We start from the raw sequence: 55,766 nt of genomic DNA on the forward strand, positions 1-55,766 counted from the left end.
CCCGGGCGGATCTGCGGGAGGCGGGGCGGCGGGCGACGGCCGCGGTGGAGTTCGCCGACGAGGGCCAGTTGCAGCCGCTACTGGATATGGTCAGCTGTTTCGCCGGGACCATGGAACTGCTGCGCGGGAACATCGACGCGGCCGATGAGCTGTACCAGCGGTTCACCACCCGTACCCGGCTTTCCGGCGTCGCCAATCACGCCGAGGCGGAGTTGTTCTGCGCGCTCTCGACCGGATGGGCGCGGGGTGAACTGGGGACCCTGACGGATCGGCTCGCGAACGCCTATGCGGCCCTGCCCGCGGCCGCCGCCCCGGCCTACACGCTCGCGCTGCTGCAGAGCGGACAGCGCGAGCGCGCACGCGGCGTGTACGAGGACTCGGATCCGATTGCGGCGGGCTTCTATCCGGTCCTCATGTCGGCATTGCGGGCGGTCGCCGCCATCGAGCTCGGCGACACTCCAGCAATTCAGCGGCTCTACGAATACCTGGCGCCGCACAGCGGCACCCTGATCGGCCTCGAAACCGGGATGACCGAGTTCGGCCCGATGGACTCGATCCTGGCGGCGCTGGCCGCCGCCCAGGGCGACGCCGAGGCGGCCGCCGCGCATCGCGACCGCGCCGAACGCCTACTGGAAAGGATTCGAGCCGAACTTCCCGAGTGCGGCGCCGCACTACTGCGCGCGGCCTGACGCACGAGAAATCCGGATCGAGCCATTGGCCTGAAATGTCCTCCCCGCGCTTAGAGCCGATGCCCACAGGCTTCGGCTCCCAGCGAATTCCCAGCGCCTTGATTTGCGCTGGTTAATTCTTGGCGCGCTGGTAAGCGTCGACGATCTCGGCCGGGATACGGCCGCGCGAGGAAACCTGGTGCCCCTGAGCGCGCGCCCATTCGCGGATCGCGGTGCTCTCCTCGCGGTCCACCGCCGGACGGGTGCGGCCGCCCGCGGCCACCTTGCCGGTCCGCTTGGAACGACCGACCTTGCGGGCCTTATCGGTCCACGGTTCCAGGGCCTCCCGCAGCTTGCCGGCGTTCTTGTTCGACAGGTCGATCTCGAAGTCGTTGCCGTCGATCGAGAAAAAGACGGTCTCGTCGGCCTTCGATTCGCCGTCGTAGTCGTCAACCAGAGTTACGGTGACTTTCTTCGCCATGGACTGCCCTTCCACGTGTGAGGTGCCGCTATTCGCCGAAATGTTAATGCCGCGCGATGCAGGATTCAAACCAGGCGCGAATCGAATTAGAGGCGACCAGACTATTCTGCTATTACCGCAGAGACCGTCCGGTCTTCAGCACACCCGGAATGCGGCCAACCGCCACCCGGAACGACCGTGGACAATGCGGGCGGCGAGCGCGAAACGCCGCCCGCCGCGGTCGTAACCCGCGCAAACTTCCGCCTGCCCCGGCCCGGCCATGATCACATCCACCCTGGTGAGGGTGGCGGTGCCGAGCTCCCGCCCGGGTAGCCGTCCGGCCCCCGCCAGGGTGCGCACCGCGGCCACCACCGCGGGCTCGGCCAGCGGGTCCAGCTGCCTCGCCGGACGGCGGCCGTCCAGCACCTCGAGCGCCAGCCGCAGCGCCGCACCGGCGAATTGCCTTGCCGCAGTGTTGCATTCATCACCACCCCGGGCTTTCACAGCATGCGAAGAACGCAGAAGCCGTTGCAGGCCGACCGATCCGGGCGCAGCAGACATCGATCGGCGATCCACTCGATTCCGGCATCCGGGCGATCTGCCCGCGGCGGCGGCCGGCCACTGATCGGGCTGCGGCACCCGGCGGCCCACCTCCGGTACGTGGCGGCCTGCCCTTGGAACCTGGCGGACCGGCGCCGGATTGCCACGACACTGTTCCAGCGGCGGCTCGAATCGTGGTGCGGGCAGCAGGAATCCGCCCGGCGCTGTCCTCGAGTCCACCGCTGCCCTCGAGTCCGCCGCTGCCCGCGACTCGACCACCGCTCTCGTCTCCACTCCTCCCACGGCGCGAAAGCATGGCAGCCCAGCCGAACGCAGACGGCCGAAATCAGAGTTCGCACCCTCGGGCTACTTCAGCAGCGCGAGCCGCCCCAGCAGGTCGGTGGGCAGGTAGAGCAACCGGCTGGTGGTCCACAGCTGCCCGGACTGCGGGTCGTACTGATCGGGCATGGCGACACCGGAAGGGGCGAAGGCCCGGAAACCGTGCGCGGCGGTTGTCCTGGTGGCCCGCCACTGATGGTCCGCGAAGGCCACCACCGCGGCCGCGTCGCCCGCGACCGCTGCGCCCCGGAGTGCGGCGACCTGCGCGGCCACCCCGTCGGTGGACAGATAGACCAGGGTCCCGTCGGCATTGCGCATCGGATCGATGGACACCACATCGGTCATTCCGTACCGCGAGGAGAGCACCTGGGCGATTTCGGTCTGCGCGTACACCGGGATGTCCCGATCGCCGCGCGCGGCCACCACGGCCGCGGCCAGGGCCTCGTTGACCGGTCCGGGATCGCCGACGGTGCGCGCCGGATCCGCGCCCGCCGGAATGCGATTGCCGAAGCTGTAGGCCACGATCAGCGTGGCCGAGTCGGCGGGCGCGGCAGGGATCGTCCAGAGGTCCTGCGGCGCTTGCTCGCTCGCCGGCCCGGCCGGGGACAGCGCGGCGGCCGCCTGGGCGCCGAGGCCGCCGGCCGCCGCGAGCAGCGCCGCGGAGACCGCCGCGACCGCCACCCGCACCGACCGCAACGGACCGCCGAACCGCGTGGATGTCATGGCGGCCATGCTAGCCAGCAGGCCCGAGAGCGAGCCGCAAGCACTGCACGAGAGCGAACCGCGGGCCCTGCGGCGAGAGCGAACCGGAGGCACTGCGGCGAGAGCGAACCGCAGGCACTGTGGCGGAAGCGAATTCAGTGGACCGGTTCGAGCACCTCGGCCGCCGCGACCGGCCGCAGCGTCTTGCCGAGGTCGGTGCGCAGGACCATGGCGGTGTCCAGCAGGTAGTTCTGCCGCACCTGCCACGGATGCCGATCGCCCTGGCGCGGGAAATCGCCGATCGAGCGCTGGACGTACCCGGAGGCCAGATCCAGCAGTGGCCGCTCCTGCAGGGTGCGCTGCGGCTGCGGGACCACCGCGCGGTAGCCGTTGCGGTCCATGTACCCCAGCACCTTGCAGACCAGTCGCGAGGTGAGGTCGGCGCGCAGCGTCCAGGAGGCGTTGGTGTAGCCGATGCACACCGCGAAGTTGGGCACGCCGGTCAGCATGGTGCCCTGCCAGACGAACTGCTCGGACAGCTCCACCGGTGCGCCGTCGACCACCAGGTCGACGCCGCCGAAAGCGAGCAGCTGCAGGCCGGTGGCGGTGACCACCACATCGGCCTCGAGCACCTTGCCCGACTTCAGCCGGATGCCCTCGGGCACAAAGGTTTCGATCTGATCGGTGACCACCTCGGCCTTGCCCTTGCGCATGGCCTTGAAGAAGTCGGCGTTGGGCACCGCGCACAGGCGCTGATCCCACGGGTTGTATTCGGGCGTGAAATGCTCGGCGACGAGCTTCTCGTCCTTCAGGATTCGGGTGGTGAGCCCGGTGAGCAGCTTGCGGGCGGCTGCGGGCCGACGCCGGCAGTACTGGTAGAAGCCGATGTTGAACAGGATGTTCTTGGTGCGGATGAGCCGGTGCGCCAGGTTCGGCGGCAGCAGTTCGCGCATCCGGTCGGCCACCTTGTCGTGGCCGGGGACGGCGGAGATCCAGGTGGGGCTGCGCTGCAGCATGGTCACCAGTTCGGCCTGCTCGGCCATGGCCGGGACCAGGGTGACCGCGGTCGCGCCGCTGCCGATGACCACCACGCGCTTGCCGGTGTAGTCGAAGTCCTCGGGCCAGAACTGGGGGTGCACCACGGTGCCGGCGAAGTCGGCGATGCCGGGGAACTCGGGCTGGTGGCCGTGGTCGTAGTTGTAGTAGCCGGCGCAGGAGTAGAGGAAGTTGCAGGTGAGCGTGCCGCGCTCGACGCCCTCGGAGATACGCCGCTCGAGCGTGAGGGTCCACCGCGACTCGCCGCTGTTCCATTCGGCGCCAACGACTTTGGTGCCGTACCGGATGTGCTTGTCGATGCCGTTCTCGGTGGCCGTGTCGGTGATGTAGCGCAGGATGGCCGGCCCGTCGGCGATCGACTTGGCGTCACGCCAGGGCTTGAACGGGTAGCCGAGGGTGAACATGTCGCTGTCGGAGCGGATGCCCGGGTAGCGGAACAGGTCCCAGGTGCCGCCGAGCGCATCGCGCGCCTCGAGGATGGCGTAGCTGCGGCCGGGCTGCTCGGCCTGCAGGCGATACGCCGCGCCGATGCCGGAGAGCCCGGCTCCGACGATGACGACGTCGAGGTGTTCGGCGAGAGGTTGCGCGGCGTTCATGACTTCCAGTCTGTTGCGCCCGCCATCCGGTTTCTTGACTCTGCACGACAAGTATTTGATCCTTGACGACATGTCGGTGATCAGATCCGCCGGACTGCGGGGTTTCCGCGCGACCGTGGCCGAGCTCGGCGGGGACGCCGAGGAGCTGGCCGCCGCCTGCGGACTGCCCCTCGCCGCCCTGGACACCGACGATCTACTGGTCCCCGACCATGCGGTCGGGGCGGTGCTGGAGCTGGCGGCCCATCGGCTCGACTGCCCGGATCTGGGGCTCCGGATGGCGTCGCGGCAGGACCTGGACATGCTCGGCCCGCTGGCGCTGGCCATCCGGAATGCCACCACCCTGGCCGCGGTACTCGACTGCACCTCGCGGTACCTGTTCGTGCACGCCCGCTCGCTCAGTCTGACCATGGCACCCGACCCGTACGGCGATCGCGGCGTCATCGCCCTGCGCTACGGCGCCACCGCACCCGGCCTGCCCACCCCCGTCCAGGGCACCGATCTCGGATTGGCCTTCGTACACAGGACGATTCAGCGCCTGGCCGAGGACCGCTACGGGCTGCGCTCGGTGGAGGTCCCCTACCGGCCCGCCGCCCCGATCCAGGCGTACGAGGAATTCTTCGGTGCGCCAGTGCGAATCGAGCGTCCGGCCGCACTGCTGCGGATACCGGCCGCGCTCGGCAATCGGCAACTCTCCGGCGGCGACGAGAACCTGCACCGGATGGCGATGGCCTTCCTGGCCCAGCAGGCCGGCGGCGCGGCCACGGCGATCGCGCCGCGCGTGCGGACCACCCTGCAGAAGCTGCTGGGCACCACCGCCCCTGAAATCGATGCCGTGGCACGGCTGCTCACCATCCATCCGCGCACCCTGCAGCGACGGCTGGCCGCCGAGGACACCAGCTTCGCGGCGATTCTCGACGGGGTCCGGCGCACCGAGGCGCGACGCTACCTGACCACGACGGATATGCCGATGAGCCAGGTGGCCTCGCTCATCGGTTTGTCCGAACAGTCGGTATTCACACGTTGCTGCCAGCGCTGGTGGGGTGCAACGCCGACCGCGGTGCGCAAGGGCAAAGCGGGCTGACCACACCGGATGTCAACCGGACGCCACCGAGTTTCGATGGGCCCATTGGCAAATCACGCACGGCGAGTCGCTCACGACACGCACTCGATTTGCGAGTCGCCGCGTGTCGATCATGGTCAATCGGCGCTCCCGCCCCCAGGATGTCCTGATGATCGCCGAATGCCCTTCCTGCGCATGGCCCTCTCCCACGGCCGTCTCCTCCCACCGCGGGGTGCAGTACCTGCGCTGCGTGTGCGGCCAGTGGCTGATCAGCATGCACGGGAAGGTGGTCGGCGCGGCCGGGGGCACCACGTTCAGCGGGAACAATCCCCTGGCGGAGATCGCCGGGATCCGGGATTAGCTCGCCGGCACGAAGATTCGCGCCGACTCGATGCGCAGCCCGCGGTCGGCGAAGTCCAGTTCGGCGATACCGCGGCCCTCATGGGTCTCCACCGACACCGTCACCGAGTGCCCGGCGGCAATGGCCTTGCTCCAGCGCAGGCCCTTCACCCGGGTGGTGAAGTCCTCCAGCGACATCGCGCCGTCCACACCCCACTCCAGGCGCGGGACCGGAGCCAGAACCGCACGGGCACTGGACGAGTCACCGGCGGCCACGGCATCCAGCAGCTGCCCGGCGGCCCGCTTGCCCGCCGCGCCGACACCGCGCAGGCCGGACATGAAGCCCATCGCCCCGCCGATGCCCTGGTTGCCGAGCAGCTGCGGGCCCAGCTTGGCCCCCGCCAGCAGGCCCTGCGTGCCCGATCCCAGCAGCTGGCCGATCATGCCCGCCAGCTCCCAATGTGCGCGCAGGGCAGCGATTTTCAGCGCGCCGTCCTCCTCGGCCAGGTCGTAGCGGAGATGCATGGGCACGTGCAGGGTGACCCCGGTGGACATGGTGGTGGCGATGGTGAGATCTCGGAAGACCGTCATGCCACACACCACGTCACCGGTCACGTCGAAGACGATGCCGTTGGGCGCGATGAAGGTGTCGTAGAAGCGTTCGATGGCCGCGCGCCCGATGTGCGGGCGCGAGCCGACCGGGTCCTCGACGCTGCCGTTGTCGGCGAAAAGGCCCACCCAGGCGGCCTTGTCGTGCGCGCCGACCGCCCGCGGTGACGCTTCGACGGTCGCCAATAGTTCGGCGGCGGTGGGATTCGCGGGCACAGTGTCCTCCAGATCTCGGCAAGCGCGCGCGATGATACCGAACGCCCCGGCCCCGGACTAGATGGTCGCCAGGCGCGGGAGCAGGCGTTCGGCGAATTCGGTCGCGAAGGCGATGGGATCGCCATCGGGCATGAAGTCCAGCTCGGTGATGCCCAGGGCGGCGAGCTGCTCGACCTCCCGCAGCACCTGGTCCGGATTGCCGAGGGCATCGGACACATAGACCGCGGTCTTGCGGATGGCGTCGTAGTCGCGGCCCTCGGCCTCGCAGTGCGCGCGCAGCACGGCCAGCTTGGCGGCGACCTCCTCGGGGCTGCTTGCGAAGAGATTGCAGGCGTCCGCGTAGCGGGCCACCAGCAGCAGCGTCTTGCGCTCACCGCCGCCACCGATCCGGATGGGCGGGCGCGGCCGGCTCAAAGGCGCTGGCACGCACAGCGTCTCGGCCAGCTGGTAGTGCTCGCCCTTGTACGGCCCATTGTCGGGGCCCCACATCTGCAGGCAGATCTGCAGTGTCTCCTCGAGCCGTTCGAACCGCTCGGCCATCGGGACGACCGGTACGCCGAGCCCGCGCTGTTCCCGCTCGTACCAGGACGCGCCGATGCCCAGTTCGGCCCGGCCGCCCGAGAGCACGTCGAGGGTGGTGACGATCTTGGCGAGCAGGCCGGGATACCGGTACATCACCCCGGTCACCAGCAGTCCCAGCCGCATGCGCTCGGTCAGCGCCGCCAGGTAGCCGAGGGTGGTGTAGCCCTCCAGCATGGGTTCCTCGGCGGTGCCGCGAAGCTCCATCTGGAAGTAGTGGTCCATGACCGTGAACTGCGCGAATCCGGCCTGTTCGGCAATGCGCGCGGTATGCGCCAGCGTCGACGCGATCCGGTCGGTCGCGGCGGGGTGCGAGTAGTTCCAGTAGTGCAGGCCCAGCTCCATGGCGAACTCCTCCGTTGGGGACGACATGCCTTGTTTCGTGCGTGATGCCATGCGTTCGTGCGCAATACAGTCTGCCCCACGATCACGCCGGGAAGGTCGGCGGCGGGATCGGTACCGTCGGAGGCGTGCCTGCTCTCCGGAGGGTCGTCGCAGGGATCGTCGCCGTGACGGCGCTGATCGTCGCTCTCGCGTTCGCGGGGCTGCCGGTGTTCGTGCACCCGCAGGTGGATCCGCTGCGCCGGGCCGACGCCATCGTGGTGCTCGGCGGGACGGCCTACGCGCGTTACGACGTCGGATTGCGGCTCGCCGAGGAGGGCTATGCACCCGAGCTGCTGATCTCACGATCCACCGGCCAGAACGACCCGGTGATGGACCGCTACTGCGACGGCGGGTTCGACTTCACGGTCTCCTGCTTCGTGCCGAATCCGTGGACCACCCAGGGCGAGGCCGAGGAAATCCGCCGGCGGGCCCAGGCCGGGCACTGGCAGCACATCATCGTGGTGACCTATACACCGCACGTCTCGCGCGCGCGGTACATCGTGGGGAAGTGTTTTTCCGGCCAGATCACCATGGTCGCCAGCCCCAGCGATTCGGGGCTGTTGTTCTGGTCGTGGATGTATGTGCGGCAGTCGGCGGGTTATGTGCGCGCGTTTCTGCAGCGCGGATGCTGAGCCGAAAGATGCACCACGGCCGCGCAATTGAACGGTTACGATGAGGTCCGGGCAAAGGGAAGCGCGTCCGTCGCGGGGGTGGATGCGGGTGCGGGAGGATTTCCGGTGCGTATCGACGACCTTCGTGCCGTGCGGGACAGCGAGCTGACGGCCGACCTGTGCATTATCGGGTCCGGACCGGCGGGTCTGACCCTGGCTGCCGAACTCGCGGGAAGTTCGCTACGGGTGCTGGTGCTGGAGAGCGGCGGGCGCGAACTCGCCCCCGGCACAGATGCGCTCAATGACATCGAGAATATCGGCGCGGCGCGGGCCCAGCCGTATCGCAATGCCCGCAATCGCATTCTGGGCGGCAGTTCGCACACCTGGAGCGGACGCTGCGCACCGCTGGACGAACTGGATTTCGCGGCCCGCGCCTGGGTCCCGTTCTCCGGCTGGCCGATCGGATTCGCCGAGGTCCAACCATATCTGGATCGGGCGGCGGGACATCTGGGACTGGGGTACGGGGCCGGGTTCACCGGCGACCGGTTCTGGGAGCTGGCCGACCGGACACCGGCCCATCCGGAGGTGGACCGGCGCTGGCTGCGGCCCTACTTCTGGCAGATCAGCAAGGACCCGGCGGATCCGTTCGACTCCAAGCGATTCGGCGTCCACGCCGGGGAAATCTCTGCGGCCAATGTTCGAATTCTGCTGAATGCCACTGTTTCCCATATCGATACCGATCCGGACGGCACCCGGGCCGAGGCATTACGGGTGGTGGATTCCGACGGAAATGCCCGTATTGTGCGTGCGACGCGAATTGTGCTGGCCGCCGGAGGAATCGAAAACGCGCGCCTGCTGCTCGCGTCGAATCGCATTGTGCCGGAAGGTATCGGTAATCGTCACGACGTGGTGGGCCGGTATCTGCTGGATCATCGTTGCGGTGTGGTGGGCGCGCTGGACCCGCACACCTCGGCCGCCGCGCGTGACCGGTTCGGCAAATACGTGGTGAAAACCCGCGGCGGTAAGCACACCTTTCTGCACGGGCTGGCGCTGTCGCCGGAAATCCAGGCCGGCGAGGGACTCCTCAACTGCGCCCTGTGGATTCAGGAGGTACCCGCCGAGGACGACCCCTGGGAGTCGGTGAAGAACCTGTTGCGCGGGCATATGAACCTGCACGACGCCCGCACCGTCGCCAGCCATCCCGGCCTGCTGCTCTCCGGGGCCAAACGCCGGCTCATCGACCACACCGGCCTGCCGCGCAAGCTCGAACATGTGGAACTGCGCTGCATGGTGGAGCAGACCCCGGATCCGCGCAGCCGGATCACGTTGAGCGACACCGTGGATCGCCTCGGCATGCCGCATCCGCGCATCGACTGGCAGGTCAGCGTCCAGGAGGACGCCACCGTCCGCCGCGCCGCCGCCCTGGTCGCCGGCGAGTTCGCCCGCCTCGGCTATCGCCCGCCCGCCCTGGACGAATGGGTCCGCGAGGCCAGTGATCTCCCGGTCCGGCTGACCGACTGGGCGCACCCCACCGGCGCGACCCGCATGTCGGCGGACCCGCGCACCGGCGTCGTGGACGGCGACTGTCGCGTGCACGGCATGAGCAACCTCTATATCGCCGGCAGCTCGGTCTTCCCCACCAACGGCCACGCCAACCCCACCCTGACCATCGTCGCGCTGGCCGTGCGGCTGGCCGACAAGCTGCGCGGCGCCGCCTGACGGGTGCACCGAAAGACCCGCCGAGCTCGAAAGCTGCGGCGGGCCAGGGTTTTCGGCGCGCGATTACTGCTTGGGCAGCGGGAGGTCGATGCCGCCGACGTCGGTGACCTTCCAGTCGCTCCTGGGGTCGACACTCACCGTGTAGTAGATGGTGGTGAGGACACCGTCCGGGTTCTGCGCATTGGTGGAGTTGACGTTCAGATAGACGTTCACCTTGTAGGCGCCGTTGTCGCGATTGGTGACCTGCGAGCTGAGCAGGGTCGGGCTCGAGGTCCACTTCAGCGGAACCAGGATCTCCTGCAGCTTCGAGGAGGTGGCATCGAACTTGCTCGCCAGCGCCGGGGTGGTGTTGGACTTGAGGCGAGCGGTCCAGGCATTGAAGTCGGAGAAGTTGAGGTTGGCCGCGCCCATGGCGTAGTCGGAGGCCACCTGCTCGGCGTGCTTGTCGTTCGCGGCCTGGGCGTCGCGGTCCTTCAGGTCGCCGCGCGCGGACTGCCACAGCACGGTGACCGTCACCAGCGCGCCGACGAGCAGCACCGCGGCGACCGCGGTCACCAGGGTCGAGACCTTCAGCTGCACCGTCTTGCCCGGGGCGGGCGCGGGATCCGGGTCGACCGGCTGCTTCGATTCGGTGTCCTGAGACATGGTCTCCTCCTTGCTGGTACTGCTATTTCACGCCGACCTGCACGCGCACGGCACCGTCACCGGTGGACGCGAGCGCCTGCGAGATCAAGCTGCTGATATTGAGCTGAGGCCCGGCGGTGCGCGCCGCGTCGGCGAGCGGCTGCAATTGGGGCGCGAGGGTCTTCAATTCGGGTCCGGCCTGCTGCAGCCACTCGGTCAGCTTGGCGAGGAAGGGCGCCAATCCGTTGCCGGAGACATATGCCTGCGGCCCGGGGGCACGGTCGACCAGTCTACCGACGGCATTGATGAGCTCCTCGAGCGACTGCTCGAACTGCACGAACGCCGGTGCCGCGGCCGCCGTGGCCTCGCCCATGCCATCGATATTCGAGGCCGCCGCCTGGAAGCTGTTGAGTAGCTGAGCAATCTTGGGTTCGCGGCTCATAATCGCGGCGGCCAGTAGATCACCGGCGCGGGCCAGGTTCGGCATGGCCGAATCCGTGTCGTGGAAGGCCGCTCCCAGCGTGCTCGCCAGCGAGGCCGCGACCTTCGGGTCGAGCTGGTTCATGACCTTGTTGACCAGTCGCGACACCTCGGGAATGGACAGCGGCGACTTCACCGCGGCGGCATCCAGGCGCTGGCCGTCCCTCAGGTACGGCCCGCCCGCGGTACGGGGCCGGAATTCCACGAACGGCTCGCCCAGCGCGGACAGCTGCTCGATGGTGACGTCACTGTCGGTGGGCAGCCTGCGGTCCCCGTCGATGCGGAAGCCCACCTCGATGCCGCGCGCGGTGGAGTCCACCGACGTGATCCTGCCGACCCGCATGCCGGTGAGCAGGATGGGCGACCCCACGCTCAGCCCACCGGAATTCGCCATCACCATGGACCCGTCGGTGTGGTGCGCGAACGGATCCGCCCGCACCACGCCGAAGGTCAGATAGCTCGCGCCCACCACGGTGACGGCCGCGATGCCGCCCAGCGACGCCAGCGAACCCCACTTCATCGCACCGCTCCGATCATGCGCAGCCCGGCCAGAATGTTGGTGACCTGATCGTCTCGGGAGACCGAATCCGCCTGGATGCCGGTGATGTTCACTTTGGGCCCGTTCTCGACGAACGGAATCAGCTTGTCCCGCAGCAGCGAGGTCAGCAGCGACAGGTTCGAGGGCACCGACAGGTCCAGCGGCCGTCCCGAAAGCACCAGCGGTGCAAAGGATTGCGTCACCGGATCCAGCGCGGTGGCCAGCGGGGCCAGCCACACCAGCGACTGCCCGAGCTGGCCGAGCACGGCGAAGATCTGCGTGACGCCCTTGATCGAGCCGGTGATCCCGGTCATGGCGTCCACCGACTCCTGGCTGAGCTCGTGGTCCAGGAAGTCCGCGCGATCGTGCAGCACCTGGGCGTTCACACCCAGACCGTCGAGCAGCTTGTCGACCTGGTCCAGATTGGCCGCCAGATCCACCGCGTTCCCGGCCGCGTTCTGCGCGATCCGCTTGGTCTCCTCGGGATCGCGGGGCAGCACCGCATTGAAGTGGTTGATGATGTCCTGCAACTGATTCACGGCCCCACCCTGGGTGAAGGCGGCCAGCGCGGCCATGGTGTCCTCGAGCTGCACCGGCGGGCGAGTGTGGTCCTGGGTGATGGTGCCGCCGTCCTTCAGCAGCGACCCGAACCCGTCCGGCGGCGTGGTCAGCGCCAGATGGATGTCACCCAGCACCGTGTTCTGCCGCAGCTCGGCCACCGTCGTGACCGGCAGCTGCACCTTGGACGAGATGTCCGCGTCCACCACGACATAGCCGCCGCGCCCGCCCGCGTGCGCCGAATCCACCACGCGCACACCGCCGACCGAACCGACCTGCGCGCCATTCGCGATGACCTTGGCCTTCGCGGGCAGATTCAGCACATTGCCGAACTCGATGTGAATCCGGTAGGTGGGCCCCGAAATCGTGGTGCCCGGCACCGGCACCGAGGACGGGTCGAAGGCACAGCCCCCCGCCCCGGCGAACAACCCGGCAGCCAGCACAGCGGCTCCGGCACGCCTGGCCGCACGTCCCCGCGGACGCATGTCGGAGCCTGCCCCCTGCGCAGGCTTCGACCACGCCGAGCCGCCCTCTCCCGCACCGGAACCAGGCCGGGTGGCGACGACGATCTCCCAGCGTCCGAACCTCATCGCACACCTGCCATTCCGAGCACCAACGGGACCAGCGGGACGTTCACCATGCCGTTGGCGGCGTCGGTGCAGCTGCCCGGGGTGACGGCATTGACGGCGGCGCAGACCTGTTCGGCCTGCGGGGCCGGCAGGGCCGCGCGCGGAGAGCCGTAGGTGATGCCGTTGCCCATGATGTTCTGGGCCGCAGTGGTCAGCACCGGGAGTTTCAGCATGACCTCGGAGAGCGAGCCGACATTGGCGCGCAGCAGCCGGACCAGCGGCAGGGTGTCGTCGAGACCGCGCATGATCGGGTCGCCCGCGATGGTGACCAGATCATTGAGCATGGGCAGCACCTCACCGAGCCGGTCGATGAGTTGCGCACCGGGACCGAGCAATTCGGTGCTGGCATTGTTCAGGGCGGGGGCCAGCCGCAGCAGCATGGAGCGCAGGTCGCCCCAGTGCTGCTCGACCTTCGCACCGACCGCGGCGAAGGCGTCGAAGATGCCCGCCAGGTGCCCGATGTCGGCATCCGGCTGGGCCAGCGCCGAACCCAGCTTCTCGACGATCTCATTGATCTGCGGGCCCGCGCCCTGGGTGGCCGAGTCCAGCGCGGACAGGCCGTGCGCCAGCGCATCCGGGGCCTGCGCCTGCTGCAGCTGCGCGGACAAGTCGGCCAGCGCCGTCAGGGTCTCGGTAATGCTCTTGGGCGTCAAAGTTTTGGTGATGCACTGCGACGAATCCCAGTGCGCCAGATCCTTGCCACTGTTGAGCACCGCGAGATTGCGATCGGCCACAATGGAATCAGAGACCGTGGTGGCGGCGGCGTCCGCGTACACGGGGTACTTCGCGTCGACGGAGAACTTCACCTTGACCTTGGTGCCGTCCGAATCGATGGAATCGACGGTGCCGACCGGGATTCCGCGCATGGTCACCTTGTTGCCCGCGTACAGACCGACCGCGTCGGGCATGACAGCGCAGTAGGAGACTGTCTTCTTCATCGGGTCGAACCACAGGAGGTACCCGACCACCGCCAGCAGTACCACCAGCACCGCACCGGCGACCGACATGAACGCCTGCGATCCGAGCATCCGCTTGAACATCAGCAGTCCTTCCCCGGCACCGGAATGCACACCTGCGGCTGTGCCGCGGGCTGCTGCGGCTGCGCCACCGGCTGCTCCGACAGCGCGACGGTCTGCTGCGACTGGTCGATCTGCACGCCGCCGTCCGGAATCGCCAGGTCCGACAGCTTCTTCTGCAGGTCCTGCGCGGCGGTCAGGGTCGGGGTGAACTTCTGGCCGAGCTGTTCGAGCTGGGTGATGGCGTCGGTCAGCTTGGGCTTCAGATCCGACCAGGTGGGTTCCGCGCCGCCGAGCCGGCCGAGCACATCGCTGAGCAGCCGGATGGCCTCGGCCATCTCGGCATGCTTGTCGTCGAGCACGGTGACCAGCAGGTTGGCATTGTCCATGAGCCGGCCCAGATCGGATTTCGCGCCGTCGTACATGCGCACGTACTCGTCGGCCACGGCCACGGCATTGGACACCTGGCTGCGCTGTTTGTCCAGCGCGTCCACATAGGTGTCGACCGTGGCCAGCGTGGTGCGCAGGGTGTCGGGCGAGCCGTCGATCGAATTGCCCAGTGCCGCAAGGTTCTTGTTCAGCGTCGAGCCGTCGATCTTGGAGAGCGGGGCGGCCGCGTCCTGGAAGGTCTCGATCAGGCTGTAGGGCAGGCGCACCCGGTCCGCCGGAATGGCCGCCGACCCCAGCGGCTTGCTCCCGGCCGGGAACACCGCCACATAGTGGCCGCCGACAATGGTCAGCATGCGAATGTCGAGGGAGGTCTGATCGCCCAAGAACACATCGGATTTCACCGTGAAGCGCATGACGACCTTGTCCGGCTTCAATTCCAGCGACTTCACCTCGCCGACCGAGATGCCGGCGATGCGCACATCGTCGCCCGCCTTCACCGACTGCGCCTCGGACAGTTCCGCGGTGTAGGTGTGCTTGCCGAACGGGATCACGTACAGCGCACCGGCCGCGGTCAGGCCCAGCACCACCAGCACCGCGCCGATGATGCCCTTGCGCAGGTGCCGCTTCTGCTTGGTGGCGTCGTCGACCACCCGATCGTCACGTTTCAAACCGAGCCCGCTCGAGAAGCGGGGCAATGTCATCCGTTGCATATCGCCACCTGCTGTCCCGACACGAGCACCCTGACCACCGCCGGCACATCGGCGGTTCCCTTGCTGCACACCGGCTTCCAGCCGCTGGGGCTGGTCGGCAGGGCCGCGTCGGCCGCGCCGAGCACCGCGGGCAGGCGGCCGAAGGCGTCCACCGCCTCCTTGGCGTCGGGGAAGATCTTGCGGATCAGCGCGTCCACATCGGACCCGCTGTCGATCCCCAGCGAGCGCAGCAGATTGTCGATGGGCCGCAGCACCGAGGGCGCGGTGACCGCGAATTGCGCCAGGCCGCCGATGTTCTGCTGCAAAGCCTCGAAGATGTCGGAGAGCTGCTTCAGCAGCGGCACCAGGTAGTGCACGCGCCCGCCCAGCCGGTCCGACAGATCCGACATGTTGTGGATCAGCGTCGAGATCACCTGCTGCCGGTTGTCCACGTACGACGCCAGTTTCCCGATCGCGTCCATGGCCGGGCCGATCCCGCTGCCGTCACCCTCGATCAGGGCCACCATGCTGGCGCTGAACTGGTTGATGGCCTCCGGGGAAATGGTCTGCAGCACCGGCTTCAGGCCGTTGAACAGCTGCGTCACATCGAATGACGGGACGGTGTGGTCCTCGCCGATGCGCGCGCCCGCCGGAATCCGGTTGCCCGGCTGCGGCTGCTGCTGCAGATCGATGTACCGCTGCCCGGTCAGATTCTGGTAGCGGATGGCCAGCTTGGAGTTGTCGTAGACGGGCGCATCGGTCTTGACCGACAACTGCACCCGCGCCTTCGCACCCTCGAGACCGATCTGCTTCACCTTGCCGACCTGCACGCCGAACATGCGCACGTCGTCGCCGACCTTCAAACCGTTGGCGTCGGTGAAGATGGCATCGTGGGTCTCGGTCTTCCCCGACACCGGGCGCTGAATCGCGGTGAGCACCAACATGAGCACCGCCACGATGACGCCCGCGAACAAGGCCAGCCGCCAGGCTGCGGCTTTCACATGCCCACCCGTCGCCCCACCGCCACCCCTGATGGAATCGCTGCGCGATGCACGCCTCATTTGGCCCCTCCCAGCAGCGGCACCGCGATGGCAGGCACACCCTTCAGGTCGATCTCCACATTCAGCACCGTCCCCTGCCCGGTGTCCGGCATGGCCGCGCGCAAACGCTCCAGCAGCAGGCGCAATTCGGCCGCGGACTGCTGCGGCTGCGGCACCATCTGCGCCAGCGCGGTCAGCACCGGCACCAGCATGTCGGTGGTGCCGGAAAGCTGATTCCCGGCCTGGGTGAAGGTGGTCGCCAGCGCCGGCAGCAGCTGACCGGTGACCGTCGCGACGCCCTTGTCGTAGGCGGCGCGGCCGGTCTGCAGCCGCTGCATGCTGCGGATCAGATCCACCACCTGCACGGTCGCGCCCGCGAACCGGCCGCCGCCGTCGAAGGCCGGGCCGAGGTTGCCGAACAGCTCCGACATCGGCATCTTCTGGTTGTCGGTAATGGTGCGCTGCGCGGTGATGAGCGCCTGCGCCAGCGGCATGAGCGCCTGGGTATCGGCCGCGGCCTGTGCGATCACCGACGCCATCTGCGGGGTCAGCACCGAACCGCCCACCTGCGAGGCGCTGCGCAGCAGCGAGCCCATGGTGGCGTCGTAGACCGCGGCGGCGTGGCTGCCGGTGAAGTCCAGCACCGTGCCCGAGCGCAGCGGGGAACCGCCCGCGCCCCTGCGCAATTCGATCTCGCTGATGCCGAAGAGGTTGGCCGGCGCGTAGTCCACCTGCAGGCTGTCGTCCAGCCCGAACAGCTCGGCATCATCGAGCCGCAGCGAAATCTGCTGTGTCCCGTGCCGATCCGGCGCGATCTCGGTGACCTTGCCGATCACCACGCCATTGGCCCGCACGTCGGTGCCGACCAGCACGCCGTCACCGATCTGCTCGGTGTGCAGTGAAATCGGCAGTCCGGTCTCGGTTTTCTGTGACCGGTACAGCGCCCAGCCCGCCACCACGGCCACCACCAGCGCCAGCGCGACGGTGCCGACCGTCATCGCCCGCTTGCGATCGACGGCCACACCCGGCATTCCGTAATTCGGCATCCCCTACCCCGTGAACGTAATGGCCGAGTTGAAGCCCCACAGGGACAGCGACAGCACCATGTCCATGGCCACGATGGCCACCGAACTCGCGCGCACCGCCTTACCCGAGGCGATACCCACACCCTCCGGCCCGCCGGTCGCGAAAAAGCCGAAGTAGCAGTGGATCAGGATGACCACCACCGCGAACACGGCCACCTTGACCACCGCGGCGATCACGTCGAACCCGGACACGAACTGGAAGAAGTAATGGTCGTACACACCGGCAGACGCCCCGTGCACCAGCGTGATCAGCCCGCGGCAGGCCGCGTAGGACAGGATCAGCGCGATCAGGAAGGTCGGCACGATGGCGACCGCGCCCGCGAGCACGCGGGTGGTCACCACGAAGGGAACCGAACGCAGACCGAGGGATTCGATGGCGTCGATCTCCTCGGAGATGCGCATCGACCCGATCTCGGCGGTCATGCGGCAGCCCGCCTGCGCGGCGAACCCGATGGCGGCCACGATCGGCGCCAGCTCACGGGTGGTGGCGTAGGCCGACACCAGGCCGGACACCGGGCCCATGCCCAGCATGTCCAGCGTGGTGAACGACTCCACCGCCACCGACGCGCCCATGACCAGGCCGAGCACGATCATCATCGGCACGGTCCCGCCGCCCACGATGACCGAGCCACGGCCCCAGGTCATATCCGAGATGGCCCGCATGGTCTCGCTGCGATAGCGCTTCAGCGTCAACGGTATCGACGACAGCACCTGCCAGACGAAGGCCAGCGTGAAGCCCAGGTTCTCCACCCGGCGCAGGATCAGGCCACGGCGGCGATAGGCGCGCGCGGCCCAGCCCAGCCCCTTGGGCACATAGGTTGCCGACATCAGGCCAGCCTCGTGGGCAGGAAGAGATCGGTGATCTGGGTGGCGACCAGATTGACGGTCACGATCGACACCACCGACAGCACCACCGCGGCATTCACGGCGTCGGCGACACCCCGCGGGCCGCCCTTCGCCTCGAGCCCGCGCTGGCAGGCGATGATCACCACGAGGAAGCCGAAGATCACAGCCTTCAACAGCGACACCCACACATCGGCGGTGGTGGTGAAGGATCCGAAGGTGGACCAGTACGAGCCCGGCGTCACGCCCTGCCCGCCGATGGCGACGCCGTAGCCGGCGAGCACGCCCACGAAGATGATGAGCACGTTCAGCAGCGGCGCGACGAAGACCATGGCCACCAGGCGCGGGATCACCAGCCGGTGAATCGGGCTGATGCCCATGGTGTTCAGCGCGTCGATCTCCTCGCGAATGGTGCGCGCGCCCAGATCCGCCGCCAGTGCCGCGGCGCCCGCGCCGCCCAGCAGGAAACCGGTGGCCAGCGGCGCGCCCTGTTTGATGACGCCCAGGCCGCCGGTCGCGCCCAGCAGTGAATCCGCGCCCAGGGTGTGAATCAGATTGCCCACCTGGACCGAAACGATGACGCCGAACGGAATCGCGATGAGCACGGCCGGAATCGCCGTCACGGTAATGAGCCGCCAAGCCTGGAGAATGGCTTCTTTCCATTGGAATTGGCGGCGCGCGATATCGGTGACGGTGCCGACCACCGCTTCCTCGGCAATTCCGACCGCGCGACCGAAGGTGCGCAGCGACGCCACCGAGGTGCTGGAGAAGTTGTCACGCACGATGCGCACGGCGGACCGACTAGGGACGGCCCGGGTCATCGCAGGACTGCTTCTTCGAGACGCCGGAACCGACGTGTGGTGGCGAGCTTCAAATTTCTTCTCCGTGATCGGCAACACTGCCTGCCATCAAAGCTAATGGTTACGCGGAGTTACATCAAATCGGTTCGAGGTGTGATCGGAACCTCCAAGTTACCTACCGGTACATCCGGAGTCAGTCCCGGTCAGCGGGACGAATAGCCATGTGACCTGCAGTTCTAGAACGTGTTATCAGAGCAGATCGGCTATAACTATGACGCTGAGCACGCCCCGGGCGAACCCCCGGCGAGGCGGTTTCGGGGCCCTCAGCCATACCTGAAGCCGAATAGAGTGATCTCGCAGCAACCCCAATTTCCCATCGAACCCACGCGAAACGCGGACAGTGCGTGTTCACTGTCGCTGTGGACAACACGGTGTCGGCGGTCCTGCACACGATCGAAGCCGGCGACTGGGCGGAATTCGCGAAACTGGTGCATCCCTATGTGCATTGGACCGAGGACGGCGTCACCACCCGCGGACGAACCCGCGTCATGGCGCTGCTGTCCCGGCACGATGCCACCAATCCCGCGACGTCCTACGAACTGCGCGACGGCCAGATCTATCGCTGGAACTCCTGATTACGGACTGACCGCCAGAAAAACGAAGGCCGAGAACAACACCAGGTGCACACAGCCCTGGAGCAGGGTCGCGCGTCCGGGCACCACGGTGAGCGCGCCGACCACCACGGTCAATGCCAGTAGCACCATCTGGGTCGCGCCCAGGCCGAGCATGAGCGGACCCTCGATCCAGACCGAGGCGAGCGCGATGGCAGGAATGGTCAGTCCGATACTGGCCATGGCCGAACCCAGCGCCAGATTCAGCGAGATCTGCACCCGATCGCGGCGCGCAGTACGCACGGCCGCAATGGTTTCGGGCAACAGCACCAGCATCGCGATCACCACACCGACCGCGGACTGTGGCAGCCCGGCCGCGGCGATACCGGATTCGATATTCGGTGTGTCCACCTTCGCCAGCCCGACCACGCCGATCAGGGCAACCAGCAGCAAACCCAGACTCAGCAACGCCTGCCCACGGGTGGGCGGCTCCGCGTGCTCATCGTCGACGGCCGCGATCCCCTCGACGGGCAGGAAGTCGTCCGGATGCCGGACCGTCTGCACCATGACGAAGACGCCGTAGAGAACCAGCGACGCCACGGCGGCGAAGGCCAGCTGCGAGGTCGAGAACACCGGGCCGGGTTCGCTGGTGGTGAAGGTGGGCAGCACCAGGCTCAGCGTCGCGAGTGTCGTGACCGTGGCCAACGCTGCGCCGGTGCCCTCGGCATTGAAGACCGCCACCCGCCGCCGCAGCGCGCCCACCAGCAGCGAGAGTCCGAAAATGCCGTTGCACGTGATCATTACAGCGGCGAAGACGGTGTCGCGGGCCAGCGCGGCGGACTTCTCCGGACTGGACACCATGAGCGTGACGATCAGCCCGACCTCGATAATGGTCACCGCCACCGCCAGGATCAGTGATCCGAACGGCTCGCCCACCCGGTGCGCGACCGTCTCCGCGTGGCGCACCGCGGCCAGCACCGCGCCGATCAGCACGGCTCCCACCAGTACCGCCGGGACCGGGCTCAGCTGCCGGCCCCAGGCCACCACCAGCACCGCGGCGCCCAGCACCGGGAGGATGGCCGGCCAGTACCGCCTGCAGAAACCCACCATGACCCCATCGTTGCAGCAAACCGTCCGCACACCCCGTAAATGGGAGCCATGCCTCCCCCGAACGCATTACCGCATGAGTGCGTCCCGGTGAATTAGGCTGCCCACGTGGACGACACCGGAGCCGCCGACGCAGCGCTACCGCACCCGCACGAGCCGCACGACGAGGGCCTCGCCGCCCGCCTCAACTGGTTGCGGGCCGGCGTGCTGGGCGCCAATGACGGCATCGTCTCCACCGCCGGCCTGGTGGTCGGTGTCGCCGCCGCGTCCACCGACTCCAGTGCCATCCTCACCGCCGGCGTCGCGGGTCTGGCGGCCGGCGCCATCTCCATGGCGGTCGGCGAATACGTCTCGGTCAGCACCCAGCGCGACTCCGAGCGCGCCCTGCTGTCGAAGGAGAAGCGGGAGCTGGCCGAGGAGCCGGAATACGAACTGGCCGAGCTGACCCAGATCTACCGGGCCAAGGGCCTGTCCGCCGCGACCGCCCGCCAAGTGGCCCAGGAACTCACCGCACACGACGCCTTCGCCGCCCACGCCGAGGCCGAATTGGGTTTGGACCCACACGAACTCACCAATCCGTGGCAGGCCGCGCTGTCGTCGGCCGTCTCCTTCACCATCGGCGCCATCCTGCCGATCCTGGCCATCCTGCTGCCCCCGACCCAGTGGCGCATCCCCGTCTGTTTCGCCGCCGTGCTGGTGGCGCTGGCCCTGACCGGGTCGGTGAGCGCCCGGCTCGGTGGCAGCAATCCACGCCGCGCCGTGCTCCGGGTGGTCATCGGCGGTGCGCTGGCCATGGCCGTCACCTACGGAATCGGCCAGCTGGCAGGGATTTCCGGACTCTAGCCGGAGGGCCGGCCCGAATCCACCAGCGGCGCGAGCGGATTCGCCGGCCCGCCGTCCGGGCCCACCGGCGCCGGGATATTCACCGGATGCGGTGCGACGGGCGCCGGAATCACCACTGGCGGAGCCGGATCCGAGGCCGGTCCCGGAACGGACGGAACCTGTTCGGCGGGAGCGACATTGGGCGGGCGCGGAGCGGGCGCGACATTGGGCGGATGCGGAGCGGGGGCGACATGGTCGTGACGCGGCCGGGGGACATTCACGATCGAGGTGTCGGCAATCGGGCGATCACCGGACGAGGTGAGCCAGATGCCCGCCCCGACAGCCATCGCCATGAGGACGGCGGCCAGGATCACGCGGCCCAGCCGCCGGGGGTCGATATCGCCGTGGTCGCGCCCGATCTCGTCTGCCGTGCCGAGCATGGCTGTCCTCCTTCGGATTCCGGGCGGCGACAACTAGGGAGCGGGCGGGGGCGGGGGCGGGGGCGGCACCAGGAACGGGAGGATCGGGGCCAGAATGTCCGGCAGTGCGGGGGCCGGTGGTGGAGGCGGCGCCACCGGGGCGGGTGCGGGCGGCTCGGGAGCCACCTGGACCGGCGCGGGCGGAGGGACGTATTGCTCGGTGTGCGGGGCGGGGGCAGGGGCAGGTGCGGGCGCCGGGGCGGGCGTGGGATTCTGCGCTGCGGCCGGGGCGGGCGGTGGCGGTGGTGGTGACGGAGCGGCGGAGGTGGCGGGCGGGGGCGCCTGGGGCTGTGCCTTGACGGACACCGGGGCGGTGGACGTGGAAGCCGGTGGGGTGTCCGGTGTTTCGGCGCCACCGGGTCTCTCGAGCGCGGCCCACATGGTGCCGCCGATGAGGGCGACGATCACGCTGAACGAGAGGACCAGGAGGCCGCCGAGCACGTTGGCGGGCATCGTCCCCACCGCGGTCAGACCGGGGGTCCCGTCATTCGCTGCGACGGCGGGCTCCTCCCCCGCCGCACCGGGTCTCTCGCGTACCGCGCCCACCGCCATCGGGGAACTCCTTCGGCTCGAAGCACACGCTCGTAGATCCGAAATGCTTCTCCTTCAAGGCACGGTACACAGATTTGCTGATTATCTGAACCGGCTACAAGGTAAGGAAATAGTTCCAGGTAGATATCTATCCAAACCGATTGCCAGTAAGTTGCGCTCAATCCAGGGTGAGCACCACCTTGCCGAACGGGTCACCGGTCTCGAAGTATTCGAACGCCTCGACCGCCCGCTCGAACGGATACACCCGATCGATCACCGGCCGCATGCCGTGCTCGGCCATGGTGCGGTTCATGAACTCCAGATCCGCCCGGCTGCCCACCGCGATGCGGCGCAGGCCGGCATACTTGCCGCCCAGCGGATCGGCGGGTTGCTGCCCCGGCTCGGCCGGGAAGGCTCCGATCAGCACGACCTCGCCGTTGTAGGCCGTGGCCGCAAGGGATTTCGCCAGCGTCCGCTTGCCCACCGCCTCCACCACGCGCTCTACGCCCAGGCCGTCGGTGAGCTCCAGCACCACCCGCTCCCAGTCCGGGGTCACGGTTCGGTCCACCACCTCGTCCGCGCCCAGCTTGCGCAGGCGCTCGCCCTTCTCCGGCGACGAGGTGAGGGAGATGACCTGCGCGCCCAGCATTTTCGCGTGCTGCACCGCGAAGAGGCCGACCGGACCCGAGCCCACAGTGAGCACGGTGTCGCCCGGGCCGACCGGCACCGGCTTGGTCACCGCGGCCCAGGCCACCAGACCCGCGCAGGTGAGGGCGGCGGCTTCCGCGTCGGTGAGATACGGCGGCACCTGCACCACCGAATCCTCTTCCAGCAGCACGTAGGTCGCGAGCCAGCCGTCGTGGGTCGCGCCGTACTGCTCACCGCTCAGCGCCCGGGTCTGCGGGCCGTCGTTCCAGCCGACGAAGTAGGTGCCCATCACCCGGTCGCCCAGCGCCGCGCGGGTCACGCCCGCACCCAGGCCGATCACCTCACCGACGCCGTCCACCAGCGGCACCACGCCCGGCCGGGCCGGCACCGGGTAGGTGCCCTCCATCAGCATGATGTCGCGCCGGTTCAGGGAGGCGGCGCGCACCCGCACCAGCACCTGGTGCGGTCCGGGGATCGGCGGCGCCTGCACCGCCGTGCTCAATCCGGCCATGCCGCGCAGCGGATCCAGGTGGTAGGCAACACCATTCGGGTTCTGATCATGTCCATCGCTCATGGCTCCGAGTCTGTGCCGCGCCGGCCGCCACCGCGATTCCCTGCAGGGAATGATCACGGCGCGGCTCCCCGTCCGTGTGACGATTCCCTGGAGGGAATCGCGACGCGACACCGCCTCGAACACAGTGGAGGTATGACGACCATGGCCCCGGCCACGACCACACCGTTCGCACAGCAGCTCCGCGGCTGGCGGACACGGCGGCGGTTGAGTCAGCTCGATCTGGCCATCGCCGCCGAGACCAGCCAGCGGTATCTGAGCTTCCTGGAGCAGGGGCGCTCACAGCCGGGACGGATCATGGTGGTCCGCCTGGCCGAGGTGCTGGGACTGTCCCTGCGGGAGCGCAACGCAATGCTGCTGGCGGCGGGCTATGCGCCGATCTTTCCCGAATCCTCGCTGGACGCACCGGAACTCGACGCGGTCCGGCATGCGCTCGACACCATCCTGCAGGGGCATCTGCCGTATCCGGCCGTGGTGACCCGGCCGTTCGGCGTGCTGGTGGCGGCCAATCCCGGATTCGAGCTGCTGACCGAGGGCTGTGCGCCGGAGCTGCTGGAGCCCCCGATCAATGTGCTGCGACTGGCCCTGCATCCGGACGGGCTGGGCCGGCGGGTGGAGAACCTGCCGGAGTGGGGGCGGCACGTCACCGACAGCCTCCGCAATCGCGCGGGCCGCAGCCCCGATCCCGCGCTGGACGCGCTCATCGCCGAACTCGACGGCTATCTGCCGCCGGTGGAGCCGGGCCCGGGACATCTGGGTTTCGCGGTGCCGCTGCGGCTGCGGTCCGAGGCGGGCGAGCTGCGGCTGATCACCACTGTCACCTCGTTCGCGACGGCCACCGACATCACCCTGTCCGAGCTGCACCTCGAGGCGTTCCTGCCCGCCGACCAGGCCACCTCCGACCACCTGCGCGCCCGCTTCGCCCACGCGTAGACGCCGATCGGAGCTCGATTCCGGCCGAATGCTTGTCGCCGAATACTCGTAGACGTATATTCGTAGACGAGTAAGGGGGTGCCGGATGGCCCGCAGGCGCAAGGTCGCCAATCTGATGGGGCTGGCGGTGCTGTCCGCCGTCGTCGTCAAACCCATGCATCGATACGAGATCGCCGCGCAGTTGCGGGCATGGGGCAAGGACAACGACATGAGCGTCAAGTGGGGCTCGCTCTACACGGTCGTGGACAACCTCGCCAAGCACGGCTTCCTCGAGATCGCGGGCAGCGAACGCGACGGCGCCCGGCCGGAACGGACCATCTACCGGATCACCGACGCCGGGCGCGCCGAACTCACCGACTGGACCAGGGAACTCATCGCCGACCCCGAGCCGGAGAAGCGCCGCTTCGTGGCCGGGCTGTCCGTCGCCTCGGTGCTGCCGCCCGACGAGGTCGTCGACCTGCTCACCCAGCGAATCACCAAGCTGGACCGGACCATTGCCGAAAGCCGCACCCAACTGGCCGCCCTGGACGGCACAGTGCCGCGGCTGTTCCTGATCGAAGAGGACTACGAGCTGGCCATGCTGGCAGCGGAGTCCGAATGGGCACGCGCACTGCGCGATTCGCTCGCCGACGGCAGCTTCCCGGACGTGGAGGGCTGGCGGGCCTGGCATCGCGACGGCGTCATGCCCGCCGACATCGCAGAGCCGGCGGAAGGGGGAGCCGACACACCGCAGTCCCAGCACGACTGATCCACATGGACCGGGCCCCGGCGAGGGTGCTGCAACACCACCGCCGAAGCCCGGGAACACACCGTCTCGAACCGCGTCCGTGCAGGCGAACCCGGCACCGAGTTTGGCAACTACAGGATAACTGGGTTCTCCACGCGCGGGACGGTTCGGGGTTTTCGACACCCTGCGAACACTTCTCGGGAGAGAAACATGTCCATTCGTTCCGCACTCGTCATCGGTGGCGGCATCTCCGGCCCCGTCACCGCCACCGCGCTCCACAGGTCCGGTATCGACGTCACCGTCTTCGAGGCCTATCCGGGTCCCGCCTACGGCATCGGCTCCAACCTGGCGCTCGCGCCCAACGGCGTGGCCGCGCTCGACATCGTCGGGGCCGGCGACGCGGTGCGCGCCCACGCGGTGCCCATCAGCCGATCCTCGATGTCGGTCAACGGCAAGCGATTCGAGCTGCCCGGCATGACCGATATCGAGCCGCTGCGGGTGATCGACCGCGCCGACCTGCACCAGGTACTGCACGACAGTGCCGTCGCCGCCGGGGTGCGCTTCGAGTACGACAAGCGGCTCATCGAGGTGGAGGAGCACGCGGGCGGGGTGACCGCCATCTTCGCCGACGGCAGCAGCGCGACCGCGGATGTCCTCATCGGCGCGGACGGAATCCGCTCCACCGTGCGCACCCTGGTCGATCCGAAGGCCCCCGGGCCGACGTACCTGCGCATGCTCAGCTTCGGCGCGTACACCGACTGCCCGATCGACCTGGAGCCGGGCATGATGACCTTCGCCTTCGGCCGGCGCGCCTACTACCTGTACTGGGCCATGCCCGACGGGCGGGTCTCGTGGGGCGCGAATCTGCCCAGCGAGCAGTACTACTCGCTGACCGAGGCCCGGGCCGTCCCCGCCGAGCAGTGGCTGCGCACGCTGCGCGAAACCTACGCCGGGGAGGATCCGGGCGAGCAGCTGGCCCGCAGCACCACCCCGGCACAGCTGGCCGTGATCGGCGCGCTGCACATCATGCCGCCGGTGCCGCACTGGTACCGGGGCCGGCTGGTACTCACCGGCGACGCCATCCACGCGCCCAGCAACACGTCCGGGCAGGGGGCCTCGCTGGCCATCGAGAGCGGGATCGAGCTGGCCCGGTGCCTGCGCGATATCGACGATCCGGCACGGGCTTTCGCCACCTACGAGGCGCTGCGACGGCCGCGGGTGGAGGGGGTCGCGGCCCGCGTCGCCCGGATGAACCAGACCAAGGCCGCCGGGCCCGTCGCCCGCAAGGCCATGCAGCTGATGATGCCGCTGCTGTTCAAGCGGATGGATCCGGAGAAGATGCTGGGCGGTGAGCAGCGCTTCCGGATCGACTGGGACGCCACTGTGCGGCCCGCCACCGTGTCCGCCTGACCGTCGAGCGGCCCGACCGTCGCAAGCCGATGCCCCGCTGCGGATTCCGCGGCGGGGCATCGGACGCCACGGTCAGCGCACCGGCAGGACGTCCGGGCGGTCGGCCTCGTCGAGCAGCTTGGTGGCGATATTGTCGATGGCCTGATCCAGCAGGACCCGATCGGCGGCATCGGTGGAATCCCAATCGGTGAGCTCGGTTTCGAGCCAGCGCTTCCACGCGCCGCGCACCCGATCCACCTCCTGCACGCCCTTGTCGGTGAGTGCGAGCTGGTCGCCGTCACGGCGCAGTAGACCCTCGCGTTCGGCCTTGTCGTATACCGGGCCGATCAATTCCACCGGGATCCAATGAGTTCGGGCGATGTCGTCGATGGTCGCCGTCCCGCGCAAGCGGTTGTACATGCGCACCTGGCCCAGCGCCCACGCCTCGTCGCGGCCCAGCGAACTGCCCGCCGCCGCCAGGATTCCCGGGTCCGGCACGCCATTGTCGCGCTGCTTGCTCAGCACCCGCGCGACGCAACGCTCGAGCTGCACCAACCGGTCGGCGGAGTCCGGCACGGAGAACTGCTCCCCCACATCGGTGGCCTCGGCCCGCGCGCTGTCGCGGAGTATCACCTGCTTCAGGAAGAACGCCACCACGAATCCGAGCAGCGCCACGGGCACCACCCAGCGGAAGACGAAGTCGATGGAGTCCGCGTAGGCGTGAATGATGGGTGCGGACTGCTGTTTCGGCAGATCCCGCAGCGCCGCCGGATTCTGCGCCGCCTGCGGCGGGACCCGCGCCTCGATCAGCGCCGCCTCCAGATTCGGGCGCAGCTTGTTCGTGTACAGGGTGCCGAACACGGTGGTGCCGAACGCGCTGCCGATGGTGCGGAAGAAGGTGACGCCGGAGGTGGCGGTCCCCAGATCCGAATACGAGACGCTGTTCTGCACGGCGATGGTCAGCACCTGCATGGCCAGACCGACGCCCAGCCCCAGGATCAGCATGTACAGCGACATGACCCAGAAGCTGGTGTTCGCGCCCATCGTCGACATCAGGTACAGCCCCAGCGCCATCACCGCGCAGCCGATGATCGGGAAAGCCTTGTAGTGCCCCGTCTTTCCAACGATATTGCCGGACAGGATCGACGTGAAGAACAACCCGACCACCAGCGGCAGCGTGCGCACTCCGGATGCGGTCGCCGAAACACCCTGCACGTATTGCAGATACGCGGGCAGGTAGGTCATGGCGCCCAGCAGCGCGAATCCGACGATGAAGCTCAGGATCGAGCACACCGTGAACACATTGCTGCGGAACAGGTGCATGGGCAGCATGGGTTCGGGGGCCCGGAACTCCGCGGCCACGAAGGTCGCCATGAGCACCACCGCGGCCGCGAACAGGCCGATGATGGTGGGCGAGCCCCACGCGTATTCCTGCCCGCCCCACTCCAATCCGAGGATCAGGCAGGCGACGCCGACCGCGATCAGCGCGATGCCGAGGTAGTCCACGATCGGTTTGACGACCGCCCTGGTCATCGGGATGGTGCGGGCCGCCAGCGCGATCATGACGATGGCCAGGGGGACATTCACGTAGAAGCACCAGCGCCAGCTCAGGTGGTCGGTGAACAGCCCGCCCGCCGTCGGCCCGATGACGGTGGTGATGCCGAAGACCGCGCCCAGCGCGCCCTGGTACTTGCCGCGTTCGCGCAGCGGGATGACATCGGCGATGAGGGCCATCGAAGTGACCATGAGCCCGCCCGCGCCCAGCCCCTGCACCGCGCGCGCCACGATGAGCAGCGTCATGCCGTTCGCGAGCCCGGCCACCATCGAGCCGATGATGAAGACGGCGCCGCTGATCTGGAACACCAGCTTGCGGCCGAACAGGTCGCCGAACTTGCCGGACAGGGCGGTCGCGATGGCCTCGGCCACAAGGTAGGCGGTGACCACCCAGGCCATGTGCCCGGCCCCGCCCAGATCCGCCACGATGGTCGGCAGGGCGGTGGAGACGATGGTGGAATCCAGCGCGGCCATGAGCATGCCGAGCGCGACGGTTCCGAAGATGACGTTTCTGCGGGCCCGGCTCAGCGGACGAGGCGGGGCAGGCTTCTCGGCGGTGGCGCTGGCACCGGTCATCGGCCCAGTATGTGGCGCTCACCAGCCACTCTGCGGCAACGACACGGCACCTCGGCCATTCCAGCAGAGTGACCGATCAGTTCGTGTGCGGCACCGGTCAGTTCGCGCGCACCGCGTACCCGCCGAGCGCGGGTTCGAGGGTGTCGAAGGCCGCGGCCACCTGCTCGCCCAGCACCGCGGCGATGGCGTCGTTCGACTCCCCCGCGACCGTCCGCCGCAGCACCTCCTCGAACAGGGTGCGATGCACGCCGCCCAGCAGCGCGGCCGCGAGCCGGGCAGTGAAATCATCTGCGGCGCAACCAGTTTCCCGCGCCAGCACCTCGGCCAGCCGCCGCTCCCGGTCCTCGTGGAACTCCCGCAGCCGCGCCACCAGTGCGGGGCTGCCGGTGATCAGGGCGGCGAAGTCCGGCCCGGAGAATCCGGCGAGCACGGCATCCTTGTCCGCGACCGCGGCCAGATACACCCGCCGCAGCGCGGCCAGCGCCGACTCACCGGCCCGCCGCTCGCGCACCGTGACCGCCGGACCCGCGACGAAGGCGTCGTGAATATCCAGCACCAGGTCTTCCTTGCGCGGGAAGTAGTTGGTCACGGTCATCTTGGCCACCTCGGCCGCCTCGGCGATCTCGGCGATGGTGACATTGCCGTAGCCGCGGTCCAGGAACAGCCGGGTGGCTGTGTTCGAGATGTTCTGTCTGGTCTGCAGCTTCTTGCGTTCGCGCAGGCCCAGCGGCGCGGCGGTGGGCGTGGATGCCATGAAACCATTATCATCACCATTTTATGACTGTCACAAGTTTGCCCCGGCCCGCGAGGGCTACCGCCGGAACTTACTCTGAAGTAAGGTCGAACAAACGACTCGAATTGTGAGGTCAGCAGCCATGGCATGGAAGCCCAGCGAAATCCCGGACCAGACCGGACGCACCTTCGTGATCACCGGCGCCAACGGCGGGCTCGGCGAGCAGACCACCAAGGTGCTCGCGGGCAAGGGCGCCACCGTCATCATGGCCTGCCGCAATGCCGCCAAGGCCCAGGAGGTGGCCGACCGCATCGAGGGCGATGTCCGGGTGGCGAGCCTGGACCTGGCCAGCCTCGACTCGGTGCGGCAGTTCGCCGACGGCACAGGCGAATTCGACGTGCTCATCAATAACGCGGGCCTGATGAACATCCCGTTCTCCCGCACCAAGGACGGCTTCGAAACCCAGTGGGGCGTCAACCATCTCGGCCACTTCGCCCTGACCGGGCTGCTGCTGGACCGGATCCGCGACCGGGTGGTCACCCTGGCCTCCATCGCCCACAAGCAGACGCCCAAGCTGTGGATCGACGACCTCAACTACGAGCACCGCCGCTACCAGCGCAATCTCGCCTACGCGCAGGCCAAGCTGTCGAACCTGATGTTCGCCCGCGAACTGCAGCGGCGGCTGACCGAGGCCGGCTCGGCCAAGCGCTCCTACGCGGTGCACCCGGGCGTCTCGGCGACCGACCTGTTCGCCCACACCGAAACCGTCCTCGACAAGATCTCGAAGCCGTTCATCCGGATCGTGGGCCAGTCCCCGTACCACGCGGCCTACTCCTCGCTGTTCGCCGCGACCGAGACCGACGCCGACCCGACCGTGTACTGGGGTCCCACCCGCTTGTTCGGCAGCCAGGGCCCGGTCGAGCCCTCGCCGTCCAGCAAGATCTCGCAGGATCCGGAACTGCTGCGCCGGCTCTGGACCGAGTCCGAGCGTCTGACCGGGGTCACCTACAAGTTCTGAGCCTCGTGCCCGTGGCCCGTCGCATCATCCAATGCGGCGGGCCCTGCTGTTACCCACCTCCTACTACGCAGTGCGTAGTCCCCAGGTACCGTGGAGTGCGTGTCCGCTCCCCATCGCCGCCCGGCCCTGATCGTGTTCGTGGTTGTGGCGTTCGCGGCATGCCTGGGGCTGGGCTACTGGCAGTGGACCCGTTTCGAGTCCGGCGGCGGCACCTATCAGAATCTCGGCTACGCGCTGCAATGGCCGTTGTTCGCCGGGTTCGTGGTGTGGGCCTACGTTCGATTCGTGCGCCTGGAGCAGGAAGCCGAGCAGGACGACGCTCCGGTGCCGGAACCGGCCGCCACGTCCATGCCGACCGGCGCCCCCGCCGACCGGCCGCGTCGGCCGAAACCCACGGCGCCGCGCGAAATCCCGGCGGGCCTGCTGCCGGAGCGCCCGAAAGCCGCCCGGGACGAGGATCCCGAGCTCGCCGAATACAACAGGTACCTGGCCGATCTGCACGCCCGCGACATGGACGACAAGGTCCGTGACGCCGGTCTGCACCACACCGAGAGGAGCGCCGGTTGAGCACCCGCGACAACTCCGCACCATCCCCCGTCGCCGGTGACACCACGCTGGCACCCCGCCCACTCGGCGCCGCCGCGCCGGCGAAGATCCGCGGCGCGCTGACCCGCTACCGCGCCCTGGCCTACATCACCGGTGTCTGGCTGCTGGTGCTGTGCGGTGAGATGGTCTACAAGTACCTCATCCTCGACGACAGCAGCACCGCCCCGCACTGGCTGTTCTACATCGGCCAGGTGCACGGCATCTTCTATATGATCTACCTGGTCTTCACCATCGACCTCGGCATCAAGGCCCGCTGGAAGCCCGCCACCACGGCCCTGACCTGCATCGCGGGCACGATTCCGTTCCTGTCCTTCGTCTTCGAGCACTACCGCACCCGCGAGGTCAAGGCTCTCACCGCCTCTCCGGGACTCTAGCGGGAGGCTCGGGAGCCGTTGACTGTCGCGCACCCGTGCCGGCGGTCGGGTGCCGAAACTATCTTGGGCGTACCCGGGGAGTTCCCCCGAACGGCACGAGATCACTTGCCGCCCTCTCGATCGAACTACACGCGAACGGCCGAAAGGGGTTCGGGGACCAGGTCCCCGAACCCTTTTCGCGTCTACGGGAATTCAGTTGCCGGCGAGTGCCGCCAGTGCCGGGAGGAGCTGACGCAGGGCGCGGCCGCGGTGCGAGGCAGCATCCTTCTCGGCCGGGGTGAGCTGGGCGGAGGAGACGTCGCCGCCGTCCGGGAAGAACAGCGGGTCGTAGCCGAAACCGCCGTCGCCCACCGGCTTCCGGCCGATCACACCCGGCCATTCGCCGCGCACGACCTCCTCGACGCCGTCGGCGACCAGGGCGCAGGCGGAGACGAAGTGGGCGCCGCGGCGCTCGTCGGGGACGTCGCCGAGCTGGGCCAGCAGCAGGGTGTTGTTGGCCCCGTCATTGCCGTGGGTACCGGACCAGCGCGCCGACAGCACGCCGGGCATGCCGTTGAGCGCATCCACCTCGAGACCGGAATCGTCTGCGACGCAAGGCAATCCGGTGGCGGCGAAACCGTCACGGGCCTTGGCGACAGCATTGCCCTCGAAGGTGGCGGCGGTCTCGGGAGCCTCGTCGTAGGGCGGCACGTCGTTCAGCCCGACGATCTCGATGCCCGCGATACCGGCCTCATCCAGGATGCGGCGCAGCTCGTTCAGCTTCTTGGCATTGCGGCTGGCGACCAGGACGCGGCGGGTCATCGCTTCTTGGACTCCCCGGGCTCCGGCAACACGCCGGGGTACGGCAGCGCGAGGGCGGCCTTCTGCACCACGAACAGCTGCTCACAGCCCGCCAGCGCGGAGTCGAGCAGCTTGTCGAGGGTGGAGCGCGGGAAGGTGGCGCCCTCGCCGGTGCCCTGGATCTCCACCAGGGTGCCGGTGTCGGTGGCGACCACGTTCATGTCGACCTCGGCGCGCGAATCCTCCTCGTACGGCAGGTCGAGGCGCACCCGGCCGTCGACCACGCCGACGCTCACCGCGGCGATGGCGCAGGAGATCGGTTGCGGGTCGGTCAGTTTCCCGGCCGCGCCCAGGTAGGTGATGGCGTCCGAGAGCGCGACATACGCGCCGGTGATGGCGGCGGTGCGGGTGCCGCCGTCGGCCTGCAGCACATCACAGTCCACCGCGATGGTGTTCTCGCCGATGGTCGACAGGTCGATGCAGGCGCGCAGCGAACGGCCGATCAGCCGCGAGATCTCCTGGGTGCGGCCACCGACCTTGCCCTTCACCGACTCTCGTCCCGAGCGGGTGTGCGTCGCGGCGGGCAGCATGGCGTATTCGGCCGTCAGCCAGCCCAATCCGGACTCGCGCCGCCACGGCGGCACCCCGTCGGTGACGCTCGCGGTGCACATCACCCGCGTCTGCCCGAACTCCACCAGCACGGACCCCGCCGGGTGCGTGGTGAAACCGCGGGTGATCCGTACGTCGCGGAGTTCGTCATCCGCCCTGCCATCGGCTCGTTTCGACACGGCCCTCAGCGTAGTGGCCCACGATCCGCTGTCGCCCGCGCCCCGCTGAATAGCGTCGGCGCGTGCCGAAGATCAGATGTCGAAGACCTCGCCCGGGGAGACCGCGTGCACGGGACCGCTGAAAACCGCCTTGGCTTCGGCGATGACGTCCTCGCGGGAGGTCCACGGGGGAATGTGGGTGAGGAGAAGTTCGCCGACACCGGCCTGGGCGGCGATCAGGCCCGCCTCGTGGCCGGAGAGATGGATGCCCGGCGGGCGGTTGGCCGGGTCGTGGGTCCAGGAGGCCTCGGAGAGCAGAACGTCTGCGCCGCTGGCCAACTCGAAGACCTCGTCACACAGGGCGGTGTCGCCGGTGTAGACGAAGGTACGGCCGGCGGCGGTGGAGATGCGCAGGCCGTAGGACTCCGGCGGGTGGTACATGCGGCGGGCCTCGACGGTGTGGCCGTGGCCGAAGGGCGCCGGAACATCCGCCTGCCAGACCCGCATGTCGATCACGTCGGACCAGTCGTCGGTCTCGCCGCCGATCTCCGCCGAGGCGTTGCCGATTCGCAGCGCGGTGTCCGTGGGGCCGTAGACGACGGCCTTGCCCGTGGGCGGATTGGGGTGGTAGCGGCGCCACACCAGCAGGCCCGGCAAATCCAGGCAGTGGTCGGCGTGCAGGTGGGTCAGGAAGATGTCGACCTCACCCGGATCCAGGTGGCGCTGCAGCGCGCCGAGTACCCCGGGACCGAAATCGATGACGGTCGGTGTCATATCCGGGCCGGTCAGCAGGTAACCCGACGCCGGGGAATCCGGGCCGGACACGCTGCCCGAGCACCCGAGGACGGTGAGGCGCATTCCCCCATGCTGCCACGCTGCATTCTCACTCAAGGAGGGATCCCCCAAATCGCCGACCGCGTCCAGCGTCACCCCCGCGACGCGAGACGGCCGGCGTCAGCCCCACGACGATGACGACGTTCATTCCCAGAGAGTACCCATCCGGCAACCACTCCACCTATCGCCCCGAAAAGATGTCCTTGCCAAGAGATTTCCGGGTTGCCGGGCAGAACGCCCCACAGGATCGAACCGTAGAGCACCGCCACCGCCACTCCGACCGCGATCTGCAACACATTTCGCGAGAACCAGCCCCAGCAGATCAGATATGTGAGCCAGCCGAACACCAGCACCGAGGCGCCGACCGACACACTGTGCGGCGGCGCCGTGAACCACTGGCCCACCCCGGCGATCACCCAGATGATGGCCGTCGCCGTCAGCCCCCGCCCGATCCCGGTCAGCAGGGTGAGCAGCCCGAGCACGATCACCGGCAGCGTGTTCCCGAACAGATGCCCCCAATTGGCATGCAGCACAGGCGCGAACAGAATGCCGGCCAGCCCGTCCTCGCTGCGCGGCTTCACCCCCGCCTGATCCAGCTCGTTGTCCGTGAGGCTGTTGACCCCCTCCACGAGATACAGCAATGCCGTGAATCCCAGGGTCAGCGCAATGGCGCGCTGCCACAGCAACTTCAGAGCACCATTCCCGCCCGACCCAACCGCCGGCTTCGCCAGCTGCCCCCGCAACCGCGCGATCCGATCCGGATCGAACGACGCGCCCATCCCGCTCCCGCCGCTCATAGCAAGACCTCCTAGCCGCCCTGCCCCGAGCCTACCGCCGCACCGAGTCGGACCGCCTCGGGGAAATCCCCGAGGCGCCGCGGCCGAGTCAGGCCCAGAGCTGGCCGTCGAGCTTCTCCTCGGCCTCTTCGAGGGTGCCGTCGTAGGCGCCGGTGGAGAGGTATTTCCAGCCGCCGTCGGCGACGATGAAGGCGATGTCGGCGCGCTTGCCCGCCTGCTGTGCCTTCTTGGCGACGCCGAGGGCGGCGTGCAGGATGGCGCCGGTGGAGATGCCCGCGAAAATGCCCTCTTCGAGGATCAATTCGCGGGTGCGGCGGACGGCGTCGTAGGGGCCGACCGAGAAGCGGGAGGTCAGGACGGACTCGTCGTAGAGCTCGGGGACGAAGCCCTCGTCGAGATTGCGCAGGCCGTAGACCAGTTCGCCGTAGCGCGGCTCGGCGGCGACGATGTCGATGCCGGGGACCTTTTCACGCAGGAAGCGGCCGGTGCCCATGAGCGTGCCGGTGGTGCCCAGACCCGCCACGAAGTGTGTGATCTCGGGCAGGTCGGCGAGGATCTCGGGGCCGGTGGTCTCGTAGTGCGCCAGCGAGTTGGCCGGATTGCCGTACTGGTAGAGCATCACCCAGTCCGGATTCTCCGCGGCGATCTGCTTGGCCAGCGCCACAGCCTGATTGGAGCCGCCCTCGGCCGGGGAGTCGATGATCTCGGCGCCGAACATGGTGAGCAGCTGCCGCCGCTCCACCGAGGTGTTCTCCGGCATCACGCACACCAGGCGATAGCCCTTGAGCTTGGCCGCCATCGCCAGCGAGATACCGGTATTGCCGCTGGTGGGTTCGAGAATCGTGCAGCCGGGCGTGAGCCGCCCGTCGGCCTCGGCCTGCTCGATCATGCGCAGCGCCGGGCGGTCCTTGATGGATCCGGTCGGATTGCGGTCCTCGAGCTTGGCCCACAACCGCACGTGCTCGTCACCGTCCCACTGCGGGGACAGGTTCTTCAAACCCACCAGCGGGGTGTTGCCCAGTGTCGCGATCAGCGACTCGTAGCGCGCCACGATTAGCGCGCGCCGCCGGCGACCGCCGGGAGGATGGTGACGGTGCCGTTCTCGGGCACCTCGGCCTCGAGCCCGCCGCTGAAGCGCACATCCTCGTCGTCGACGTAGATGTTGACGTAGCGGTTGAGCTTGCCGTCCTTGAGCAGCTTCGCCTCCAGGCCCGGGTAGTTGGCCTCCAGGTCGGCGATGAGGGCGGCCAGGGTCGCGCCCTGGGCCTGAACCCGCTTCTCGCCCTTGGTGATCGGGCGCATGATGGTCGGGATGGACACGGTGACCGGCATGAGGGGGACTCCTTGTGTTGTTCCGGCGGGCGGGGTGCGGTGAAAGTCGTTCAGGCGTCGGCGGATTCAGTGCTCGACGCGGCGCTGTCGGGTCGCTCCGTGGTTACGCGAGCTGCCTCCTCCGCGCCCGTCGACAGCGCCGGGTAAGCGGCGACGATCTCGACGGGCTCCTCGGTGACCTCGCCCTCGAGGATCCGATAGCTGCGCAGGTCGTGCCGCTCCGGATCGCGGGTGGAGATCAGCACGTAGTAGGCATTGGGCTCGGACGCGAAGGCGATGTCGGTGCGGCTCGGGTACGCCTCGGTGGCAGTGTGCGAGTGGTAGATGACCACCGGCTCCTCGTCGGCGGCATCCATCTCCCGCCACAGCCGCAGCTGCTCACCCGAGTCGAACTCGTAGAAGGTGGGCGAGCGCGCGGCATTGATCATGGGGATGAACCGCTCGGGCCGATCGGAGCCCTCGGGACCGGCGATGACACCGCACGCCTCGTCGGGGTGGTCGGCGCGCGCGTGCGCGACCATCGCCTCCACGAGGTCGGCCCTGATCACCAGCACAGTCGCATCCTTCCGCTCGACGCCCCCGGCCGAACGGCCGAAACGCTGTCGTCAACAGGTGAGACTAGGCGGCTATTCCCGATGAACCCGGTCACACCCCGGTGCCCCGCACCCGTCACGGCTGCGACCCGAACAGGTCACGGTAGGCGGGAATGCCTGCCACCGAGGTCGCCGACAGGATCGCGTCCACGATCGCGCGCTCCACACAGACCGCCGCGGCCGTGCACAGCTGGTCCAGGATCAGCAGATCAGCGGGGAAGGCCGGGGGCATCGGAAGCGCCGGCGGCTGCTCGGCGGCGCCGGTGGACAGCGCGAACAGGGTGTCGCCGTCCAGCGGCGAATGCGCGGGCCGGACGGCCCGGGCCAGCCCGTCGTGCGCGGTCGCGGCCAGCCGCTTGCAGGCCGCGGGATCCAGCGCCGCGTCGGTCGCGACCACGCCGATGGTGGTGTTGAGCACGGTTCCCTTCACCGCGAGGGCATTCGCGGCCGCCAGCTGTTCGGCGGTGGCCGGGCGCAATCCGAAATGCTCGGGGCCGTCGGTGCCCGCGCCCCACGGCAATCCGGTGCGCGGGTCGAAGACCGAGCCGACCGGATTGGCCACGATCACCGCGCCGACGGTGATGCCCGCCGCCGGGCCGTCGGTGAAACGCACACTGGCCGTGCCGATCCCGCCCTTGAGCGACCCCGCCCGCGCGCCCACGCCCGCACCGACCGACCCGCGATCGAACACCGGGTCCGCGGCCTCCGCCGCCAGGAAACCGAAATCGGCGTCGGGCCGAATGTTCCACGCCCCCACCGGAAGATCGAAGATGACCGCCGCGGGCACGATCGGCACCACGCGAGACGGGTCGGCGGGATCCATCGGGATCCCCTCCCGGTGCTCCTCCAGCCAGCGCATGACGCCGTCGGCCGCGGCCAGCCCGTAGGCGCTGCCGCCGGTGAGCAGGATCGCATTCACCTGCCGCACAGTGTTTCCCGGGTCCAGCAGGTCGGTCTCGCGGGTGCCCGGACCGCCGCCTCGCACGTCCACCGCGGCCACGGCCCCGTCCGGCACCCGCACCACCGTGCAGCCGGTGGCCGCGCCCGACCCGAGGGTGGCGTTCGCGTCCAGCACGTGGTACTGGCCGACCAGGACGCCGTCGACGTCGGTGATCGAATTACGTGGTCCCGCAACACTGTTCACGGCAGTTCCTCCTCGGCCACGTCCGCTGCCCTAGGGCGCGAGCGCCTGGATCAGTGAGTCCTGCATCCAGGTGAGCCAGTGGTAGACCTCGAGGCTCGGCCCGCGCGGATCGTCGTCCGGGAAATGGTCGGGCGTGTCGGTGGTGATGTCCAGGGCCGTGCCGAGGGCCAGCCGCACGTCGTTGAGCGCGGTGAGCCAGGCGTGCGCCTGTTCCTGGCTGATGATGATCTTGCCGCCCTGCGGCGGCAGCGTTTCCAGGATGACCAGCCCGGCGGCCACCTTCGACTCGATGATCTCCGGCTCGTGCAGGCTGCGCAGGGCGCTGTTGAGGCCGGCGCGCTCGGCGTCGGGGGAACCGGGTTCGGGGCGATGGAAGTCCGGCAGCAGCCGGGCCAGCCGCGGATCATCGGGCGGTTCGGTGTTGCCCGTCTGTAGCCCGGTCAGCTCCGCGAGGTCGTCCTCGGGTGCCGAACGGGCCCGATCGGTGAGCAGTCCGGTGACGGCCCCGACCAGCGAACGCAATACCTCCGCCTCGTGGGCGTCCATTTCCGAACGCAGTTTCAGCCCGCCCAGGGAGGTCTTTCTGCTCCACTTCCGCACGGGGTTACCGTAGTCGTCCTGTTCACTCGTCACGTTGCATGGTGGCCCACAGCCCGGCCGCGTGCAGCCGTTGGACGTCGTGCTCCATCTTGTCGCGCGAGCCGGCTGACACCACGGCCTTGCCCTCGTTGTGGACCTTCAGCATCAGCTCGGTTGCCTTGCCTTTGCTGTAGCCGAAGAGCTTCTGGAAGATGTAGGTCACGTAGTGCATGAGGTTGACCGGATCGTCCCATACGACGGTCACCCACGGCCGGTCCTCGGCCTCCAGAATCTCGGAGTATTCAATGGCCTCCGGTGTCGCCTGTGCCGCCGACATAGTCACGTTGACGCCCGCCGGACCGGCGGCGACCCGGACAACGTCCTGATTACACAGACCCATAACAACCAGGGTACGACCTGAGAACTCAGAAACAACAGCCCACGCGACACGCCGTCCCGACGTGGACGCGAGATCGATGCCCGGGCGTGGCGCATGGTCGGTGGGACGGCCGTCGATGTGCTTAGAGTGATCTCGTGATGATCGCTGACGGACTGACCAGTACGGCCTTGCTGACCGACCAGTACGAGCTCACCATGCTGTCGGCAGCGCTGGCCGACGGTTCGGCCCAGCGGCAGTGCACCTTCGAAGTATTCGCTCGCAGGTTGCCGAACGGCCGGCGCTACGGCGTGGTCGCGGGGACCGGGCGGTTGCTGACGGCCCTGAGCGAATTCCGTTTCGGCGAACACGAACTCGCGGTCGCCGAGCGCTTCCTGGACAACCGTACCCTGGAGTGGCTGCGCGACTACCGCTTCCGCGGCGACATCGACGGCTACCGCGAGGGCGAGCTCTACTTCCCCGGCTCCCCGATCGTCACCGTGCGCGGCACCTTCGCCGAATGCGTGCTGCTGGAAACCCTCATCCTGTCCATTTACAACCACGACAGCGCCATCGCCGCCGCGGCCGCCCGCATGGTGAGCGCCGCCGGCGGCCGCCGCATGATCGAAATGGGTTCGCGCCGAACACACGAACTCGCCGCCCCCGCCAGCGCCCGCGCCGCCTACCTGGCCGGTTTCGACGCCACCTCCAATCTGGAGGCGGCCCGCAGCTTCGGTGTCCCCAGCGGCGGCACCAGCGCACACGCCTTCACCCTGCTGCACAGCGGCGCGGACGGCGCGCACGAGGCGGCCGCCTTCCGCAGCCAGGTCGAGGCGCTGGGCGTGGGCACCACGCTGCTCGTCGACACCTTCGACATCACCCGCGGGGTGGCCGCCGCCATCGAGGTGGCCGGACCCGAATTGGGCGGTGTACGCATCGATTCCGGTGATCTGGGTGTGCTGGCCCGGCAGGTGCGCGAGCAGCTCGACGCGCTGGGCGCGGTGCGCACCCGCATCGTGGTGTCCGGTGACCTGGACGAATACGCCATCGCCGCGCTGCGCGCCGAACCGGTGGACGTCTACGGCGTCGGCACCTCACTGGTCACCGGCTCCGGCGCGCCGACCGCGGGCATGGTCTACAAGCTGGTCGAGGTGGAGGGCATCCCGGTGGCGAAGCGCAGCTCCCACAAGGAGTCTCGCGGCGGCACCAAACGCGCGGTCCGGCTGGCGCGGCGCACCGGCACCATCGTCGAGGAAATCGTCTACCCCGCCGCCGCGGCCCGACCCGACCCGGACGGCTTCGACATCCGCGACGTCCAGGTCCCGCTGGTCCGGGATGGCGAGGCGCTGCCCGGCCAGCCCACCCTGGCGCAGAGCCGGGAACTGGTGGCCAAGAGCCTGATCAGCCTTCCCTGGGAGGGCCTGAAACTGTCGGCGGGCGAACCCGCGATTCCGACGACGTTTCTGAGCTGACCCGCCACCACAGCCCCGCCGCGATCACCGCGGCGGGCGCGGCGAACAGGGCCGTGCGCACCAGCGCGCCCAGCAGGTCGTCGGCCTCGAACGCGATCTCGTGCCACGCCAGATTCGCCACCACACTGGCGATCTCGAACGCCACGAAGAACCGCAGGGCCATCAGTGCGGCACTTTTCATCATTTCCCCCGTTACATCTTGCGCCTCGGCCACGATGGAGCGACCGATGCTGCCGTGGACCGGCCGGGCGCCGGGCTGCACAATGCAATACGAGCGGCGCGCCGTCGTGGTTCAGCCGCCGATTCCCGGGAGGTCCGCTCATGAGCCGAGCCCTGATCGTCGTCGACGTCCAGAACGATTTCTGTGAAGGCGGATCGCTGGCCGTCGCGGGCGGCGCGGCCGTGGCCGAGCGCATCACCGAATACCTGGGCGTCTCCGACTACACCGCGATCGTGGCGACCCGCGACTTCCACATCGACCCGGGCACGCACTTCTCCGAGCAGCCCGATTACGTCGACACCTGGCCCCCGCACTGCCGCGTCGGCACCCCCGGCGCCGACTTCCATCCCAGCCTGAACACCGGGCCCATCCAGGAGATCTTCTCCAAAGGCGCGTACACCGCGGCCTATTCGGGCTTCGAGGGCACCGCCACCGACGGCTCGACCACCCTCGCCGACTGGCTGCGCGCCCACGCCATCGACGCCGTCGACGTCTGCGGCATCGCCACCGACCACTGCGTCCGCGCCACCGCCCTGGACGCCCGCGCCGCAGGCTTCGACACCCGGGTCCTCCTCGGCCTCACCGCCGCCGTCTCCCCCGCGACCCTGGCCACCGCCCTGGACAAACTCCGTGCCTCCGGCGTCGAACTGGCCGGAACACTCGAGAACTGACCCACTACCCGGGTGGGTGAGAAGTCCTACCTCTGATCGGCGGAAATCGGTCCTGCTGGGCGGCCCGTAGAGGTTTGCGCGAGGGTTGTCGGGGCGGCGCAGTAATCTGGCCGCCGTGCCTGAACTGCCTCCCGTCCCGAAGCTGTTGGCCACCGCTGTGCAGGCGTTGGGGGGTAAGGAGCGCAAGGGGCAGCAGACGATGTCGGCGGCTGTCGCGCACGCCATCGACACCGGCGAGCACCTGGCGGTGCAGGCGGGGACGGGTACCGGGAAGTCGCTGGCGTATCTGGTGCCGAGTCTGCGGCACGCGGTACGGACCGGGCGGACCGTCGTGGTGTCGACCGCGACCATCGCGTTGCAGCGACAGCTGGTGGACCGGGATCTGCCGCGGCTGGCCGATGCGCTCGCGACGCCGCTGGGGCGGGTGCCGCAGTTCGCGATTCTCAAGGGGCGCAACAACTATCTGTGCCTGAACAAGATCAACAGCGCGATTCCGGAGGAGCCGGAGGCCGAACTCTTCGACGCCTTCGCCATTTCCAAGCTGGGCCGCGAGGTGCAGCGGCTGAACGAGTGGGTCTCCGACACCGAGACCGGCGACCGCGACGAGCTCGCCCCCGGCGTCAGCGATCGGGCCTGGCGGCAGGTGAGCGTGAGTTCCCGGGAATGCCTGGGCAAGTCGCGCTGCCCGTTCGGGCAGGACTGCTTCGCCGAGAAGGCCCGCGCCGAATCCGGGCAGGCCGATGTGGTGGTCACCAACCACGCACTGCTGGCCATCGACGCCATCAGCGGCATCCAGGTACTGCCCGAACACGATGTGGTGGTCGTCGACGAGGCGCACGAGCTGGTGGACCGGGTGACCGCCGTGGCCACCGCCGAACTGTCCACCTCGGCCATCAGCGCCGCGGCCAAGCGGTGCTCGAAACTCATCGACGAGCAGGAGGTGGACCGGCTCGAGGGTGCGGCAGAGGCCTGGCACGAGCTGCTCGACGACCTGCAGCCCGGACGCTGGGACCGGATGCCGGACGGCGCGGCCCCCGTGCTCGCGCTCATCCGCGACGCGGCCTGGAACGCGCGCACCGCCCTGGCACCGCAGGGCGGAAGTTCCGCCACCGGCGACCCGGAATCCGCGGCGGCCCGCAATCAGGCGCTGGCGGCCGTCGAGGAGGTGCACGACGCGGCGGTGCGGGTGCTGACCACCTTCGAGGAGTCCGATCCCGCCGCGCACCGCGATGTCATCTGGCTGGCGTCGGAGGATGTGCGCGGCGTCGCGCGCCGCACGCTGCACATGGCCCCGCTGTCGGTGGGCGGGCTGCTGCGCAGCCGCCTGTTCGGTACGGCCACTGTGGTTCTCACCTCGGCGACGCTGCAGATCGGCGGCTCGTTCGACAATCTGGCAGTGACCTGGGGGCTGCCGCCGCAGTCCTCGGCGACCGTGGACCCGGCGCTGGCCACCGGCACCGAGGCCCCGTCGGACGAGAAGACGCTGCGCTGGAATTCGGTCGACGTGGGCTCGCCCTTCGACCACGCCAAGTCCGGAATCCTTTATGTGGCAAAGCATTTGCCCGCGCCGGGACGGGACGGGCTGCCGCAGTCGTATCTGGACGAGATCGAACGCCTCATCCGCGCGGCGGGCGGGCGCACCCTCGGGCTGTTCTCGTCCATGCGGGCGGCCAAGGCGGCCACCGAAATTCTGCGGGAGCGTCTCGACACCCCCATCCTGTGCCAGGGTGACGACGCCACCGGCGCCCTGGTCCGGAAATTCGCCGAGGACCCGGAAATCTCCCTCTTCGGGACACTTTCACTGTGGCAGGGCGTGGACGTTCCCGGCCCGTCGCTGAGCCTGGTGATCCTGGACCGGATTCCGTTCCCACGCCCGGACGACCCGCTGCTGGTGGCGCGTCAGCGCGCGGTGGAATCGCGCGGTGGCAATGGATTCCTGTCGGTCGCGGCCAATCATGCGGCACTGCTGCTGGCGCAGGGAACGGGCCGTTTGCTGCGCAGTGTGGACGATCGCGGTGTTATCGCAATTCTGGATTCGAGACTGGCGACGGCGCGCTATGGCGGTTATCTCCGAGCATCATTACCACCGTATTGGGAAACATCCGATCCCCAGGTTGTGACAAAAGCTCTCGAAAGACTGACAAATAGTGTCGCGCAAATGAAATGAGCTTGTGAGAACAGTCACAGGGGTGGTTCCTACTTCCGATCAGAAGTAAATTAGCTTTCGGTACTCCGGTGAACCCCCCAATTCCCACATCGGATGTGTCCGTCGTCCCCGCGCCAAGCCCTGCACGCGGCGCGGGGACACCGAAACTTTGTTCCCGGCCTACTTCACCGCGAGGGTGATGAGCGCGGCCACCACGCCCAGCGCGATCGCCCCGGCACCCCAGACCAGACCCTGGCGCTGCCACGGGCGACCGGAATCCAGCGACAGCCGGCCCGGCCCCGCGAAGGCGAAGGCGGCGGCCGCCACGGCGTACACCGCCGGCAGCTCCCACATCGCGAATCCGCCACTCCAGGTGACGTGCACGGCATTGATCATGGTGCCCAGCGCGATGGCGCCGGCCAGCGGCGTCAGCAGGCCCAGCATCAGCAGCAGCCCGCCGGTGAGCTCGCTCAGGCCGGCCAGGGTGGCGAAGAACTTGCCCGGGTCGTAGCCCATGCCCTTGAAACCCTGCGCGGTCGCGTCCAGGCCGTAGCCGTTGAACCAGCCGAACAGCTTCTGGGTGCCGTGCACGGCCAGTCCGCCGCCGAAGCCCAGCCGGGCGACCAGCAGGCCGATATCGGTGCCGCCGAGGCCGTTCGAGGCGGTGGCTCGGGCGGTGGCGTTCACGGTTGCGGTCATGTCGGGGTCCTCGTCTCTCGGGTCTGTACGGCTCGGCAGCGATCCTATCCGGACCGTGGTCCGTTTTGCAGCCTACAGCAGATCCCCAACGAGACCGGGCGCGAGGCTGTTCCGCCTCGCGCCCGGGAAAGGGATGTCAGGGCCGACCCCTGAGAGTCGGCTCTACTTGGCCAGGTACCAGAAGTAGTAGAGGAACACGGCCATCAGCACCCACATGACCGGATGCACCTCGCGCGCACGCTTCTTGGCCACCATGACGATCGGGTAGAACAGCAGGCCCATCGCGATGCCGTTCGCGATCGAGTAGGTCAGCGGCATCATGATGACGGTGATGAACGCCGGGACCGCGTATTCCAGCCTGTTCCACTCGATTTCGCCCAGTGCCCGGGACATGAGCACGCCGACCACGATGAGCGCGGGCGCGGTCACGGCCGACACGTCGGCGAAGGTGGCGAAGATCGGGAAGAAGAACAGGGCGATCAGGAACCAGCCGGCCGTGGTGACCGCGGTGAGGCCGGTGCGGCCACCCGCCGAAACACCCGCGGTGGATTCGACATACGCCGTGGTCGAGGAGGTGCCGATGATCGCGCCCGCGGCGGTGCCGACCGAGTCGGCGGCCAGCGCCTGGCCCGCGCGGTCCAGCTTGCCGTCCTTGGTGAGCAGCCCGGCCTGGTTGGCGACACCGATCAAGGTGCCGGAGGCGTCGAAGAAGTCGACGAAGAGCATGGTCAGCACGACGACCACCATTTTCCCGGTGAAGGCGTCGGGCAGATGGACGATGGCCTGGCCGAAGGTCTGATCCAGCCCGTGCGGCATGGCGGCGACCGAATTCGGCAGCTGCACGAGGCCGGTGACGATGCCGAGCACGGTGGTGCAGAGGATGCCGTAGAGCACCGCGCCGTGCCAGCCGAGCGTCAGGAAGACGACGGTCACGACCAGGCCGAAGAGCGCCAGCAGGGTGGTGCCGTGGTGGAAGTTGCCCAGGTGCACGAGAGTGGCCGGGTCGGAGGTGACGATGCCCGCGCTCTTGAGACCCAGGAACGCCACGAACAGGCCGATGCCCGCGCCGACCGCGAGCTTCATCTGCATGGGGATGGCTTCGATGATCTTCTCGCGCACCTTGGTGACGGCGAGGACGAAGAACACGACACCGGAGATGAGGGTGCCCGAAAGTGCTTGCTGCCACGGGATTCCCATGTGCAGGACGACCGTGTAGGCGAAGAAGGCGTTGAGGCCCATGCCCGGCGCGAGCGCGACCGGATACTTGGCCCACAGGCCCATGACCAGGGTGCCGAAGATGGCGGCGACGGCGGTCGCGGTGAAGACGGCCTGGAACGGCATGCCCTTGTCGCCGAGGTCGCCATGGTCGCCCAGGATCCGCGGGTTGACGGCGAGCACATACGACATGGCGAGGAACGTGATGGTTCCCGCCATGACCTCGCGCTTGAAGGTGGATCCGTGTTCGCTGATGCCGAAGTACGCGTCGACGCGCCCCTTGGTACGCGTGAGGACGTCGGTGGTCATGTGGGGTGTCTCCAGTCGGCGGGAGGGTAGAAGGCTGCCGTGCGCACCGTACTGGTCCGGATGGCACGATCTGTCACTGACACCGCGAATTGTGGGCAATCCCACCTGCCTGAGTGTTGTTTTTCCGGTGCCGTCAGCGCAATTCATCGGCTATTTAAATAACTACCGGCCGGTAATCTAAGAGCCTTGACCCGTATTGCCTGGAACGTTACAAATACGTATTCCGCCGGAGGTGTTCAGGGGAACCGGCCAGGCAGAAGTAGTACGCCAGTGGTAACCGATGTCATCGACGCGGTCGCGGACTTCGCGATCGACCGCCAAGCGATCTGGGATGTCCTGGTCGACCCGCAGACCTACCCCCGGCTATTTCCTGGAATCGGCGCATGCGAACAACTCGACACCGTCGATACGCATCCCACGCTGAATATGCGCGTCGGCGGCAATGGCATCGAAATCCGGGTGCTGCGAGTGCAACTGCACCTCACCCGCACCGGTGAGAGCTTCGAGCTGCACTGCCCCGAACAGGGCAGCTTCGCGACCGTGCGCCTGCGCGGCGACACCCAGCACACCCGGATCTACGTCACCTACTTCAAGGCCGGACTGGTGCATCCGATGACCGCGCAGCTGCCGAACTCGGCGGTGGTGGCCTGGACGCTGGCCGGGCTCCGGCGGGTCGGCGACCTGGTCCAGGGCACGCCGTCCTCGCTCATCGTCAATGGCGAGGATTCGCGGATGCGGCTGCAGGCCGGGGTGGTCAAGCGGATGGTGGCCTCCGGTGTGGTGCGCACCTACCGGCCGGACGTGGGTCTGCGGCAGATCGGCGGACTGGCCAAGTGGGGCTTCAGCCTGGCCGGTGGCTACGCCGCGGGGGCCGCCCACTCGCCCCAGCGGCCGGCCGTCATCGACGACCGGTATTCCAGCACATTCGACCAATTGCACGCGCGCAGTAGCGCTCTGGCGGGAGCCTTCGCCGCGCTGGGGTTCGGGCCCGGCACCGCGATCGGGCTGCTCTGCCGCAATCACACCGGCATGGTCGAGTGCATGGTGGCGGCGGGCAAATCGGGGGCGGACGCGGTGCTGCTCAATACCGGGCTGCCCGCCCGGCAGGTCGAGGAGATCGTGGAGCGGCATCGGCTGTCGGCGCTGTTCGCGGACAGCGAGTTCGAGCATCTGGTGCGGTATCTGCCCACCGAGCTGCCGCGCTTCACCAGCGACGACGCCGCACCGGATCCCGGGCGCACCACCATCGAGGAACTCATCGCCATGCGCCAGGAGCCGCCGCGCAAGCCGCCGCGGCCGGGCCGCCTGGTGGTGCTCACCTCGGGGACCAGCGGAACCCCGAAGGGCGCGCGGCGGCCGCATCCCAAGGGTTTCGGGACGGTGGCGGCGCTGCTGTCGCGAATTCCGTTCGGCACCAACGAGACCATGTTCATTCCGGCCCCGCTGTTCCACACCTGGGGGTTGGGGGCCCTGCAGATCTCCACGGCCGTCCGGGCGACGGTGCTGCTGGGTGACCGCTTCGACGCCGAGGACTGCCTGCGCCGCATCGCCGAGCACAAGGTGACGGCGTTGATCGTGGTGCCGATCATGGTGAACCGGATCCTGGACCTGCCCACCGATGTTCGCGCCCGCTACGACCTGTCCAGCCTGCGCATCGTGGCCAGTTGCGGGGCGCCGCTGGCCGGCGCGACGGTGCTGGCGTTCCTCGACGCCTTCGGCGAGATCCTCTACAACGTGTACGGCTCCACCGAGGTGTCGTGGGCCTCCATCGCCGATCCGGCGGATCTGCGCGTGTCCCCCACCACCGCGGGGCGGCCGCCGCTGGGCACGAAACTCGCGGTGCTGGGCCCGGATCGGCGTCCGGTGCCGGTGGGGGCGACCGGGCGCATCTTCGTCGGCAATCACATGCTGTTCGACGGCTACACCGACGCCACCCCGCCCGACGAGGCCGACGGCATGCTCGACACCGGCGATATCGGCTATCTGGACGCCTCCGGCAAGCTGTTCGTGGCCGGCCGCGACGACGAGATGATCATCTCCGGCGGCGAGAACGTCTTCCCGCGCGCCGTCGAGGAGGCCCTCTCCCATCTGCCGCAGGTGAGCGAGGTCGCCGTGGTGGGCGTCCCGGATCACGAATTCGGCCAGCGCCTGGCCGCTTTCGTGGTCAAACGCCCCGGCTCCGGCCTCGACTCCGACATGGTCCGCAACTACATCCGCCACCGCGTCAGCCGCTTCTCCGTCCCCCGCGACGTCACGTTCCTGGATGCGTTGCCCCGCAACCCCACCGGGAAGATTCTCAAACGGACGCTGATCGCGCCCACCTGATCGTCAGGGGCTGGGCGTGGCGATCAGGCCGAGTTCGGCGGCCGTGGCGAGGAGCGGGTGGTGCGGCAGGATGCGGATCGTGTAGCCGACCGCGCCGGACAGCGGGACCGGCGTCTGGATGGTGAAAATGTCGGCGCCGGAATCGGTTCCGGCGTGGCGCATGGGGAAGGTATGCACGTCGGTCAGGTCGTCGGTGGGTGAGACCCGGCCGAGCACCGCCTGCACACTGACGTCGGCGGGGGTGAGGCCGCCGAGGTCGATGCGGGCGCGCAGGTCCAGGTCCGCGCCGATGACCGGGGTGTCGGGCAGGCCGGAGCTGTCCACCTGCAGGACTTTGACCGTGGGCCAGGCGGATTCGACACGGCGGCGGTACACCGACAGGTCCTGTGCGCCCTTGAAGTCGTTGGCGGACACCGCTTCATAGGCTGCGGCGGCGGGCGCGTAATAGTCGACGGCGTAGTCGCGGACCATGCGGGAGGCCAGCACCTTCGGGCCCAGCGTCCGCAGGGTGTGGCGGACCATTTCCATCCAGCGGGCCGGCAGGTCGTCGTGGTCACGGTCGTAGAAGCGCGGCAGCACAGCGCGTTCCAGCAGGTCGTAGAGGGCCGAGGCCTCGAGGTCGTCGCGGCGGTGCTCGTCGCGGACGCCGTCGGCGGTGGGGATGGACCAGCCGTTCTCGCCGTCGTACATCTCGTCCCACCAGCCGTCGCGGACGGACAGGTTGAGGCCGCCGTTGAGGGCCGACTTCATGCCGGAGGTGCCGCAGGCCTCGAGCGGGCGCAGCGGGTTGTTGAGCCAGACGTCGCAGCCCCAGTACAGGTAGCGGGCCATGGACATGTCGTAGTCCGGCAGGAAGACGATGCGGTGGCGCACGGCCGGATCGTCGGCGAAGCGGACCACCTGCTGGATGAGCGCCTTGCCGCCCTCGTCGGCCGGATGCGATTTGCCGGCGACCACCAGCTGCACCGGATGCTCCGGATCGAGCAGCATGGCGCGCAGGCGTTCCGGGTCACGCAGCATCAGGGTGAGGCGCTTGTAGGTGGGGACGCGCCGGGCGAAGCCGACGGTCAGCACGCCCGGGTCGAAAACCTCGTCGATCCAGCCGAGTTCGGCGCTGGCGGCGCCGCGTTCGAGCCACGAATTGCGCAGCCGGCGGCGCACCTCGTCGACCAGGATGCCGCGCAGGGCATTCCGGGTGGACCACAGTTCACGCAGGTCCACATCGCACAGCCGCTCCCAGCCGCGGGCCTCCTCGACCAGTTCGGCGCCGATGAGTTCGCGGGCCTTGTCGATCCATTCGCGCGCGGCCCAGGTGGGGGCGTGCACGCCATTGGTGACCGAGCCGATCGGGACCTCGCGCGCGTCGAAGCCCGGCCACAGCGGCGCGAACATGGCGCGGCTGACCTCGCCGTGCAGCTTCGACACGCCGTTGGCGCGCTGGGCCAGGCGCAGGCCGAGGTGGGCCATGTTGAACACCGACGGATCGGCCTCGCGCCCCATGGCCAGGATGCGGTCCACGGAAACGCCCGGCAGCACCGGTGATTCCCGTTCGCCGTGCGCGCCGCCGAAGTACCGGCGCACCAGGGAGCCGGCGAAGCGGTCGATGCCCGCGGGGACCGGGGTGTGGGTGGTGAAGACGGTGCCGGCGCGTACCGCGGCCAGCGCGGAGTCGAAATCCATTCCAGCGGCCATGAATTCGCGGATGCGCTCGATGCCGAGGAATCCGGCGTGGCCCTCGTTCATGTGGAAGACGTCGGGATCGGGCAGGCCGTTGGCGCGGGTGTAGGCGCGCACCGCCCGGACGCCGCCGATGCCGGCCAGGATCTCCTGCTTGATGCGGTGGTCCTGATCGCCGCCGTAGAGCCGGTCGGTGACGGCCCGCAGTTCCGGGTCGTTGTCGGCGATATCGGAGTCCAGGAGCAGCAGGGGAATCCGGCCCACCTGGGCGATCCACACCCGGGCCCGCAGCACCCGCCCCTCGGGCATGGCCACATGCACGAGCACCGGCGCACCGCCCTCTGTGAGCAGCCGGAGCGGCAGCCCCATCGGGTCGAGGGCCGGATAGTGCTCGGCCTGCCAGCCGTCGGCGGTCAGCGACTGCCGGAAATAGCCCGAGCGGTACAGCAATCCGACGCCGATGAGCGGCAGGCCCAGATCCGAGGCGGCCTTGAGGTGGTCGCCAGCCAGAATCCCGAGCCCGCCCGAATAGTTGGGCAGCACCTCGGTGACGCCGAACTCCATGGAGAAGTACGCGATCCCCCGCGGCCCGCGCTGCTGCTTCTGGAACCAGCGAGGGCGGTCCAGATAGTCCTGCAGATCGGCCGCCGCGGCATCGACCCGCCGCACGTAGGCCTCGTCCCCGGCCAGCTCGTCGAGCCGGGCCGCGGGCACCTCCCCCAACATCCGAACGGGATCGTGCCCGACCTCGGTCCACAGCCGGGGATCCAGCTCCGCGAACACATCCTGGGTAGGCCCATGCCACGACCAGCGCAAATTGGTCGCCAGCTCGGTCAATGCGGACAACCGCTCCGGCAGATGGGCACGAACGGTGAATCGACGCAATGCCTTCACCCCTGTAGACCCTACCTGGGGATCCGTCTGCCCAGCTCACTACCGGTGCCCCGGCGCGAGCATCCGCTAAGCAACCGATAACGTGTTTCAGCATGAGCGAGCAGCAGATCGAGGCGGTCGAGGGACAGCCCACCCAGGAGCATCACGAGGGCGGGTTCCGGCCGATCCGAGAACTGGGCCGCGACAACACCAAGGGTGGAGCGCACTACGGGGAGTTCATCGACGAGGTGCGCGGGCTGATGGACCGGGTGCGGCTGGCCGACCCGTCCGACGCGCTGGCGCTGGATGTGATCGCCACCTTGAAGGAGCTCAACGACAAGCTCGACGCGGCGGTCGTCGACGAATGGGACGCGCCGGCGTGGCATCGCAACGACCTGCCCGCGCGCGGCAACATCACGCTGCCGCCGTTCGAGGTCGACGCCGCGGGCGAGGACGGGGTGCGCGCCCGCATCACCTTCCGCACCTTCCACCTGGGCGGCAACGGCGCGGCCCACGGCGGCCACATCGCCCTCGGCTTCGACGACCTGCTCGGCATGACGGCGGCCCTGTACACCAGGCAGGCCACCCGCACCGCCTTCCTGCACGTCGACTACCGGTCCATCACGCCGCTGAACACCGAACTGGTGCTGCGCGGCTGGGTGGAGCGGCAGGAGGGCCGCAAGGTGTTCGTCCGCGCCACCCTGCACGACGGCGACCGGCTGTGTGCCGAGGCCCACGGCCTGTTCGTGCTCCTCAAGCCGGGCCAGCAGTAGCCACTCCGGTAAGTTCGAGGGCGTGACCGGCCGCATCGCCATCGATGACACCGCCCCCGTGATTCCCGGCGGCCGGCCGACCAAGGCCGTGGTCGGTGAGGTCGTCCCGGTGCGAGCGGTGGTCTGGCGGGAGGGCCACGAGGCGGTCGCCGCCACGCTGGCGGTGCAGGCCCCGGGTTCGGCACGCACGCAGCGCATTCGCATGAGCCCGGAGTACGAGCCGGACGTGTTCAACGCGGTGTTCACCCCGACCATGCCCGGGCGCTGGACCTTCCGGATCGAGGGCTGGAGCGATCCCCTCGCCACCTGGCGATCCGGGGTCGAGGCCAAGCTCGCCGTCGGGCAGAGCGCCGTCGATCTGGCCAATGATCTGGAGACCGGGGCCCGGCTGCTGGAGCGGGCCGCGCTCGCGGTCCCGAAGCGGCAGTGGGAGATCCTGCGCGCCGCGGCCGCCGCGCTGCGCAGCGACGCGCAACTGCCCGCCCGGGTCGCCGCCGCCTTCGGCGCCGAGGTCGGCGAGATCCTGCGGGCAACACCGTTGCGGGAGTTCGTGACTCACGGGCCGTTGCACACCGTGCAGGTGGAGCGGCAGCGGGCGCTGGTCGGAGCGTGGTACGAATTCTTCCCGCGGTCGACCGGCGGCTGGGACGCCGAGGGCCGCCCCGTGCACGGAACCCTCGCCACCGCCACCAAGGATCTGCCCCGCATTGCCGCCATGGGCTTCGACGTGGTGTACCTGCCGCCGATCCACCCCATCGGCACGGTGAATCGCAAGGGGCCCAACAACTCCCTGACCGCGGGACCCGCGGATGTCGGCTCGCCGTGGGCCATCGGCTCGGCGGAGGGCGGGCACGACGCCATCCACCCGCTGCTGGGCACCGAGGCCGACTTCGTCGACTTCGTCGCGGCCGCACGGGAATTGGGTATGGAGGTGGCGCTGGACCTGGCGCTGCAGTGCGCGCCCGACCATCCGTGGGTGGCGGCGCATCCGGAGTGGTTCACCACGCTGCCCGACGGCACAATCGCGTACGCGGAGAATCCGCCGAAGAAGTATCAGGACATCTATCCACTCAATTTCGACGACGAGCCCGACGGGCTCTACGCCGAGGTGCTGCGAGTGGTACGGCATTGGATCGGCCTGGGTGTCACCGTGTTCCGGGTCGACAATCCGCACACCAAACCGGCGGACTTCTGGGAATGGCTGATCGCCGAGGTGCACCGGAAGAATCCGGAGACCATCTTCCTGTCGGAGGCATTCACCCGCCCCGCGCGCATGTACGGTCTGGCGCGGCGCGGATTCAGCCAGTCCTACACGTATTTCACCTGGCGCACCCACAAACACGACCTCGAGGAATTCGGCCGGGAATTGGCCGCCAAGGCCGATGAGGCCCGGGCCAACCTGTTCGTGAACACCCCCGACATCCTGCACGAGAGCCTGCAGTACGGCGGGCCCGGCATGTTCGCGATTCGTGCGGTGCTGGCCGCGACGCTCGGGGCCACCTGGGGCGTGTACTCGGGCTTCGAGCTGTACGAGCACCAGGCGGTGCAGCAGGGCAGCGAAGAGTACCTGGACTCCGAGAAATACCAGCTGCGGCCACGCCGTTTCGCCGAGGCGGCCGCGCGCGGAGAATCCCTGGAGCCGTGGCTGACCCGGCTCAACGAGATCCGGCGCGCGCATCCCGCGCTGCAGCAGGTGCGCTGCATCCACTTCCATTACGTGGACAACGATGCGCTGCTGGCGTTCTCGAAGTTCGACCCCACCACCGGCGACGCCGTGCTCGTGGTGGTGAACCTGAACCCGTTCGGCGCCGAGCAGGGCATGGTCTCGCTCGACCTGCCCGCCATCGGACGCGAATGGCACGACCGGCCGACGGTGTACGACGAGGTCACCGGCGAGGAATACCACTGGGGCCAGAGCAATTACGTGCGCCTGGACCCGGCCCGGGTGGCGGCCCACATTCTCGCGCTGCCGCCGGTGCCGGCCGCCGCGCGCACCGAGCTCGCCCATCGCCGATCGTTCCGATGAATCGGCGCGACCTTCTGCTGCTGGCGGCGGGCACGCACCCCGATCCGCACACGGTGCTGGGGGCGCATCCGCATCCCGACGGGACCGTCATCCGGGTGCTGCGGCCGCACGCGGAGACGGTCGCGGCCCGGATCGGCGGCGTGGATCATCCACTGGCACATCGCGAGCACGGCGTGTTCGAGGCCGTGGTGCCGTTCCCGCAGCTGTGGGACTACCGCCTGATCACCTCCTATCCGGGCGGGCGCACGGTGGTGGACGCGGACGGGTACCGCTTCCTGCCCGCCCTCGGCGACGTCGATCTGCACCTGCTCGGCGAGGGCCGGCACGAGCGGCTCTGGGAGGTGCTGGGCGCGCACCCGAAGCGCTACCCCACCCTCCACGGCGAGGTGTCCGGCACGGCCTTCGCGGTGTGGGCCCCGAATGCGCGGGGCGTGGCGGTGATCGGGGATTTCGACGGTTGGAGCGGAAACACCGCCCCCATGCGGAAACTCGGCGATTCCGGGGTGTGGGAGCTGTTCCTGCCCGGCATCGAGGCCGGGGCGCTGTACAAGTACCGCGTGCACGGGGCGGACGGACGCACCGTCGACCACGCCGATCCGATGGCCTACGCCACCGAGGTCCCGCCCGCGACCGCGTCGGTCGTCACCGCGAGCGAATTCACCTGGGGCGATACCGAATGGCTGCGGGCGCGGGCTCGCACCGATCCGCTGCGCGCGCCGGTCAGCGTCTACGAGGTGCATCTGGGTTCGTGGCGGCCGGGGCTCGGGTATCGCGAGATCGCCGAGCAGCTGGCGGAATACGTTCTCGCCCAGGGCTTCACGCATGTCGAGCTGCTACCGGTGGCCGAGCATCCCTTCGGCGGCTCCTGGGGTTACCAGGTCACCTCCTACTACGCGCCGACCGCCCGCTTCGGCTCCCCCGACGACTTCCGGTTCCTGGTGGATCACCTGCACCGCAGCGGAATCGGCGTCATCCTCGACTGGGTGCCCGCGCACTTCCCGCGGGACGAGTGGGCGCTGGCCAGATTCGACGGCACCGCCCTCTACGAGCACGCCGATCCGCGCCGCGGCGAGCAACTCGACTGGGGCACCTACGTTTTCAACTTCGGCCGCCACGAGGTCCGCAACTTCCTGGTCGCCAACGCGCTGTACTGGATCGAAGAGTTCCACATCGACGGCCTGCGCGTGGACGCCGTGGCCTCGATGCTCTACCTGGACTACTCCCGCCCCGACTGGGAGCCGAACATCCACGGCGGCCGCGAGAATCTGGAGGCCGTCGCCTTCCTGCAGGAAATGAACGCGACCGTGCACAAGCACCATCCGGGCGTACTGACGGTGGCCGAGGAGTCCACCACCTGGCCGGGGGTCACCCGCGCCACCGAGGTCGGCGGCCTGGGCTTCACCATGAAATGGAACATGGGCTGGATGCACGACACGCTCGGGTATCTCGCCCACGATCCGGTGTACCGGACCTGGCACCACAACGAGGTCACCTTCTCGCTGACGTATGCGTGGAGCGAGAACTACGTGCTGCCGATCAGCCACGACGAGGTGGTCTACGGCAAGGGGACCCTGTGGACCCGCATGCCCGGTGACGATTTCACCAGGGCGAGCGGGGTCCGCGCGCTGCTGGCCTACATGTGGGCGCACCCGGGAAAGCAGCTGTTGTTCATGGGCCAGGAATTCGGCCAGTTCCGGGAGTGGGACCACGATCGCGGACTGGATTGGTACGAGCTGGAAAACCCTCTGCACCAGGGCATTCAGCGGCTGGTCGGGGACCTCAACCGGCAGTATGCCGCCAATCCCGCACTATGGAGCCAGGATACGTCGCCGGGCGGCTACTCCTGGATCGACGCCGACGACCGCGACAACAATGTGCTGTCGTTCCTGCGCTACGGCACCGACGGATCCATTCTCGCCTGCGTCTACAACTTCTCGGGCCGTCAGCTCGGCGGCTATCGCATCGGATTGCCCGGGCCCGAACCGGATTCGTGGCACGAGGTGCTGAACACCGATGCCGTCGCCTATGGCGGCAGCGGCGCGGGCAATGCCGACCCGATCGCCGCCGAGCCCGTGCCCTGGCACGGCCGCCCGGTGTCGGCCGCCCTGACCCTCGCGCCGAACAGCGCCCTCTGGTTGTCGAAGACGCCATCGGACGGCACCGGGTAGGACGACCGGTTCCCCACCGGACGGGAGCGGGGAACCACGCGCGGGAGAGCTCCCCGATCACTCCGGCCAGCCGGGCGAGCGGCCCAGCACTGCCAGGATCCGGTCCAGCCCGGACGCCTCCGGCGCGGTCACCTCGGGCGCGAACGACGCGCCGGGCCGCTCCCGGTGCGGTCCTCCCGGCACCGCCTCGGCCACCGGCAGTCCAGCGCTCAGCAGGTCCGCGTCGAATTCCACGGTCTGGCCGAGTGCCCGCGCCACATCCCAGGCGTGCACGATGTAGTCGATGAAGTGAAAGCTGATGGCCAGCGGCGCGGGAATCACGATGCCGTCGCGGACCTCCGGCAGCGGGAACTGCCGTTCCAGAACGCCCGGCTCGGCGAAGGTGGCCAGCACGTGCTCGGCCGCCGCCCGGTACTCACCGATCGGATCGCCGCCGAGCGGCTGCGGCTTCCACAGCGCGAGATCACTCTCGCCGCGGGCGGCGGCCGCGAAGCCGTAGTGCTGAACGATCATGTGCTCCAGCAGGTCTCGCAGCGTCCAGCCCACGCAGGGCGTGGGTGCGTCCAGATCGGCGGGGGTGAGTCCCGCCACCACCTCGATGCTGGCGCGCACCGCGCGGGCGTCCAGCGCGAGCAGTTCGGTTCCCGAGGCCAGCAATTCTTCATACGTGCTTATCATACGCACCAGCTTACTAATTTCCGCGCGGCTGCGACAGTGATAATCCGGCGAATTCCACACCAA

General features: G+C 68.8%; 55 protein-coding genes and 1 pseudogene. 20 read left to right on the top strand and 36 right to left on the bottom strand.

Annotated elements, in window-relative coordinates; all coding sequences use genetic code 11:
- Positions 1-689, top strand: a pseudogene (locus ACFXN1_RS38300) (hypothetical protein); the annotation flags it as partial.
- Positions 690-801: 112 nt separating this feature from the next.
- Here ACFXN1_RS38300 and ACFXN1_RS38305 read toward each other — a convergent pair.
- The 4 genes from ACFXN1_RS38305 to ACFXN1_RS38320 all read right to left on the bottom strand — a co-directional run bounded on the left by ACFXN1_RS38305 (position 802) and on the right by ACFXN1_RS38320 (position 4,361).
- On the bottom strand, positions 802-1,149 hold the full coding sequence (locus tag ACFXN1_RS38305) for an Lsr2 family protein (protein WP_040860441.1): 348 nt from the start codon (positions 1,147-1,149) through the stop codon (positions 802-804).
- A 135-nt stretch (positions 1,150-1,284) separates the two neighbouring features.
- Entirely contained in the window at positions 1,285-1,689 is a 405-nt protein-coding gene (locus ACFXN1_RS38310; protein ID WP_379400614.1) for an Rv3235 family protein, read from the bottom strand.
- A gap of 345 nt (positions 1,690-2,034) precedes the next feature.
- Positions 2,035-2,730 (bottom strand): hypothetical protein, encoded by a 696-nt coding sequence (locus tag ACFXN1_RS38315; RefSeq protein ID WP_379436463.1) that lies wholly within the window; start codon positions 2,728-2,730, stop codon positions 2,035-2,037.
- 134 nt (positions 2,731-2,864) lie between these two features.
- Positions 2,865-4,361, bottom strand: a complete 1,497-nt coding sequence (locus ACFXN1_RS38320; protein ID WP_379436462.1) for a flavin-containing monooxygenase — start codon at positions 4,359-4,361, stop codon at positions 2,865-2,867.
- Positions 4,362-4,431: 70 nt separating this feature from the next.
- Here ACFXN1_RS38320 and ACFXN1_RS38325 point away from each other — a divergent pair, with 70 nt between their 5' ends.
- Both ACFXN1_RS38325 and ACFXN1_RS38330 read left to right on the top strand, forming a co-directional pair.
- Positions 4,432-5,442, top strand: coding sequence for an AraC family transcriptional regulator (locus ACFXN1_RS38325; RefSeq protein ID WP_379400617.1), 1,011 nt, complete (start codon positions 4,432-4,434; stop codon positions 5,440-5,442).
- A gap of 112 nt (positions 5,443-5,554) precedes the next feature.
- A complete protein-coding gene (locus ACFXN1_RS38330) occupies positions 5,555-5,782 on the top strand; it encodes a hypothetical protein (protein WP_379436556.1) in 228 nt (75 codons plus the stop codon).
- On the opposite strand, the gene ACFXN1_RS38335 is transcribed toward ACFXN1_RS38330, so the two are convergent.
- Together ACFXN1_RS38335 and ACFXN1_RS38340 are read right to left on the bottom strand one after the other, a co-directional pair.
- Positions 5,779-6,585, bottom strand: a complete 807-nt coding sequence (locus ACFXN1_RS38335; RefSeq protein WP_379436460.1) for a nuclear transport factor 2 family protein — start codon at positions 6,583-6,585, stop codon at positions 5,779-5,781. The genes ACFXN1_RS38330 and ACFXN1_RS38335 overlap by 4 nt on opposite strands.
- A gap of 57 nt (positions 6,586-6,642) precedes the next feature.
- Positions 6,643-7,509 (bottom strand): LLM class F420-dependent oxidoreductase, encoded by an 867-nt coding sequence (locus ACFXN1_RS38340; RefSeq protein ID WP_379436555.1) that lies wholly within the window; start codon positions 7,507-7,509, stop codon positions 6,643-6,645.
- A 125-nt stretch (positions 7,510-7,634) separates the two neighbouring features.
- Between ACFXN1_RS38340 and ACFXN1_RS38345 the strand changes: the two genes are divergently transcribed.
- Positions 7,635-8,180, top strand: coding sequence for a YdcF family protein (locus ACFXN1_RS38345; RefSeq protein ID WP_379436459.1), 546 nt, complete (start codon positions 7,635-7,637; stop codon positions 8,178-8,180).
- A 105-nt stretch (positions 8,181-8,285) separates the two neighbouring features.
- Positions 8,286-9,878 (top strand): GMC oxidoreductase, encoded by a 1,593-nt coding sequence (locus ACFXN1_RS38350; protein WP_379436457.1) that lies wholly within the window; start codon positions 8,286-8,288, stop codon positions 9,876-9,878.
- Between the two features lie 63 nt (positions 9,879-9,941).
- Here ACFXN1_RS38350 and ACFXN1_RS38355 read toward each other — a convergent pair whose 3' ends face one another.
- Genes ACFXN1_RS38355 through ACFXN1_RS38395 form a run of 9 tightly spaced genes read right to left on the bottom strand, consistent with a single transcriptional unit; the run spans position 9,942 to position 18,591 of the window.
- Positions 9,942-10,523, bottom strand: a complete 582-nt coding sequence (locus ACFXN1_RS38355; RefSeq protein ID WP_379400621.1) for a hypothetical protein — start codon at positions 10,521-10,523, stop codon at positions 9,942-9,944.
- A gap of 22 nt (positions 10,524-10,545) precedes the next feature.
- Positions 10,546-11,502, bottom strand: coding sequence for an MlaD family protein (locus ACFXN1_RS38360; protein WP_379436456.1), 957 nt, complete (start codon positions 11,500-11,502; stop codon positions 10,546-10,548).
- Positions 11,499-12,668: an MlaD family protein gene (locus ACFXN1_RS38365; RefSeq protein WP_379436454.1), complete on the bottom strand. Its 1,170-nt coding sequence runs from the start codon at positions 12,666-12,668 to the stop codon at positions 11,499-11,501. Before ACFXN1_RS38365 ends, ACFXN1_RS38360 begins: the two co-directional genes overlap by 4 nt.
- The gene (locus tag ACFXN1_RS38370) at positions 12,665-13,747 is read right to left on the bottom strand and encodes an MlaD family protein (protein ID WP_379436453.1); all 1,083 of its coding nucleotides are present in this window, start codon (positions 13,745-13,747) and stop codon (positions 12,665-12,667) included. The genes ACFXN1_RS38365 and ACFXN1_RS38370 overlap by 4 nt, the downstream gene beginning before the upstream one ends.
- Positions 13,747-14,823, bottom strand: a complete 1,077-nt coding sequence (locus tag ACFXN1_RS38375) for an MlaD family protein (RefSeq protein WP_379436452.1) — start codon at positions 14,821-14,823, stop codon at positions 13,747-13,749. Before ACFXN1_RS38375 ends, ACFXN1_RS38370 begins: the two co-directional genes overlap by 1 nt.
- Positions 14,811-15,863, bottom strand: coding sequence for an MlaD family protein (locus tag ACFXN1_RS38380; RefSeq protein WP_379436450.1), 1,053 nt, complete (start codon positions 15,861-15,863; stop codon positions 14,811-14,813). The genes ACFXN1_RS38375 and ACFXN1_RS38380 overlap by 13 nt, the downstream gene beginning before the upstream one ends.
- Entirely contained in the window at positions 15,860-16,888 is a 1,029-nt protein-coding gene (locus ACFXN1_RS38385; protein ID WP_379436449.1) for a mammalian cell entry protein, read from the bottom strand. Before ACFXN1_RS38385 ends, ACFXN1_RS38380 begins: the two co-directional genes overlap by 4 nt.
- Before the next feature lie 3 nt (positions 16,889-16,891).
- The gene (locus ACFXN1_RS38390) at positions 16,892-17,755 is read right to left on the bottom strand and encodes an ABC transporter permease (RefSeq protein ID WP_379387864.1); all 864 of its coding nucleotides are present in this window, start codon (positions 17,753-17,755) and stop codon (positions 16,892-16,894) included.
- A complete protein-coding gene (locus ACFXN1_RS38395) occupies positions 17,755-18,591 on the bottom strand; it encodes an ABC transporter permease (RefSeq protein ID WP_379436447.1) in 837 nt (278 codons plus the stop codon). Before ACFXN1_RS38395 ends, ACFXN1_RS38390 begins: the two co-directional genes overlap by 1 nt.
- 383 nt (positions 18,592-18,974) lie before the next feature.
- Between ACFXN1_RS38395 and ACFXN1_RS38400 the strand changes: the two genes are divergently transcribed.
- Positions 18,975-19,205 carry a nuclear transport factor 2 family protein gene (locus ACFXN1_RS38400; protein WP_354850256.1) on the top strand — a complete coding sequence of 77 codons (231 nt, stop codon included), beginning with the start codon at positions 18,975-18,977 and terminating at the stop codon, positions 19,203-19,205.
- Here ACFXN1_RS38400 and ACFXN1_RS38405 read toward each other — a convergent pair whose 3' ends face one another.
- On the bottom strand, positions 19,206-20,291 hold the full coding sequence (locus ACFXN1_RS38405; RefSeq protein ID WP_379436445.1) for a calcium:proton antiporter: 1,086 nt from the start codon (positions 20,289-20,291) through the stop codon (positions 19,206-19,208).
- Between the two features lie 105 nt (positions 20,292-20,396).
- Here ACFXN1_RS38405 and ACFXN1_RS38410 point away from each other — a divergent pair, with 105 nt between their 5' ends.
- A complete protein-coding gene (locus ACFXN1_RS38410; protein ID WP_379400630.1) occupies positions 20,397-21,131 on the top strand; it encodes a VIT family protein in 735 nt (244 codons plus the stop codon).
- Here the strand turns inward: ACFXN1_RS38410 and ACFXN1_RS38415 are convergent.
- The 3 genes from ACFXN1_RS38415 to ACFXN1_RS38425 all read right to left on the bottom strand — a co-directional run bounded on the left by ACFXN1_RS38415 (position 21,128) and on the right by ACFXN1_RS38425 (position 23,342).
- Positions 21,128-21,550: a hypothetical protein gene (locus ACFXN1_RS38415; RefSeq protein WP_379436444.1), complete on the bottom strand. Its 423-nt coding sequence runs from the start codon at positions 21,548-21,550 to the stop codon at positions 21,128-21,130. The two genes, ACFXN1_RS38410 and ACFXN1_RS38415, sit on opposite strands and share 4 nt — an antisense overlap.
- A 33-nt stretch (positions 21,551-21,583) precedes the next feature.
- Complete coding sequence (locus ACFXN1_RS38420) at positions 21,584-22,141, bottom strand: hypothetical protein (protein WP_379436443.1); 558 nt, start codon at positions 22,139-22,141, stop codon at positions 21,584-21,586.
- 157 nt (positions 22,142-22,298) lie between these two features.
- Complete coding sequence (locus ACFXN1_RS38425; protein ID WP_379400633.1) at positions 22,299-23,342, bottom strand: NAD(P)-dependent alcohol dehydrogenase; 1,044 nt, start codon at positions 23,340-23,342, stop codon at positions 22,299-22,301.
- Between the two features lie 132 nt (positions 23,343-23,474).
- Between ACFXN1_RS38425 and ACFXN1_RS38430 the strand changes: the two genes are divergently transcribed.
- The 3 genes from ACFXN1_RS38430 (at position 23,475) to ACFXN1_RS38440 (ending at position 26,409) form a co-directional block, all read left to right on the top strand.
- Entirely contained in the window at positions 23,475-24,272 is a 798-nt protein-coding gene (locus ACFXN1_RS38430) for a helix-turn-helix domain-containing protein (protein ID WP_379400634.1), read from the top strand.
- 85 nt (positions 24,273-24,357) lie between these two features.
- Entirely contained in the window at positions 24,358-25,020 is a 663-nt protein-coding gene (locus tag ACFXN1_RS38435) for a PadR family transcriptional regulator (protein WP_379400635.1), read from the top strand.
- A 189-nt stretch (positions 25,021-25,209) separates the two neighbouring features.
- Positions 25,210-26,409, top strand: coding sequence for an FAD-dependent oxidoreductase (locus ACFXN1_RS38440; RefSeq protein ID WP_379400636.1), 1,200 nt, complete (start codon positions 25,210-25,212; stop codon positions 26,407-26,409).
- Positions 26,410-26,481: 72 nt separating this feature from the next.
- Here the strand turns inward: ACFXN1_RS38440 and ACFXN1_RS38445 are convergent, their stop codons facing one another.
- Both ACFXN1_RS38445 and ACFXN1_RS38450 read right to left on the bottom strand, forming a co-directional pair.
- Positions 26,482-28,518: an MDR family MFS transporter gene (locus ACFXN1_RS38445; RefSeq protein ID WP_379436441.1), complete on the bottom strand. Its 2,037-nt coding sequence runs from the start codon at positions 28,516-28,518 to the stop codon at positions 26,482-26,484.
- Positions 28,519-28,615: 97 nt separating this feature from the next.
- Positions 28,616-29,272, bottom strand: coding sequence for a TetR/AcrR family transcriptional regulator (locus tag ACFXN1_RS38450; protein WP_379400637.1), 657 nt, complete (start codon positions 29,270-29,272; stop codon positions 28,616-28,618).
- 121 nt (positions 29,273-29,393) lie between these two features.
- Between ACFXN1_RS38450 and ACFXN1_RS38455 the strand changes: the two genes are divergently transcribed.
- The 3 genes from ACFXN1_RS38455 (at position 29,394) to ACFXN1_RS38465 (ending at position 31,249) form a co-directional block, all read left to right on the top strand.
- Complete coding sequence (locus tag ACFXN1_RS38455; protein ID WP_379436439.1) at positions 29,394-30,269, top strand: oxidoreductase; 876 nt, start codon at positions 29,394-29,396, stop codon at positions 30,267-30,269.
- A 90-nt stretch (positions 30,270-30,359) separates the two neighbouring features.
- On the top strand, positions 30,360-30,836 hold the full coding sequence (locus ACFXN1_RS38460; protein WP_379436438.1) for a transcriptional regulator: 477 nt from the start codon (positions 30,360-30,362) through the stop codon (positions 30,834-30,836).
- A 47-nt stretch (positions 30,837-30,883) separates the two neighbouring features.
- Positions 30,884-31,249 (top strand): DUF3817 domain-containing protein, encoded by a 366-nt coding sequence (locus ACFXN1_RS38465; RefSeq protein ID WP_379400664.1) that lies wholly within the window; start codon positions 30,884-30,886, stop codon positions 31,247-31,249.
- 192 nt (positions 31,250-31,441) lie between these two features.
- On the opposite strand, the gene ACFXN1_RS38470 is transcribed toward ACFXN1_RS38465, so the two are convergent.
- From ACFXN1_RS38470 to clpS, 10 genes are all read right to left on the bottom strand, one after another.
- On the bottom strand, positions 31,442-32,050 hold the full coding sequence (locus ACFXN1_RS38470) for a non-canonical purine NTP pyrophosphatase (RefSeq protein WP_379436436.1): 609 nt from the start codon (positions 32,048-32,050) through the stop codon (positions 31,442-31,444).
- A complete protein-coding gene (rph, locus tag ACFXN1_RS38475; protein WP_354850219.1) occupies positions 32,047-32,817 on the bottom strand; it encodes a ribonuclease PH in 771 nt (256 codons plus the stop codon). Before rph ends, ACFXN1_RS38470 begins: the two co-directional genes overlap by 4 nt.
- Positions 32,818-32,889: 72 nt before the next feature.
- Complete coding sequence (locus tag ACFXN1_RS38480) at positions 32,890-33,654, bottom strand: cyclic nucleotide-degrading phosphodiesterase (RefSeq protein WP_379436554.1); 765 nt, start codon at positions 33,652-33,654, stop codon at positions 32,890-32,892.
- Between the two features lie 68 nt (positions 33,655-33,722).
- The gene (locus ACFXN1_RS38485) at positions 33,723-34,427 is read right to left on the bottom strand and encodes a rhomboid family intramembrane serine protease (RefSeq protein WP_379436435.1); all 705 of its coding nucleotides are present in this window, start codon (positions 34,425-34,427) and stop codon (positions 33,723-33,725) included.
- A gap of 88 nt (positions 34,428-34,515) precedes the next feature.
- Positions 34,516-35,478, bottom strand: a complete 963-nt coding sequence (locus ACFXN1_RS38490; protein WP_379436433.1) for a PLP-dependent cysteine synthase family protein — start codon at positions 35,476-35,478, stop codon at positions 34,516-34,518.
- 2 nt (positions 35,479-35,480) lie between these two features.
- Positions 35,481-35,759, bottom strand: coding sequence for a MoaD/ThiS family protein (locus tag ACFXN1_RS38495; protein WP_354850207.1), 279 nt, complete (start codon positions 35,757-35,759; stop codon positions 35,481-35,483).
- Between the two features lie 50 nt (positions 35,760-35,809).
- Positions 35,810-36,313 carry a Mov34/MPN/PAD-1 family protein gene (locus tag ACFXN1_RS38500; protein ID WP_379436432.1) on the bottom strand — a complete coding sequence of 168 codons (504 nt, stop codon included), beginning with the start codon at positions 36,311-36,313 and terminating at the stop codon, positions 35,810-35,812.
- Between the two features lie 115 nt (positions 36,314-36,428).
- A complete protein-coding gene (locus tag ACFXN1_RS38505; protein ID WP_379436431.1) occupies positions 36,429-37,496 on the bottom strand; it encodes a P1 family peptidase in 1,068 nt (355 codons plus the stop codon).
- A 30-nt stretch (positions 37,497-37,526) separates the two neighbouring features.
- On the bottom strand, positions 37,527-38,096 hold the full coding sequence (locus ACFXN1_RS38510; protein WP_379387911.1) for a DUF2017 domain-containing protein: 570 nt from the start codon (positions 38,094-38,096) through the stop codon (positions 37,527-37,529).
- Positions 38,097-38,118: 22 nt separating this feature from the next.
- Positions 38,119-38,475: an ATP-dependent Clp protease adapter ClpS gene (gene clpS, locus ACFXN1_RS38515; protein ID WP_379400645.1), complete on the bottom strand. Its 357-nt coding sequence runs from the start codon at positions 38,473-38,475 to the stop codon at positions 38,119-38,121.
- A gap of 137 nt (positions 38,476-38,612) precedes the next feature.
- Here clpS and ACFXN1_RS38520 point away from each other — a divergent pair, with 137 nt between their 5' ends.
- Positions 38,613-39,923 (top strand): nicotinate phosphoribosyltransferase, encoded by a 1,311-nt coding sequence (locus ACFXN1_RS38520; protein ID WP_379436552.1) that lies wholly within the window; start codon positions 38,613-38,615, stop codon positions 39,921-39,923.
- Here the strand turns inward: ACFXN1_RS38520 and ACFXN1_RS38525 are convergent.
- Positions 39,853-40,185: a hypothetical protein gene (locus ACFXN1_RS38525; RefSeq protein WP_379463834.1), complete on the bottom strand. Its 333-nt coding sequence runs from the start codon at positions 40,183-40,185 to the stop codon at positions 39,853-39,855. The genes ACFXN1_RS38520 and ACFXN1_RS38525 overlap by 71 nt on opposite strands.
- A gap of 59 nt (positions 40,186-40,244) precedes the next feature.
- Here ACFXN1_RS38525 and ACFXN1_RS38530 point away from each other — a divergent pair, with 59 nt between their 5' ends.
- Both ACFXN1_RS38530 and ACFXN1_RS38535 read left to right on the top strand, forming a co-directional pair.
- Positions 40,245-40,814, top strand: a complete 570-nt coding sequence (locus tag ACFXN1_RS38530; RefSeq protein ID WP_379436428.1) for an isochorismatase family protein — start codon at positions 40,245-40,247, stop codon at positions 40,812-40,814.
- A 115-nt stretch (positions 40,815-40,929) separates the two neighbouring features.
- Positions 40,930-42,981 carry an ATP-dependent DNA helicase gene (locus tag ACFXN1_RS38535; RefSeq protein ID WP_379436426.1) on the top strand — a complete coding sequence of 684 codons (2,052 nt, stop codon included), beginning with the start codon at positions 40,930-40,932 and terminating at the stop codon, positions 42,979-42,981.
- Between the two features lie 159 nt (positions 42,982-43,140).
- Here ACFXN1_RS38535 and ACFXN1_RS38540 read toward each other — a convergent pair whose 3' ends face one another.
- The gene (locus ACFXN1_RS38540; RefSeq protein ID WP_379400650.1) at positions 43,141-43,659 is read right to left on the bottom strand and encodes a DoxX family protein; all 519 of its coding nucleotides are present in this window, start codon (positions 43,657-43,659) and stop codon (positions 43,141-43,143) included.
- Between the two features lie 162 nt (positions 43,660-43,821).
- A complete protein-coding gene (locus tag ACFXN1_RS38545) occupies positions 43,822-45,183 on the bottom strand; it encodes an NCS2 family permease (RefSeq protein ID WP_379400651.1) in 1,362 nt (453 codons plus the stop codon).
- Positions 45,184-45,453: 270 nt separating this feature from the next.
- Here ACFXN1_RS38545 and ACFXN1_RS38550 point away from each other — a divergent pair, with 270 nt between their 5' ends.
- Positions 45,454-47,508, top strand: coding sequence for an AMP-binding protein (locus tag ACFXN1_RS38550; RefSeq protein ID WP_379436425.1), 2,055 nt, complete (start codon positions 45,454-45,456; stop codon positions 47,506-47,508).
- 3 nt (positions 47,509-47,511) lie between these two features.
- Here ACFXN1_RS38550 and glgP read toward each other — a convergent pair whose 3' ends face one another.
- A complete protein-coding gene (gene glgP, locus ACFXN1_RS38555) occupies positions 47,512-50,079 on the bottom strand; it encodes an alpha-glucan family phosphorylase (protein WP_379436423.1) in 2,568 nt (855 codons plus the stop codon).
- 92 nt (positions 50,080-50,171) lie between these two features.
- On the opposite strand from glgP, the gene ACFXN1_RS38560 reads away from it, so the two are divergent.
- From ACFXN1_RS38560 to glgB, 3 genes are read left to right on the top strand one after another with little or no spacing between them, the layout of a single operon-like run.
- Positions 50,172-50,831, top strand: coding sequence for a PaaI family thioesterase (locus ACFXN1_RS38560; RefSeq protein WP_379400654.1), 660 nt, complete (start codon positions 50,172-50,174; stop codon positions 50,829-50,831).
- Between the two features lie 22 nt (positions 50,832-50,853).
- Positions 50,854-52,857 (top strand): maltotransferase domain-containing protein, encoded by a 2,004-nt coding sequence (locus tag ACFXN1_RS38565; RefSeq protein WP_379436422.1) that lies wholly within the window; start codon positions 50,854-50,856, stop codon positions 52,855-52,857.
- A complete protein-coding gene (gene glgB / locus ACFXN1_RS38570) occupies positions 52,854-55,025 on the top strand; it encodes a 1,4-alpha-glucan branching protein GlgB (RefSeq protein ID WP_379436420.1) in 2,172 nt (723 codons plus the stop codon). Before ACFXN1_RS38565 ends, glgB begins: the two co-directional genes overlap by 4 nt.
- A 57-nt stretch (positions 55,026-55,082) precedes the next feature.
- On the opposite strand, the gene ACFXN1_RS38575 is transcribed toward glgB, so the two are convergent.
- The gene (locus ACFXN1_RS38575) at positions 55,083-55,703 is read right to left on the bottom strand and encodes a TIGR03086 family metal-binding protein (RefSeq protein WP_379436419.1); all 621 of its coding nucleotides are present in this window, start codon (positions 55,701-55,703) and stop codon (positions 55,083-55,085) included.
- Positions 55,704-55,766 lie beyond the last annotated feature (63 nt).

The organism is Nocardia sp. NPDC059154 (assembly GCF_042755705.1).
Classification (GTDB): Bacteria; Actinomycetota; Actinomycetes; order Mycobacteriales; family Mycobacteriaceae; genus Nocardia.

Bases quoted from the DNA above. Each gene is read 5' to 3' on its own strand.
- ACFXN1_RS38305 (WP_040860441.1), bottom strand. From the start codon at position 1,149: ATGGCGAAGAAAGTCACCGTAACTCTGGTTGACGACTACGACGGCGAA.
- ACFXN1_RS38310 (WP_379400614.1), bottom strand. From the start codon at position 1,689: ATGTCTGCTGCGCCCGGATCGGTCGGCCTGCAACGGCTTCTGCGTTCT.
- ACFXN1_RS38315 (WP_379436463.1), bottom strand. From the start codon at position 2,730: ATGACATCCACGCGGTTCGGCGGTCCGTTGCGGTCGGTGCGGGTGGCG.
- ACFXN1_RS38320 (WP_379436462.1), bottom strand. From the start codon at position 4,361: ATGAACGCCGCGCAACCTCTCGCCGAACACCTCGACGTCGTCATCGTC.
- ACFXN1_RS38325 (WP_379400617.1), top strand. From the start codon at position 4,432: ATGTCGGTGATCAGATCCGCCGGACTGCGGGGTTTCCGCGCGACCGTG.
- ACFXN1_RS38330 (WP_379436556.1), top strand. From the start codon at position 5,555: ATGGTCAATCGGCGCTCCCGCCCCCAGGATGTCCTGATGATCGCCGAA.
- ACFXN1_RS38340 (WP_379436555.1), bottom strand. From the start codon at position 7,509: ATGGAGCTGGGCCTGCACTACTGGAACTACTCGCACCCCGCCGCGACC.
- ACFXN1_RS38355 (WP_379400621.1), bottom strand. From the start codon at position 10,523: ATGTCTCAGGACACCGAATCGAAGCAGCCGGTCGACCCGGATCCCGCG.
- ACFXN1_RS38360 (WP_379436456.1), bottom strand. From the start codon at position 11,502: ATGAAGTGGGGTTCGCTGGCGTCGCTGGGCGGCATCGCGGCCGTCACC.
- ACFXN1_RS38365 (WP_379436454.1), bottom strand. From the start codon at position 12,668: ATGAGGTTCGGACGCTGGGAGATCGTCGTCGCCACCCGGCCTGGTTCC.
- ACFXN1_RS38370 (WP_379436453.1), bottom strand. From the start codon at position 13,747: ATGTTCAAGCGGATGCTCGGATCGCAGGCGTTCATGTCGGTCGCCGGT.
- ACFXN1_RS38375 (WP_379436452.1), bottom strand. From the start codon at position 14,823: ATGCAACGGATGACATTGCCCCGCTTCTCGAGCGGGCTCGGTTTGAAA.
- ACFXN1_RS38380 (WP_379436450.1), bottom strand. From the start codon at position 15,863: ATGAGGCGTGCATCGCGCAGCGATTCCATCAGGGGTGGCGGTGGGGCG.
- ACFXN1_RS38385 (WP_379436449.1), bottom strand. From the start codon at position 16,888: ATGCCGAATTACGGAATGCCGGGTGTGGCCGTCGATCGCAAGCGGGCG.
- ACFXN1_RS38390 (WP_379387864.1), bottom strand. From the start codon at position 17,755: ATGTCGGCAACCTATGTGCCCAAGGGGCTGGGCTGGGCCGCGCGCGCC.
- ACFXN1_RS38395 (WP_379436447.1), bottom strand. From the start codon at position 18,591: ATGACCCGGGCCGTCCCTAGTCGGTCCGCCGTGCGCATCGTGCGTGAC.
- ACFXN1_RS38405 (WP_379436445.1), bottom strand. From the start codon at position 20,291: ATGGTGGGTTTCTGCAGGCGGTACTGGCCGGCCATCCTCCCGGTGCTG.
- ACFXN1_RS38415 (WP_379436444.1), bottom strand. From the start codon at position 21,550: ATGCTCGGCACGGCAGACGAGATCGGGCGCGACCACGGCGATATCGAC.
- ACFXN1_RS38420 (WP_379436443.1), bottom strand. From the start codon at position 22,141: ATGGCGGTGGGCGCGGTACGCGAGAGACCCGGTGCGGCGGGGGAGGAG.
- ACFXN1_RS38425 (WP_379400633.1), bottom strand. From the start codon at position 23,342: ATGAGCGATGGACATGATCAGAACCCGAATGGTGTTGCCTACCACCTG.
- ACFXN1_RS38430 (WP_379400634.1), top strand. From the start codon at position 23,475: ATGACGACCATGGCCCCGGCCACGACCACACCGTTCGCACAGCAGCTC.
- ACFXN1_RS38435 (WP_379400635.1), top strand. From the start codon at position 24,358: ATGGCCCGCAGGCGCAAGGTCGCCAATCTGATGGGGCTGGCGGTGCTG.
- ACFXN1_RS38440 (WP_379400636.1), top strand. From the start codon at position 25,210: ATGTCCATTCGTTCCGCACTCGTCATCGGTGGCGGCATCTCCGGCCCC.
- ACFXN1_RS38445 (WP_379436441.1), bottom strand. From the start codon at position 28,518: ATGACCGGTGCCAGCGCCACCGCCGAGAAGCCTGCCCCGCCTCGTCCG.
- ACFXN1_RS38450 (WP_379400637.1), bottom strand. From the start codon at position 29,272: ATGGCATCCACGCCCACCGCCGCGCCGCTGGGCCTGCGCGAACGCAAG.
- ACFXN1_RS38455 (WP_379436439.1), top strand. From the start codon at position 29,394: ATGGCATGGAAGCCCAGCGAAATCCCGGACCAGACCGGACGCACCTTC.
- ACFXN1_RS38470 (WP_379436436.1), bottom strand. From the start codon at position 32,050: ATGACCCGCCGCGTCCTGGTCGCCAGCCGCAATGCCAAGAAGCTGAAC.
- ACFXN1_RS38480 (WP_379436554.1), bottom strand. From the start codon at position 33,654: ATGCGCCTCACCGTCCTCGGGTGCTCGGGCAGCGTGTCCGGCCCGGAT.
- ACFXN1_RS38485 (WP_379436435.1), bottom strand. From the start codon at position 34,427: ATGAGCGGCGGGAGCGGGATGGGCGCGTCGTTCGATCCGGATCGGATC.
- ACFXN1_RS38495 (WP_354850207.1), bottom strand. From the start codon at position 35,759: ATGCCGGTCACCGTGTCCATCCCGACCATCATGCGCCCGATCACCAAG.
- clpS (WP_379400645.1), bottom strand. From the start codon at position 38,475: ATGGGTCTGTGTAATCAGGACGTTGTCCGGGTCGCCGCCGGTCCGGCG.
- ACFXN1_RS38520 (WP_379436552.1), top strand. From the start codon at position 38,613: ATGATCGCTGACGGACTGACCAGTACGGCCTTGCTGACCGACCAGTAC.
- ACFXN1_RS38530 (WP_379436428.1), top strand. From the start codon at position 40,245: ATGAGCCGAGCCCTGATCGTCGTCGACGTCCAGAACGATTTCTGTGAA.
- ACFXN1_RS38540 (WP_379400650.1), bottom strand. From the start codon at position 43,659: ATGACCGCAACCGTGAACGCCACCGCCCGAGCCACCGCCTCGAACGGC.
- ACFXN1_RS38545 (WP_379400651.1), bottom strand. From the start codon at position 45,183: ATGACCACCGACGTCCTCACGCGTACCAAGGGGCGCGTCGACGCGTAC.
- ACFXN1_RS38560 (WP_379400654.1), top strand. From the start codon at position 50,172: ATGAGCGAGCAGCAGATCGAGGCGGTCGAGGGACAGCCCACCCAGGAG.
- glgB (WP_379436420.1), top strand. From the start codon at position 52,854: ATGAATCGGCGCGACCTTCTGCTGCTGGCGGCGGGCACGCACCCCGAT.
- ACFXN1_RS38575 (WP_379436419.1), bottom strand. From the start codon at position 55,703: ATGATAAGCACGTATGAAGAATTGCTGGCCTCGGGAACCGAACTGCTC.